At 61.6% G+C, this 55,286-nt stretch carries 55 protein-coding genes (1 of these 55 running past the window's edge); 22 read left to right on the top strand and 33 right to left on the bottom strand.

Translation table 11 applies throughout. The annotated features are described in order from the left end of the window. The 5 genes in view from ACMA5I_RS07985 to ACMA5I_RS07965 are tightly spaced (each overlapping or abutting the next) and all read right to left on the bottom strand, a layout consistent with a single transcriptional unit that may run on beyond the window. Nucleotides 1–434, bottom strand: the 5' portion of a protein-coding gene (locus tag ACMA5I_RS07985; protein ID WP_525885726.1) for a formate/nitrite transporter family protein. 436 nt of this gene lie to the left of the window's left edge; the window shows 434 of its 870 coding nt (coding positions 1–434); the start codon lies at nt 432–434; the stop codon falls past the left edge of the window. Further along, complete coding sequence (locus ACMA5I_RS07980; RefSeq protein ID WP_525885725.1) at nt 431–1,177, bottom strand: gamma-glutamyl-gamma-aminobutyrate hydrolase family protein; 747 nt, start codon at nt 1,175–1,177, stop codon at nt 431–433. The genes ACMA5I_RS07985 and ACMA5I_RS07980 overlap by 4 nt, the downstream gene beginning before the upstream one ends. After that, nucleotides 1,177–2,124: an amidoligase family protein gene (locus tag ACMA5I_RS07975; RefSeq protein ID WP_525885724.1), complete on the bottom strand. Its 948-nt coding sequence runs from the start codon at nt 2,122–2,124 to the stop codon at nt 1,177–1,179. The genes ACMA5I_RS07980 and ACMA5I_RS07975 overlap by 1 nt, the downstream gene beginning before the upstream one ends. Then, nucleotides 2,124–4,901 carry a DNA polymerase I gene (polA, locus tag ACMA5I_RS07970; RefSeq protein WP_525885723.1) on the bottom strand — a complete coding sequence of 926 codons (2,778 nt, stop codon included), beginning with the start codon at nt 4,899–4,901 and terminating at the stop codon, nt 2,124–2,126. The genes ACMA5I_RS07975 and polA overlap by 1 nt, the downstream gene beginning before the upstream one ends. Further along, nucleotides 4,901–5,110: a zinc-finger domain-containing protein gene (locus ACMA5I_RS07965; protein WP_525885722.1), complete on the bottom strand. Its 210-nt coding sequence runs from the start codon at nt 5,108–5,110 to the stop codon at nt 4,901–4,903. Before ACMA5I_RS07965 ends, polA begins: the two co-directional genes overlap by 1 nt. 117 nt (nt 5,111–5,227) lie before the next feature. Here ACMA5I_RS07965 and ACMA5I_RS07960 point away from each other — a divergent pair, with 117 nt between their 5' ends. After that, complete coding sequence (locus ACMA5I_RS07960) at nt 5,228–6,157, top strand: ATP-binding cassette domain-containing protein (RefSeq protein ID WP_525885721.1); 930 nt, start codon at nt 5,228–5,230, stop codon at nt 6,155–6,157. Nucleotides 6,158–6,305: 148 nt separating this feature from the next. On the opposite strand, the gene ACMA5I_RS07955 is transcribed toward ACMA5I_RS07960, so the two are convergent. Both ACMA5I_RS07955 and ACMA5I_RS07950 read right to left on the bottom strand, forming a co-directional pair. Beyond that, nucleotides 6,306–6,701 (bottom strand): HIT domain-containing protein, encoded by a 396-nt coding sequence (locus ACMA5I_RS07955; RefSeq protein ID WP_525885720.1) that lies wholly within the window; start codon nt 6,699–6,701, stop codon nt 6,306–6,308. An 11-nt stretch (nt 6,702–6,712) separates the two neighbouring features. After that, nucleotides 6,713–8,293 (bottom strand): DUF5928 domain-containing protein, encoded by a 1,581-nt coding sequence (locus ACMA5I_RS07950; protein ID WP_525885719.1) that lies wholly within the window; start codon nt 8,291–8,293, stop codon nt 6,713–6,715. Nucleotides 8,294–8,366: 73 nt separating this feature from the next. Here ACMA5I_RS07950 and ACMA5I_RS07945 point away from each other — a divergent pair, with 73 nt between their 5' ends. Both ACMA5I_RS07945 and ACMA5I_RS07940 read left to right on the top strand, forming a co-directional pair. After that, nucleotides 8,367–9,173, top strand: a complete 807-nt coding sequence (locus ACMA5I_RS07945) for a sulfotransferase family 2 domain-containing protein (protein ID WP_525885718.1) — start codon at nt 8,367–8,369, stop codon at nt 9,171–9,173. A 41-nt stretch (nt 9,174–9,214) separates the two neighbouring features. Beyond that, the gene (locus ACMA5I_RS07940) at nt 9,215–9,664 is read left to right on the top strand and encodes a DUF4174 domain-containing protein (RefSeq protein WP_525885717.1); all 450 of its coding nucleotides are present in this window, start codon (nt 9,215–9,217) and stop codon (nt 9,662–9,664) included. A 103-nt stretch (nt 9,665–9,767) separates the two neighbouring features. Here the strand turns inward: ACMA5I_RS07940 and ACMA5I_RS07935 are convergent, their stop codons facing one another. The 3 genes from ACMA5I_RS07935 to nth form a co-directional block, all read right to left on the bottom strand. Beyond that, entirely contained in the window at nt 9,768–10,151 is a 384-nt protein-coding gene (locus tag ACMA5I_RS07935; protein WP_525885716.1) for a nuclear transport factor 2 family protein, read from the bottom strand. A 94-nt stretch (nt 10,152–10,245) separates the two neighbouring features. Next, the gene (locus tag ACMA5I_RS07930; protein ID WP_525885715.1) at nt 10,246–11,235 is read right to left on the bottom strand and encodes an adenosine kinase; all 990 of its coding nucleotides are present in this window, start codon (nt 11,233–11,235) and stop codon (nt 10,246–10,248) included. Then, nucleotides 11,232–11,876: an endonuclease III gene (nth, locus tag ACMA5I_RS07925; RefSeq protein WP_525885714.1), complete on the bottom strand. Its 645-nt coding sequence runs from the start codon at nt 11,874–11,876 to the stop codon at nt 11,232–11,234. Before nth ends, ACMA5I_RS07930 begins: the two co-directional genes overlap by 4 nt. 56 nt (nt 11,877–11,932) lie before the next feature. Here nth and ACMA5I_RS07920 point away from each other — a divergent pair, with 56 nt between their 5' ends. The 3 genes from ACMA5I_RS07920 to ACMA5I_RS07910 all read left to right on the top strand — a co-directional run bounded on the left by ACMA5I_RS07920 (nt 11,933) and on the right by ACMA5I_RS07910 (nt 13,650). Beyond that, nucleotides 11,933–12,487: a methylated-DNA--[protein]-cysteine S-methyltransferase gene (locus ACMA5I_RS07920; protein WP_525885713.1), complete on the top strand. Its 555-nt coding sequence runs from the start codon at nt 11,933–11,935 to the stop codon at nt 12,485–12,487. Nucleotides 12,488–12,606: 119 nt separating this feature from the next. Continuing rightward, nucleotides 12,607–13,251, top strand: coding sequence for a YiaD family glycine zipper/OmpA-like lipoprotein (locus ACMA5I_RS07915; RefSeq protein WP_525885712.1), 645 nt, complete (start codon nt 12,607–12,609; stop codon nt 13,249–13,251). A gap of 150 nt (nt 13,252–13,401) precedes the next feature. Further along, nucleotides 13,402–13,650, top strand: coding sequence for an SWEET family sugar transporter (locus tag ACMA5I_RS07910; RefSeq protein WP_525885711.1), 249 nt, complete (start codon nt 13,402–13,404; stop codon nt 13,648–13,650). 35 nt (nt 13,651–13,685) lie between these two features. Here ACMA5I_RS07910 and ACMA5I_RS07905 read toward each other — a convergent pair whose 3' ends face one another. Next, nucleotides 13,686–14,729, bottom strand: coding sequence for a Glu/Leu/Phe/Val dehydrogenase dimerization domain-containing protein (locus ACMA5I_RS07905; RefSeq protein WP_525885710.1), 1,044 nt, complete (start codon nt 14,727–14,729; stop codon nt 13,686–13,688). 111 nt (nt 14,730–14,840) lie between these two features. Here ACMA5I_RS07905 and ACMA5I_RS07900 point away from each other — a divergent pair, with 111 nt between their 5' ends. After that, complete coding sequence (locus ACMA5I_RS07900; RefSeq protein ID WP_525885709.1) at nt 14,841–15,302, top strand: Lrp/AsnC family transcriptional regulator; 462 nt, start codon at nt 14,841–14,843, stop codon at nt 15,300–15,302. On the opposite strand, the gene ACMA5I_RS07895 is transcribed toward ACMA5I_RS07900, so the two are convergent. The 7 genes from ACMA5I_RS07895 to ACMA5I_RS07865 all read right to left on the bottom strand — a co-directional run bounded on the left by ACMA5I_RS07895 (nt 15,277) and on the right by ACMA5I_RS07865 (nt 22,328). Then, complete coding sequence (locus ACMA5I_RS07895; RefSeq protein WP_525885708.1) at nt 15,277–15,852, bottom strand: hypothetical protein; 576 nt, start codon at nt 15,850–15,852, stop codon at nt 15,277–15,279. The genes ACMA5I_RS07900 and ACMA5I_RS07895 overlap by 26 nt on opposite strands. Before the next feature lie 95 nt (nt 15,853–15,947). Then, complete coding sequence (gene dnaJ / locus ACMA5I_RS07890; protein ID WP_525885707.1) at nt 15,948–17,090, bottom strand: molecular chaperone DnaJ; 1,143 nt, start codon at nt 17,088–17,090, stop codon at nt 15,948–15,950. Nucleotides 17,091–17,145: 55 nt separating this feature from the next. Next, entirely contained in the window at nt 17,146–19,059 is a 1,914-nt protein-coding gene (gene dnaK / locus ACMA5I_RS07885; RefSeq protein WP_525885706.1) for a molecular chaperone DnaK, read from the bottom strand. A gap of 198 nt (nt 19,060–19,257) precedes the next feature. After that, complete coding sequence (locus tag ACMA5I_RS07880) at nt 19,258–19,698, bottom strand: PaaI family thioesterase (RefSeq protein ID WP_525885705.1); 441 nt, start codon at nt 19,696–19,698, stop codon at nt 19,258–19,260. Between the two features lie 69 nt (nt 19,699–19,767). Beyond that, nucleotides 19,768–20,961: a low temperature requirement protein A gene (locus tag ACMA5I_RS07875; RefSeq protein ID WP_525885704.1), complete on the bottom strand. Its 1,194-nt coding sequence runs from the start codon at nt 20,959–20,961 to the stop codon at nt 19,768–19,770. Nucleotides 20,962–21,026: 65 nt separating this feature from the next. Further along, nucleotides 21,027–21,728, bottom strand: coding sequence for a glutathione S-transferase family protein (locus ACMA5I_RS07870; protein ID WP_525885703.1), 702 nt, complete (start codon nt 21,726–21,728; stop codon nt 21,027–21,029). A 3-nt stretch (nt 21,729–21,731) separates the two neighbouring features. Further along, nucleotides 21,732–22,328, bottom strand: a complete 597-nt coding sequence (locus tag ACMA5I_RS07865) for an NAD(P)H-dependent oxidoreductase (protein WP_525885702.1) — start codon at nt 22,326–22,328, stop codon at nt 21,732–21,734. 94 nt (nt 22,329–22,422) lie between these two features. Here ACMA5I_RS07865 and ACMA5I_RS07860 point away from each other — a divergent pair, with 94 nt between their 5' ends. Continuing rightward, entirely contained in the window at nt 22,423–22,746 is a 324-nt protein-coding gene (locus tag ACMA5I_RS07860) for a winged helix-turn-helix transcriptional regulator (protein WP_525885701.1), read from the top strand. Here the strand turns inward: ACMA5I_RS07860 and ACMA5I_RS07855 are convergent. Then, complete coding sequence (locus ACMA5I_RS07855; protein ID WP_525885700.1) at nt 22,743–23,396, bottom strand: carbonic anhydrase; 654 nt, start codon at nt 23,394–23,396, stop codon at nt 22,743–22,745. The two genes, ACMA5I_RS07860 and ACMA5I_RS07855, sit on opposite strands and share 4 nt — an antisense overlap. A 140-nt stretch (nt 23,397–23,536) precedes the next feature. Between ACMA5I_RS07855 and ACMA5I_RS07850 the strand changes: the two genes are divergently transcribed. The 3 genes from ACMA5I_RS07850 (at nt 23,537) to ACMA5I_RS07840 (ending at nt 26,240) form a co-directional block, all read left to right on the top strand. Continuing rightward, nucleotides 23,537–23,896: a hypothetical protein gene (locus ACMA5I_RS07850; RefSeq protein ID WP_525885699.1), complete on the top strand. Its 360-nt coding sequence runs from the start codon at nt 23,537–23,539 to the stop codon at nt 23,894–23,896. A gap of 140 nt (nt 23,897–24,036) precedes the next feature. After that, the gene (locus tag ACMA5I_RS07845; protein WP_525885698.1) at nt 24,037–25,398 is read left to right on the top strand and encodes a leucyl aminopeptidase family protein; all 1,362 of its coding nucleotides are present in this window, start codon (nt 24,037–24,039) and stop codon (nt 25,396–25,398) included. After that, nucleotides 25,395–26,240 (top strand): C40 family peptidase, encoded by an 846-nt coding sequence (locus ACMA5I_RS07840; RefSeq protein WP_525885697.1) that lies wholly within the window; start codon nt 25,395–25,397, stop codon nt 26,238–26,240. Before ACMA5I_RS07845 ends, ACMA5I_RS07840 begins: the two co-directional genes overlap by 4 nt. A 50-nt stretch (nt 26,241–26,290) precedes the next feature. Here ACMA5I_RS07840 and ACMA5I_RS07835 read toward each other — a convergent pair whose 3' ends face one another. The 9 genes from ACMA5I_RS07835 to ACMA5I_RS07795 all read right to left on the bottom strand — a co-directional run bounded on the left by ACMA5I_RS07835 (nt 26,291) and on the right by ACMA5I_RS07795 (nt 38,679). Then, nucleotides 26,291–26,830, bottom strand: a complete 540-nt coding sequence (locus ACMA5I_RS07835) for a hypothetical protein (RefSeq protein WP_525885696.1) — start codon at nt 26,828–26,830, stop codon at nt 26,291–26,293. After that, nucleotides 26,830–27,150 (bottom strand): thioredoxin, encoded by a 321-nt coding sequence (gene trxA / locus ACMA5I_RS07830; RefSeq protein WP_525885695.1) that lies wholly within the window; start codon nt 27,148–27,150, stop codon nt 26,830–26,832. Before trxA ends, ACMA5I_RS07835 begins: the two co-directional genes overlap by 1 nt. Before the next feature lie 59 nt (nt 27,151–27,209). Further along, nucleotides 27,210–30,542, bottom strand: coding sequence for a double-strand break repair helicase AddA (gene addA / locus ACMA5I_RS07825; protein ID WP_525885694.1), 3,333 nt, complete (start codon nt 30,540–30,542; stop codon nt 27,210–27,212). Next, the gene (gene addB / locus ACMA5I_RS07820; protein ID WP_525885693.1) at nt 30,539–33,469 is read right to left on the bottom strand and encodes a double-strand break repair protein AddB; all 2,931 of its coding nucleotides are present in this window, start codon (nt 33,467–33,469) and stop codon (nt 30,539–30,541) included. The genes addA and addB overlap by 4 nt, the downstream gene beginning before the upstream one ends. Next, nucleotides 33,462–34,163 carry a nucleotidyltransferase family protein gene (locus ACMA5I_RS07815; protein ID WP_525885692.1) on the bottom strand — a complete coding sequence of 234 codons (702 nt, stop codon included), beginning with the start codon at nt 34,161–34,163 and terminating at the stop codon, nt 33,462–33,464. The genes addB and ACMA5I_RS07815 overlap by 8 nt, the downstream gene beginning before the upstream one ends. Then, a complete protein-coding gene (locus tag ACMA5I_RS07810; RefSeq protein WP_525885691.1) occupies nt 34,160–35,125 on the bottom strand; it encodes an aminoglycoside phosphotransferase family protein in 966 nt (321 codons plus the stop codon). Before ACMA5I_RS07810 ends, ACMA5I_RS07815 begins: the two co-directional genes overlap by 4 nt. Then, a complete protein-coding gene (tsaE, locus tag ACMA5I_RS07805; RefSeq protein WP_525885690.1) occupies nt 35,122–35,577 on the bottom strand; it encodes a tRNA (adenosine(37)-N6)-threonylcarbamoyltransferase complex ATPase subunit type 1 TsaE in 456 nt (151 codons plus the stop codon). Before tsaE ends, ACMA5I_RS07810 begins: the two co-directional genes overlap by 4 nt. A gap of 67 nt (nt 35,578–35,644) precedes the next feature. Then, on the bottom strand, nt 35,645–37,189 hold the full coding sequence (locus tag ACMA5I_RS07800; RefSeq protein ID WP_525885689.1) for a PAS-domain containing protein: 1,545 nt from the start codon (nt 37,187–37,189) through the stop codon (nt 35,645–35,647). Nucleotides 37,190–37,416: 227 nt separating this feature from the next. Further along, on the bottom strand, nt 37,417–38,679 hold the full coding sequence (locus ACMA5I_RS07795; RefSeq protein ID WP_525885688.1) for an ActS/PrrB/RegB family redox-sensitive histidine kinase: 1,263 nt from the start codon (nt 38,677–38,679) through the stop codon (nt 37,417–37,419). A gap of 72 nt (nt 38,680–38,751) precedes the next feature. Between ACMA5I_RS07795 and ACMA5I_RS07790 the strand changes: the two genes are divergently transcribed. The 4 genes from ACMA5I_RS07790 to ACMA5I_RS07775 are packed head-to-tail and all read left to right on the top strand — an operon-like array spanning nt 38,752 to nt 41,718. Further along, nucleotides 38,752–39,354: an SCO family protein gene (locus ACMA5I_RS07790; protein WP_525885687.1), complete on the top strand. Its 603-nt coding sequence runs from the start codon at nt 38,752–38,754 to the stop codon at nt 39,352–39,354. Continuing rightward, the gene (locus ACMA5I_RS07785; RefSeq protein WP_525885686.1) at nt 39,351–39,905 is read left to right on the top strand and encodes an ActR/PrrA/RegA family redox response regulator transcription factor; all 555 of its coding nucleotides are present in this window, start codon (nt 39,351–39,353) and stop codon (nt 39,903–39,905) included. Before ACMA5I_RS07790 ends, ACMA5I_RS07785 begins: the two co-directional genes overlap by 4 nt. Beyond that, a complete protein-coding gene (locus ACMA5I_RS07780; RefSeq protein WP_525885685.1) occupies nt 39,905–41,272 on the top strand; it encodes a putative ATP-dependent zinc protease in 1,368 nt (455 codons plus the stop codon). The genes ACMA5I_RS07785 and ACMA5I_RS07780 overlap by 1 nt, the downstream gene beginning before the upstream one ends. Beyond that, on the top strand, nt 41,269–41,718 hold the full coding sequence (locus ACMA5I_RS07775; protein ID WP_525885684.1) for a pyridoxamine 5'-phosphate oxidase family protein: 450 nt from the start codon (nt 41,269–41,271) through the stop codon (nt 41,716–41,718). Before ACMA5I_RS07780 ends, ACMA5I_RS07775 begins: the two co-directional genes overlap by 4 nt. On the opposite strand, the gene ACMA5I_RS07770 is transcribed toward ACMA5I_RS07775, so the two are convergent. Beyond that, on the bottom strand, nt 41,715–42,191 hold the full coding sequence (locus ACMA5I_RS07770) for an FxsA family protein (RefSeq protein WP_525885683.1): 477 nt from the start codon (nt 42,189–42,191) through the stop codon (nt 41,715–41,717). The two genes, ACMA5I_RS07775 and ACMA5I_RS07770, sit on opposite strands and share 4 nt — an antisense overlap. A 75-nt stretch (nt 42,192–42,266) precedes the next feature. On the opposite strand from ACMA5I_RS07770, the gene ACMA5I_RS07765 reads away from it, so the two are divergent. Then, a complete protein-coding gene (locus ACMA5I_RS07765) occupies nt 42,267–42,923 on the top strand; it encodes a Tim44/TimA family putative adaptor protein (protein ID WP_525886009.1) in 657 nt (218 codons plus the stop codon). Beyond that, nucleotides 42,923–43,540, top strand: a complete 618-nt coding sequence (locus ACMA5I_RS07760; protein ID WP_525885682.1) for a Smr/MutS family protein — start codon at nt 42,923–42,925, stop codon at nt 43,538–43,540. Before ACMA5I_RS07765 ends, ACMA5I_RS07760 begins: the two co-directional genes overlap by 1 nt. A gap of 12 nt (nt 43,541–43,552) precedes the next feature. Here the strand turns inward: ACMA5I_RS07760 and ACMA5I_RS07755 are convergent, their stop codons facing one another. From ACMA5I_RS07755 to ACMA5I_RS07745, 3 genes are read right to left on the bottom strand one after another with little or no spacing between them, the layout of a single operon-like run. Next, nucleotides 43,553–44,401, bottom strand: a complete 849-nt coding sequence (locus ACMA5I_RS07755) for a CpsD/CapB family tyrosine-protein kinase (protein WP_525885681.1) — start codon at nt 44,399–44,401, stop codon at nt 43,553–43,555. A gap of 10 nt (nt 44,402–44,411) precedes the next feature. After that, complete coding sequence (locus tag ACMA5I_RS07750) at nt 44,412–45,944, bottom strand: GumC family protein (RefSeq protein WP_525885680.1); 1,533 nt, start codon at nt 45,942–45,944, stop codon at nt 44,412–44,414. Between the two features lie 4 nt (nt 45,945–45,948). Beyond that, entirely contained in the window at nt 45,949–46,851 is a 903-nt protein-coding gene (locus tag ACMA5I_RS07745) for an ExeA family protein (RefSeq protein ID WP_525885679.1), read from the bottom strand. A gap of 284 nt (nt 46,852–47,135) precedes the next feature. Here ACMA5I_RS07745 and ACMA5I_RS07740 point away from each other — a divergent pair, with 284 nt between their 5' ends. The 4 genes from ACMA5I_RS07740 to ACMA5I_RS07725 all read left to right on the top strand — a co-directional run bounded on the left by ACMA5I_RS07740 (nt 47,136) and on the right by ACMA5I_RS07725 (nt 52,190). After that, nucleotides 47,136–47,828, top strand: coding sequence for a sugar transferase (locus tag ACMA5I_RS07740; RefSeq protein ID WP_525885678.1), 693 nt, complete (start codon nt 47,136–47,138; stop codon nt 47,826–47,828). A gap of 42 nt (nt 47,829–47,870) precedes the next feature. Beyond that, on the top strand, nt 47,871–50,267 hold the full coding sequence (locus ACMA5I_RS07735) for a tetratricopeptide repeat protein (protein ID WP_525885677.1): 2,397 nt from the start codon (nt 47,871–47,873) through the stop codon (nt 50,265–50,267). A 151-nt stretch (nt 50,268–50,418) separates the two neighbouring features. Further along, nucleotides 50,419–51,012, top strand: a complete 594-nt coding sequence (locus ACMA5I_RS07730) for a polysaccharide biosynthesis/export family protein (RefSeq protein WP_525885676.1) — start codon at nt 50,419–50,421, stop codon at nt 51,010–51,012. Further along, nucleotides 51,012–52,190, top strand: coding sequence for a hypothetical protein (locus ACMA5I_RS07725; RefSeq protein WP_525885675.1), 1,179 nt, complete (start codon nt 51,012–51,014; stop codon nt 52,188–52,190). Before ACMA5I_RS07730 ends, ACMA5I_RS07725 begins: the two co-directional genes overlap by 1 nt. 45 nt (nt 52,191–52,235) lie before the next feature. Here ACMA5I_RS07725 and ACMA5I_RS07720 read toward each other — a convergent pair whose 3' ends face one another. Next, nucleotides 52,236–52,868, bottom strand: coding sequence for a metallophosphoesterase family protein (locus ACMA5I_RS07720; RefSeq protein ID WP_525886008.1), 633 nt, complete (start codon nt 52,866–52,868; stop codon nt 52,236–52,238). Nucleotides 52,869–53,118: 250 nt separating this feature from the next. Between ACMA5I_RS07720 and ACMA5I_RS07715 the strand changes: the two genes are divergently transcribed. Further along, the coding region (locus tag ACMA5I_RS07715; protein WP_525885674.1) for an SdrD B-like domain-containing protein at nt 53,119–55,286 on the top strand (2,168 nt) is incomplete at its 3' end.

Genomic DNA, 55,286 nt, shown 5'->3' with positions numbered 1-55,286 from the left:
AGGAACAACGCCGCAATCGCCGTGCCGATCATATTCGCGCCGAACACGATCCCCCATAGCCGCCCGACCGCAGCGAGGTTTTCGGGGCAGAGATTGTTGAAGAGAGGGACCACGGTTGAAATCGTGTTCTCGGTGAATAGCTGCATCCGCGAGAGGATCACCAGCAGGAATCCGACCGTATAGCCGAAATTGGTGATCATGGGCGCCCATTCCGCTTCCGGCAAATTGGCCGCGAAGAGGGCTTTGCAGAGGAAGGAAAAGGTGATCACGACACCCGCCGCGATCCCGGCGTAAAGGAGCGAGCTGGTCGGGCGGCGCAGCTCTTCGACGCCATCCTCGCGGATCACCTCATAGATCAGCCGCGAGGAGAGCCGCGACGAGCGTTGCACCGCCTGGCGATCTTCATGCGAAAGATGGACGTCCCGATCTGTCATAGCTTGTCCCTCGATGCCGCGCGGTCCACGGCTCTGTTCTGGTGGCGACCGCCGCGCCAGGCGCGGGCTGCGGCGACGAGCGCGCGAAAAATCGCCCGCTGTCTGCGTGCATAGAATAGATGTTCCGGATGCCATTGAACACCCAGCATAAATTGCTCACCCGTCAATTCGACGGACTGGATCACATCGGCCTCATCCCGTGCCGCGATCCGCAGGTCCTGCCCGACCATGGCGACCGATTGGGTGTGCAGGCAATTCACCTTCATCGGGGCCTCGCCGGTGATCCGCCCGAGCCGCGTGTTCGGCTGCACATCGACGCGCTTTTTCGGCAGGATGGTCCACATGCGCTTCGCGTCCTCATAGACCTCGTAAATGTCCTGATGGAGCGTGCCACCGAGCGCGATATTGATCATCTGGCTGCCCCGGCAAATCCCGAGAACGGGCCGCCCGCTGGCCTTGGCCTGCTCGACGAGACCCTTTTCCAGCTTGTCCCGCTCCGGGTCGATCCGGCTTTCCGGCACGAAGCGCCCGCCATAAAGATCGGCGGAAATATCATCGCCGCCGCCGACAATCAGCGCGTCCACATCATTGATGTCCGCCTCATGGCCGACGCGCCACCATTTGCTTTTCCCGCCCGCCAGCAGCACCGAGAGCGCGATCAGCGGGTAAATCCGCCAACCGGAGCGGTTGGAGGTGGTGATCCCGATCACCGGGCGATTGCGATGGAAGGGCCAGAAGCGCATCAGATGAGGTCCGATTCTTTCAAAAGGCCGGTGATGATGGGGTCGAAATCCCCGCGAATGGTCGTCCAGTCGTCGCGATATTTGCGCCATTCATGGCCGATCTCATTGAGGAGCTCGCTGCGGCTGGCGACTTCCTCAACCAGCACCCAGTCATTCCACGCGGTCGCCAGCGACCAGTCGGGATCGTCGATCCGGCAGTCCGGCAGGCGCCAGTGGAAGGTGGGCCGCGCGCCGATTTTCTCCTCGGGCAGCACCTCGCGCACCCGGTCTTGATCATGGGTCGTGAAGATCGGCAGCATGTCCAGCCCGTGATTGCGGCTCGGGCAATGGGTCAGATAAAGGTTGGCCAGATCGTCCATATCCTCCGGTACACCGTCCGCCACCGCGTCGATGAAACTGCGCGGATAAGGGCGGATGAACGGGAGCGCCATGCGGGAGAGGTCGAGATTCATCTGCTCGCGCAGCCAGTCCTCCATCAGCGCATAGGCCCGGAGCGTCGGCCCGATGGCCTCGGCTGTCATGGCCTGCACCTCGATATTGAGATGCATTCCGAAGGCGAGCAGCACGCCGTCCCCGGTCCCGCGCGCGCCGTGCATCCGCAGGAAATCCAAAAGATCCGCAAATTGTTCCGCGTTCTCAGGCGAGAGCGGGTCCGACACGATCTCGACCGGGATCACCGTTTGCCCGATTTCCAGCCCGAATTTCTCCCAGGCGGTCGGGTCGTCCTTCTTGGCCATGGCGGTGTCGCGCTCAATGCCGATCTCGCCCAACGGGGTGTCCGCCAGCTTGAAGATAAAGCGGTTCACCACCTGAATATGGCCGCCGAGTTTGGATTGCAGCAGCGCCGCGACCCGGCCTTCATCGAGACCGGAAAACTCGATCTCGACCCCGACACGGCGCGGCACGCCCTTGGCATTTTCCGGATGCGGGAAGGGTTTTAATTCCACTAATGTGCCTCCGCCCAGTTGTTGCCGACCCCTCCATCAACTTCGAGCGGGACGGTGAGTTCCACAGCAGGCATCGACGCGCCTTCCATCACCTCGCGCACGCGGGCAATGAGATCGTCGGCGCGGTCCTCTTCCACTTCGAAGAGCAGTTCGTCATGGACCTGAAGGAGCATCTTCGCGGGCAGGTCCGCAATCGCATCCGGCACGCGGATCATGGCGCGGCGGATGATGTCGGCGGCGCTGCCCTGAATCGGCGCGTTGATCGCGGCGCGGTCTGCAAAGCCCGCGCGCGGCCCTTTCGCCCCCGCTTCAGGTGTGTGGATGCGGCGACCTAACAGGGTTTCCACGAACTTATGCTTGCGCGCGAAGGCTTTGGTCTCGTCCATATAGGCGCGGATGCCGGGGAAGCGCTCGAAATAGGTGTCAATAAACCGCTTCGCCTCGTCGCGCGGGATGCGCAGATTGTTCGACAGGCCAAAGGCCGAGATGCCGTAGATCACCCCGAAATTGATCGCTTTCGCCTGACGGCGGATCATCGGGTCCATCCCCTCAATCGGCGTGTCGAACATCTCCGACGCGGTCATCGCGTGGATGTCGAGCCCGTCTTTGAAGGCCTGTTTCAGCGCGTCGATATTGGCGATATGGGCGAGAATCCTGAGCTCGATCTGGCTGTAATCGAGCGACACCAGCTTCTTGCCCTCCGGCGCGATGAAGGCTTGCCGGATGCGGCGGCCTTCCTCGGTGCGGATCGGGATGTTCTGCAAATTCGGATCGGTCGAGGCGATCCGGCCCGTATTCGCCCCGGTGATCGAGTAGGAGGTATGCACCCGCCCGGTCTCGGGGTTGATATGGTCCTGAAGCGCGTCGGTATAGGTCGATTTCAGCTTGGACAACTGCCGCCAGTCGAGGATGCGGGCCGGCAGGTCATGCTCCACGGCGAGGGTTTCCAGCACATCCGCGCCGGTCCCCCAAGCGCCGGATTTGCCCTTCTTGCCGCCTTCGAGACTCATTTTCTCAAACAGGATCTCGCCAAGCTGTTTGGGGCTGCCGACATTGAAGGACTCGCCCGCAAGCTCGTGGATCTCCGCCTCCAGCCCCGCCATTTTCTGCGCGAACTCGTTGGACATGCGCGAGAGCAGATCCCGGTCGACCAGCACCCCCTCCATCTCCATCGCCGCGAGCGGTTTGACGAGCGGGCGCTCCAGCGTTTCATAAACGGTCGTCACGCGCTCACGGGTCAGGCGCGGGCGCAGCACTTCCCACAGCCGCCATGTGATGTCCGCATCCTCGGCGGCATAGGGCGCGGCTTTCTCGATCTCCACCTGATCGAAGGTTTTCGCGGATTTGCCCGTTCCGAGCAGCGGCTTGATCGGGATCGGCGTGTGGCCGAGATAGGTGTCCGAAAGCTGGTCCATCCCGTGATTATGCTGCCCGGCATTCTGCGCATAGGAGAGCAGCATCGTGTCCTCGATGCTCGCCAAGGCGATGCCGTAGCGCGCCATGATCTTGAGGTCATATTTGATGTTCTGCCCGATCACGAGGATCGACGGATCCTCAAGAACCGGCTTCAGCGCGTCCAGCACATCCTCCAGCGGCAACTGCCCGTCCGCCAGTTTCGCCTTGCCGAAAAGATCGTCCTCGCCTTCCTTATGGGTCAGCGGGATATAGCACGCCTTGCCCTCCCCGCAGGAGAGCGAGATGCCGACCAATTCCGCCTGCATCTCATCAAGCCCGGTCGTCTCCGTATCAAAGGCCACCGCGCCGCGCTCGCGAATGGCGGCGATCCAGCGGTGAAGCGCGTCCATATCGCGGATGGTTTCATATTTTTCATGGTCAATGGGAAGCTGCTCCACCTCCTCGGCCGCTTCCTCCACCGCAGGCGGCTCCGGCGGTTCCTGCCCGAGCGCATCGGCCACGCGGCGGGTGAGGGTGCGGAATTCCATTTCGTTGAGAAAATCCAGCAAACCTTGGTCAAAGGCGCGGACGGAATAATCCTCATCGTCCAGCGGCACATCCTGTTTCAGCAGCACCAGATCGCGGCTCATGCGGATCTGGTCGGCCTTCTCGATCAGCGTCTCCCGGCGTTTCGGCTGTTTGATCGTCTCCGCGCCTTCCAGAAGCGCGTCGAGATCGCCGAACTCATTGATCAGCTGCGCCGCCGTCTTGATCCCGATCCCCGGAGCGCCCGGAACATTGTCCACCGAGTCGCCCGCCAGCGCCTGCACATCGACCACCCGCTCCGGCCCGACGCCGAATTTCGCCTCGACCTCTTCGCGCCCGATGCGGTTGTTTTTCATCGCATCGAACATCTCGACGCCGCCGCCGACGAGTTGCATCAGATCCTTGTCGGAGGAAACAATCGTGACACGCGCCCCGGCATCGCGCGCCTGAATCGCAAGGGTCGCGATAATATCGTCCGCCTCATAGCCTTCCAGCTCCAGACAGGAGACGTTAAACGCCCGCGTCGCATCACGGGTCAGCGGAATCTGCGGGCGCAGATCCTCGGGCATGGGCGGACGGTTCGCCTTGTATTGATCGTAAATCTGGTTGCGGAAGGTCTCGCCCTTGGCATCGAACACGACGACCATATGCGTCGGCGCGTCCGATCCGCGATCCTCCTGCAAGAGCTTGAACATCATGTTGCAAAAGCCCGACACCGCGCCGACCGGCAACCCATCCGATTTGCGGGTCAGCGGCGGGAGCGCGTGATAGGCGCGAAAGATGAAGCCGGAGCCGTCGATCAGCTCCAGATGATGGCCTTTGCCGATGCCTTGCATTAGTGACCGCCGTCGCCTTCGAGGATGAATTTCTTGTCGCAATAGGGGCATTCGACCTCGCCTGTCTCCGGCTCGATCGCGAGCCAAACGCGCGGATGGCCCAGCGTGCCGCCATCGCAGGCGATGCGGCGGGTATGGACGATTTCGGTCTCAGGCGCCTCCGGGATGGTCACTGAGTCGGCTTTGGTCGTGAGGGACGTGTCGCTCATGCGCGGGCGCTCCTTTGCTTTGCCCCGGTTGCTTTGGGGCAGTTGTCGCGTGTGGGTTGCCATGATAGCGATGAGCCGGTCCGGGGCAAGCGCCTCCGGGTTTGAATGGAGTTCCCGATGCCAGAAAATGCCATCACGATTACAGGTCTGCGGAAAATTTATGCGGGCCAGAACGGTGTGCCGGATAAGGAGGCGCTCAAAGGGGTCGATCTGGAGATCCCGCAGGGCTCGATTTTCGGGCTGCTCGGACCGAACGGGGCCGGGAAATCCACGCTCATCAACATCATGGCCGGGCTGGTGGAGAAAACCGAAGGCAAGGTGGTGATCTGGGGCTTCGATCAGGATGTGAACCCGCGCCAGAGCCGCGCCGCTATCGGGATCGTGCCGCAGGAACTCAACATCGACCCGTTCTTCTGCCCCGAAGACGCGCTGGAAGGGCAGGCGGGTCTTTACGGCGTTCCGAAGAAAGAGCGCCGGACGCAGGAGATTCTCCGCGCGGTCGGGCTGGAGGACAAGGCGCGCTCCTATGCGCGGACCCTCTCTGGCGGGATGCGGCGGCGGCTTCTGGTCGCCAAGGCGCTCGTGCATCAACCGCATGTGCTGGTCCTCGATGAGCCGACGGCGGGGGTCGATATCGAGCTGCGCCAGATGCTTTGGTCCTATGTGCGCGAGCTGAATGAACGCGGCACGACGGTGATCCTGACCACCCATTATCTCGAAGAAGCCGAGGAAATGTGCGACCGCATCGCGATCATAAACCACGGCGAAGTGGTGGCCAATGACAGCACCGGCGCGCTTTTGGGCGGGATGGATGCGAAGACTCTGCTGGTCACGCCCGAAGGCGATCTCGACGCGGCCCCCGATGCGCCCGGCGGCGCAACGGCGAGCCTGCGCCCCGATGGCACCCTCGCCATCGACTATCGCCGCGGCGAGATCAGCACCGGCGCGCTCCTCGATTTCGTGCGCAGTCAGGGCATCGTCATGAAGGACGTGAAAACCGTCGAGCCGGATCTGGAAGACGTGTTCGTGGCGCTGACGAAGGACTGAGCCGGGCCTCGGGCGCGGGCGTCTCTGCCCGCCTGACCTCTCCCGGCCCTCCGAGACGCGGTCGCACCCACGCGTTTGCGGCAGGGCAAGGCCGGACACGGCCTCACCCGATAAGGGGCCATCTGGCCCCGAAGAGGGGGACGTCTGCTTACTTGCGGTTCGCCGGATCATCCCCAAGGATCGCGCCGAGGCGGGTGCCGCCGGCGATATGCACATGGAAATGCGGGACTTCCTGAAACCCGTCCGGCCCGGCATTGGAAATCAGCCGATAGCCATTCCCGCCCGCACCGGGCGCAACGCCCTTCTCCGACGAGATTTTGCCAACCAGCCGCCAGAAATCCGCGATCTCCGCCTCGCTCGCCTTGGCAAAGAAATGATCGGCGGTGACATAGGCACCCTTCGGGATCACCAGCACATGCACCGGCGCTTTCGGCGCGATGTCGTTGAAGGCCAGCGAATGGTCGGTCTCGGCGACCGTGTCATTCGGGATCTCGCCGCGCAGGATCTTGGCGAAAATATTCTGGTCGTCATAAGCGTAAGACATGGGCTCTCCCGTCAGTCGTCAAACAAATTCGGTGTGTGCAGCAATCTTTCCGCTGCCGGAATGTCGATGTCGAGGAATTTCATCATCGCAGCGCGGTTCTGGCCCCAGTTTCCGCCTTGGGTGAGCAGGGTGGTGTTGGCCGGATCGGTCGCGCGGAGGCGTTCCTGCTCGATGGTAAAGTCCCGCCGCAGGGCGCCGAGGATCGTCTGCTGCATCTGCGCCCCATGCTCCGCACCGCCAAGGCCGACCCGCTGCGCATGGCCGCGCAGATACTCATCGCTGATCTCGCAATCGATCTCCAGCACCCGGATCGCCGCGCCGCCCTGCTTCAGATCACGCAAAATATGGTCGGCGGAGCTGTCGATGCCGAGGAGCAGCGTGTCCCGTCCAAGCGCTTCCATGAGCAAGCGCGTAAAGGCGCGGCGATGCTGCTGACGCTTCTTCAGCCCCTGTTCGAGACCGCCGAGCGCGGGCAAATTCGCCTCCGGGTCGTGAAACACATAGCCCGCCGAGGGCAGGTCCGTTTCCGCGGCGATGGCCTCCAGAAATCGCTTGCCGACATGCCATTTCTTGCAGGCCACGATGCGCAGCTCATGGCCGGGCGCGATGCGGCTGCCTTGCTCCCAGGCCCGCGCGCCAAACCGCCCGCCATCGCGGCCGCGCACGGTCATATAGTGGTAAATCGGCAGGCCCGTGCGTGTGAGCGTCTCCGTTGCGACCGGTTCGTCGGAGAGGAAATAGCCCGAGAGCGCGTCCCGCAAGGTACTGCGATGGCCGGAGATTTTGCGCGCGAAAAGCTGATCCTGACTTTTCAGCATGTCCTCATGGTCGGGATAAAACACCGCGGGCATCCCGTAATCGGAGAAGGCGAGGAAAGTGGGCGAGCGGGAAACGATCTCCCGGCGCGGCACGAGATGCGGCACGAGGGTCTGGAAAAAGATCTCGTCCGGGATCCATGTCGTGCGGAAGAACTTGATGAGATGCGGGTTTTTGCGCAAATGGCCGAGCAGCGCCTCTACCGTGCTGCGGCGCAGGCACCACCATTGCGAGCCGATCCGCATCGCCAGCTCCGGTGGAATGGCCCGCTGCATCCCCAGACGGCGCTGCATCTTCATCGACTCGTAAAACAGCCATTTATTCTCGCGCTCGTTGAACCAGTGGCGATAAATGAGCCGGTCCTCTTTCGGCCCGACCTTGATCCAGTCGCCAAAGAAATCAGCGTTTTCGATGAAATCCTTTTGCGTCTCTTCCAGCACGCTATGGATATAGTGCGCCGGTTTGATCGGGGCACAATCCCCTGAAATCATGTAAAAATGCGTCGCCTCCGGGAAGGCGCGCACCGCCTCCTCAATCATGTTGAGCGAGGCCTGCACCAGCGACCATTCCCCCCACCCGCAGCGCACCCGCTTGGCAAAGCGCACCGACGCGTTCTCCGAAAGCCGCGTCTTTACCCTTTGGAAATCCGGCGCGGGCATCCTCGCATCGACATGAATAACCATCTTGTCGCCGCGCGCCGTGAGCGTTTCGGCCTGAGCGACAACCGCATCGGGGTCCTTATGGCACAGTAATAAATACGCAATTTCTGTCATCATGACGCCCGGCTTGAATAACGGCCCTCCCGCCTCTATCACATTGTTAATTTTATGACGAGTAAAGGATGTCACCATGGGTTTTCCGGGAACCTGGATGACCGAGAGCGAGTCGATGGTCTATCGCGTGGTTCCGAAATGTGCCTGCTCGACCATCGGCCAGATCATGTATTTCTCCGATCATGGCAAATTCTATGACGGCGATATTCATGACAGCACCTCGGGGCTGCACAAGTGGAACCAGGAGGAGTCGAAGGAGCCGACGACCCGCGTGGTCGAAAGCCACAGCGCCTATAATTTCACCTGCGTGCGCAACCCGTGGACGCGGATCCTGTCCTGCTTTTTCGACAAGATTTGCGGCGTCCAGCGCAATGGCAACTATTACCGCCAGAACCAGATCCCCAAGCTGATGCAGCGCTACGGCGTGGAAACGGCGGGGGATTTCGACCAGATCAAGAGCTTCCGGCGCTTCCTTCTGTTCACCCGCGACACCATCCGCAATGGCAACCCCATGCCCGCCGATATCCACTGGTCCTCGGTGAGCGGCCATGTCGGCACCTTCGTGTCCAATGGCGGGCGGTTCGACAAAGTGATCTCGACGGAGGATTTCAACGCCGGGATGCAGGAGGTGCTGTCCCATGTCGAGACGCGCCATGCGGTCGACCTCGGCAACATACCGCGCTTCAACGAGAGCGAAGGCCACGGGCCGAAACGCGCGCATCCGGTCGAAGCCTATTTCGACGATCTGTCGATCTACATCATGCACGACATTTATCGCCGCGATTTCAAGCTGTTCAACTACGGGATGGACCCCTATGCCGGGCCGCCCAAGGGGGAGATTGATCTCGACGCGCTCCATGAGAAATTCGGCGACGGCGGATGATGTGATTTGGAAGGTTTCGGGGGGCGTGCTACGCTGCTCCAATGAAACAAAGATATATCCCGACCGCTCTGATTGCCGTTCTCACCGGAGGTGCGCTGATGGCCGCTGATCTTGAAAGCTGGCGCGCCGCGCCGTCCGGGCCTGTCCCGGCCAGCGAAGTGGATCTGGCCGCCTTCCGCTGGGAAGCCCGCCCGATTGTGGTGATGGCCGACGCTCCCGACGATCCGGCGTTTGAGGAACAGCTTGCGAAGCTTTCTGCGGCCAGCGACGAGGTGGCCGAGCGTGATATTCTGATCGTCATCGACAGCGACCCCTCGGTGGGCACCGCGCTACGCGGTCGGCTGGAGGCACGCGGTTTCGGCGTCTATCTCATCGGCAAGGATGGCGGGCTGAAATTCTCCTCCGAAACCCCGGTCGAGATGGCCGAGTTCAACCGGATCATCGACTCCATGCCGATGCGGGCGCAGGAAATGCGCGCCGCGGAGAACTAGGCGCGAGGGATAGGCGATCCTCGATAACCGACGCATGGCTTTGCCCCTGCAGGCGCTCGCCCGCGGACACCCCAAGCAGCCCGGTGCACCAAATCCCTGAGACCTAGAACAACCCGTTGTCGTTTTTCGACTCGCCGGTGATGACCTGCAACACGTCCCAATGCTCGACGATTTTGCCATTCGCATCGAAGCGAAAAATGTCGATCCCGGCATAGTCATCGCTTCCGGGCCAAAGCTGGTGGCAATGGAGGACGACCAGATCATCCTCGGCGATGGCGCGTTTGAAAGTGACGGATTTTTCGGGATATTCGGCGGCCATGCGCTCGAAATAGGCGATAAAGGCGTCTTTCCCGTCGCCAACATGCGGGTTGTGCTGGATATAGCTGTCCCCGGCGTAACGCTCAATCGCCGCGCGCGGTTCGCATTGGTTGAACATCAGGTCGTAGAAAGCCATCGCATTGGCTTTGTTGTCGGCGGGCGTGCTCATAGGTTTCTCCTTATCGGCGGCATGTCGAGGTGTCGCGCTACCAAACTCGGCTGACCGCCCCGTCTCCGGCTTATCTGGGGCGGAAGAGGCTGGCTTAAAGCCCCGCCCGGCCGAAAAGCTGCTGGAGCGGTGTTTCGGGCCTTGCGCCGATATGGGAGATGATTTCCGCGGCGGCGATATTGCCCATGCGGGCGCAGTTTTCGAGCGTTTGGCCTTCCAAAATCCCGTAAAGGAACCCGGCGGCGAAGAGATCGCCCGCGCCGGTTGCGTCCACCAGTTTGACCTCGCGGGTGGCGACCTCGATGCGGCCGGTTTCGCGGCTCACCACGGTCGCGCCCTTTTCGGACTGGGTGCAGACGGTGAGCGGGCAAATCTCCGTGAATTTCTCCAAGGCGGTGTCGAGATCGTCGGTTTCGAAAAGCGCGCAGGCTTCGTGCTGGTTGCAGAGGACCAGCGCCGCGTGATCGCGGATGAAATCGAGGAAGGCCGCCCGGTGGCGCTCCACGCAGAATGGGTCCGACAGGGTCATCGCGACCTTGCCGCCCGCTTCGCGCACCTTGCGCGCGGCGAGATCGAAGGCGGACATGGAGGCGGGGCGGTCGTAGAGATACCCCTCAAGAAACAGCCAATCGGTATCGGCCAGCGCGCCCAAGTCCAGATCATCCTCACCCAGCGTCTCCGCGATGCCGAGATAGGTATTCATCGAGCGCTCGCCATCGGGGGTGATAAGGATGATCGAGCGGCCCGTCGCCAGCGGCGCATCCGCCGGGCCGATGGACATGAGCGGGGTCACATGCTGGGTGCGGATGTCATGGGCGTAAATCTCGCCAAGCTGATCGTCGCGGATCTTGCCGATATAGCCGACCTTCAGCCCCAGATTGCCGAGCGCGGCCATGGTGTTGGCGACCGAGCCGCCGGAGATTTCCTGAGCCGGACCCATGGCGTCGTAAATCTGCTTCGCACGGGCCGTGCCGACAAGCTGCATGATCCCTTTCTGAATGCCGAGACGGTCCAGAAAGCTGTCCTCGCAATGGGCCATCACGTCGATAATGGCATTGCCGATTCCGATCATCCGAAGGGTCATGCGGTTTTCTCCTCAAAGGCGCAGAGATCGTGAATCAGGCAATCCACGCAGCGCGGTTTCCGGGCCGTGCATATATAACGACCATGAAGAATGAGCCAATGATGCGCGTGTTGCTGATATTCGGCGGGCACATGGTCCTCCACCGCGCGCTCCACGGCGACCACATCCTTGCCCGGCGCGATCCCGGTGCGGTTGCCGACGCGGAAAATATGCGTGTCGACGGCCTGCGTCGGTTGTTTGAACCACATATTCAGCACGACATTCGCGGTTTTGCGCCCGACACCCGGCAGGCTTTCGAGTGCCGCGCGGGAAGAGGGGACCTCGCCGCCATAGGTCTCCACCAGGATATGCGCCATCTTCATGACATTCTTGGCTTTGTTGCGGTAAAGCCCGATCGTCTTGATATGGTCGATCAATCCCTCTTCCCCGAGGGCGATCATTTTCTCCGGCGTATCCGCAATCTTGAAGAGCGCCTCGGTCGCCTTGTTCACGCCCTTATCGGTCGCCTGCGCGGAGAGCGCGACGGCGACAAGCAGCGTGTAGGCGTTGGAATGGTGCAATTCCCCCTTCGGTTCGGGTTCAGCAGCCTTGAAACGTGCGAAAATCTCGCGAATGGTGTTATAGGGAAGTTGCGCGGCCATGACGCGTTCATGCCTTGCCGCGCTGTAAAGCGCAAGAAGTGCATTGGGAGTGCTTAATGAAGATCGAGTGGAAAGACGCGGATTGGTTTGCCCAGAAGGGCGAAGTCCTGCAAGCCGGATGGATCGACACGGAATTTGGCGACGCCCTGGCCGTGATGGAAGGCGATCACATCGTCGGCCTGGGGTTCGCCGAGGAGAAGGGCCGCAAGGCGGTCGAGGAGATGCTGCTTGGCCAATATGGCGAGCGGGAGATCAAGATGGTGGACCTGTCGGACAAGGCGCGGCTCATCATGAGCGCCAATGTCCCGGCGCGTCTGGCCACCTCCGAGAAACATCGCGAAGTGCTGTCGGGTCTGTGCGATCTCGGCGCGAGTGGGACGCCCACCTATGCCGAGCTTGGCGAGCAAATCGGCTGGGGCAAAGGTGCGGGCCTCGCCATTGGCGGCGCGCTTGGCGCGAACCGCGTCTGCTGGCTGATCCCGTGCCACCGCGTCCTCAAAGCCGCGCCTAAAGGTGATAACAAGCCGGTTTTGGGCAATTATCGCTGGGGGCCGAAGGTGAAGCACGCCATGCTCGATTATGAGGGCCTCGGCGATCACTATTCGCAATAATCTGTAGGAAATTGGTGGCGACACAAAATTTTGCGTGAAAATGTGAGCGGACACTTGCCACCTCGCCGCAGACGCGCAATTTTCGCGCTCAGAACAAAAACAGCTTCAAAGGAGCAGTTATGAACCGCATTGTTAAATTCTCCGCTCTCGGTGCCGTTTCGGCGCTCGTTCTGTCGGCTTGTACGAACCCCGACGGGACCTATAACCGCACGCAAACCGGTGCCGCCATTGGCGCGCTGACCGGTGCTGCGATCGGCATCGAAGCCTCCGACAACGACAAGAAAGGCGCGCTGCTCGGCGCTGCCGCTGGTGCTGCTGCAGGCGCAGGCATCGGCAATGTGCTGGACCGTCAGGAAGCGGCGCTTCGCCAGCAGCTTGGCAATTCGGGCGTGGGCATCACCAACACCGGTCAGCAGCTCGTCGTGAACCTGCCGGAAAGCATCACCTTCGCGACCGACAGCTCGACCGTTGCGCCGGCGTTTGAAAACACCATCGCGCAGCTGGCTCAGAACCTGCAGCAATACCCGAACAGCACGATCTCGGTCATCGGTCACACCGACTCGACCGGCGAAGCGTCCTACAACCAGGCTCTGTCCGAGCGCCGCGCGAATGCGGTGGCTGGCAAGCTGATGGGTTACGGCGTGAGCGCGGCACGGATCTCGGCATATGGTCAGGGCGAAGCCTCCCCGATCGCGTCGAACGACACGGCCGCCGGCCGTCAGCAGAACCGCCGCGTGGAAGTTGTGATCCGCCCGACCCAGTAAGTCGCGCGCATCCACCGATAAAGGCCGCCCCTTGCCAAAGGGGCGGTTTTTTTATGCAAATGAGGGGAAGGTCGCGCGCTTCGGGGCCAGCGGCCCCTCATTGCGCGACGCCGCATTCAGCGGCGGGCGGCAGATAGGAAGGACCACGCCATGATTGATCTGATCGGATATGTCGCTGGAATCCTCGGCACGATCTGCTGGTTGCCGCAGGTGCTCAAGGCTTGGCGCACGCAGGAGACACGGGACCTCTCGCTCTCGACCAGCCTAATGATTTTCGCGACCATGACGCTTTGGCTGATCTACGGGTTGGCACTGATGTCCTGGCCGCTGATCCTCGCCAACGCGCTGTCGCTCAGCATGATTTCCGCCATTATTCTGGCGAAACTGCGTTTCGGGTAGGGGCCGCATCGGGTGGGGGCGCGGCCCCTGCCGGTTCAGGCGACGCGCTTCTCGGCGATCATCGTCTCAACCATCTCATTGGCGATGGAGGTGGTGGTGCGGTCCTCCGCCTGCGCCCGTTTGAGAAGGACCCGCATCCGCTCGGCCACACCGCTCAGGCGCTCATTACGGAAGTTTTCGCCGCGCCCGTGGATCTCGCCCGCGACCGAGATGATCCCGCCGCTGTTCACCACATAATCGGGGCAATAGAGGATCCCGCGCGCCCGCAGCGCATCGGCCATCTCGGGCGTGGCAAGCTGGTTGTTCGCCGCGCCGCAGACGAGCTTGGCCTTGAGCGCCGGAACGGTTGCCTCATTCAGCGCACCGCCAAGGGCGCAAGGCGCGTAGATATCCACATCTTGCGATGCCGCCTCTTCGGGCGCGCAGACCGTCGCGCCAAAGGCAGAAACCGCGTGATCCAGCGCGTCCTGACGAATATCCGACACGATCAGCTTGGCGCCCGCCGCGTGGAGCTTCTCCGCCAGCGACATGCCGACATGGCCGAGGCCCTGCACCGACACGCTGCGCCCGGTCAGATCGTCACTGCCGAACACCTGCGCCGCGCCGACCTTGAGGCATTGAAACACGCCCTCCGCCGTGAAAGGCGACGGGTCGCCGCTCTTGCCGCTGAGACCAACCGCATAAGGCGTGACCTCGGCGACCAGCGCCATGTCCTCGGTGGAAATGCCCACGTCTTCCGCGGTGTAATACTGGCCCGCGAGACTATCGACCGCCTTGCCGAACGCGTGGAACAGCGCCGGGCTCTTATCCGTCTTGGCATCGCCCCAGATGACCGATTTGCCGCCGCCAAGCGCCAGATCCGCCATCGCGTTTTTATAGGTCATGCCGCGCGCCAGCCGCAGCGCATCGGCGCGCGCCTCGTCCTCGGTGGCGTAATTCCACATCCGGCACCCGCCCGCCGCCGGGCCGAGCGCGGTGGAATGGATCGCGATAAACGCCTTGAGGCCGGACGCCTCGTCTTCCGCATAAACCAGCCGCTCAAAGCCTGCCGGTGCCTTTTCATCAATGATCTTGACCATAGGTGCCTCCCTTTGCCCCAGTTTACCACAAGGCCAAGAGTGATTTTCGATTGATCTTTGGGCGCGCGAAGCAGATTTTAGCGAATATCGCTCATGAATGAGGGTTTGCGAGTGAAACACGCTATAGACGAAACCGACCGCCGCATCCTGCAAGCGATTCAGGAGGACGCGCGCCTGCCCGTCACCGAACTCGCGGAACGCGTCGGCCTCTCCGCCACCCCCTGCAAACGCCGCCTCTCGGCGCTGGAGGAAGCGGGGCTGATCGAAGGCTATCACGCGCGGCTCAACCGGCGCGCCAGCGGCTATCCGATCACGGTGTTTGTCTTCGTGGAACTGGAGCGGCAGGAGGCCGAGGCGATCACCCGGTTCGAGCAGCATGTCGGCCGTTTCGAAGAGGTCGTCGGAGGGGTGCTGCTCACCGGCAGTCAGGATTTCATGCTCGAAGTCGCTGTGCGGGACCTCGAAGACTATGAACGCTTCCTGCAAACCCGGCTGATGCGGATGGACGGCATCCGCGCGGTGCGCTCGCGTTTCGCCCTCCGGCGGTTCATTGACCGGGCGCGGCTGCCGTGAGGGCGGCGTCCATCCGGGCACGGCGACGGATCATGTCACGCTGCATGAGGATGAACGTGGGGATGACGCTAAGCGCACTGATCGGACTGATGAACAGGATCATAGGGCCTGCCAGAAATGCAATTAAAGCAATCGTTAAAGCCGCAATGGCGACGATAGCCGCTGGTATCATAGAGATGATGCGGATCGCCTCCGTCGTAAATGTTTCGGCGTCCATTGAGGGGACTTCTTGGATAACATCCAAAGCCGCTAAGAAGATGAGTATGAATAGCGTCGCCACGGGCGCCGCCAAGACAATCACTAAGAAAACGAAGAGCGCAGCCCGTCCCCAGCCTTTCCATCCGCTTTTTCCGAACTCCGTCGCACTAAACCAACCAATAAGTGCTGATGAAAGCGTTCCCGAAATCGCTAAAGTCATCCCGTCAGTCGAAGGAGATCCGTCCATCGTCGTCATGGACAGCCACACAAGGGCGAAGAAGACCGCGGCACTCCCGCCGCACCAAAGCGCGCCGGCGAGCCTGAATTTTTTCATGGGTGTGTCGATTTTCAATCTTGAGAACATCAAAACTCTTTAAAACGCATAACTATTAAAAAAACCGCGCCTCCTAGGAGACGCGGCTTTCATCACTTAATCAAGACCCGCGTCTAATTCCGCGCATCCCAGAACCCCTTCACCCGGCTGAAGAAATCCTGCTGGCTGGGGGAGTTGTTCTTGCCTTCGGCCTCGAACTGTTTCAGCAGTTCTTTTTGCTTGGAGCTGAGGTTCACCGGGGTCTCGATGTCCAGCTCGATATACATATCGCCCATGGCGCTGGAGCGGATCGCGGGCATCCCCTTGCCGCGCATCCGAAGCTGTTTGCCGGACTGCACGCCCGCCGGGATCTTCACCCGGCTGCGGCCGCCATCGATGGTCGGGGCCTCGATCTCGCCGCCAAGCGCCGCCGTCGTCATGGGGACGGGGATGTGGCAGTAGAGCGTTTGGCCGTCGCGTTCGAAGATCGGGTGATCCTGCACTTCGATGAAGATGTAGAGATCGCCCGCCGGGCCGCCGCGCAGACCTGCTTCCCCTTCACCGGCGAGGCGAATGCGGGTGCCGGTCTCGACGCCCTTGGGGATGTTGACGGTCATGGTCCGGTCCTTCTGGACACGGCCCGCGCCCGCGCAGGAGCCGCAGGGGTTTTTGATGATCTGGCCGCGCCCGCCGCAGGTCGGGCAAGTGCGTTCCACCGTGAAAAACCCTTGCTGCGCGCGGACCTTGCCCATGCCTGAACAGGTCGGGCAGGTCGCCGGTTCCACGCCGCCTTCCGCGCCCGTGCCGCTGCAGCTTTCACAGGTGGCCGAGCCGGGGACGGTGATCGTCGATTGCTTGCCGTTGAACGCTTCTTCGAGGGTTACGGACATGTTGTAGCGCAGATCCGCGCCGCGGGTGCTGCGCTGCGTGCCGCCGCGCCGTCCGCCCGCGAAATTGCCGAACAGATCGTCGAACACATCGGAGAAGGCCGAGGCGAAGTCCGCGCCGCCGGGACCGCCGCCACCGGGGCGATAGCCGCCGCCCATGCCGCCTTCAAACGCCGCATGACCAAACCGGTCATAAGCCGCTTTCTTTTCAGGGTCTTTCAGCGTGTCGTAAGCCTCGTTGGCTTCCTTGAACTGCGCTTCGGCATCGGGATTGTCGGCGTTGCGGTCCGGATGGAGCTCCTTGGCTTTCTTGCGATAAGCCTTCTTGATCTCGTCATCCGACGCGCCGCGCGCCACACCCAAGACTTCGTAATAATCACGTTTTGCCATGAAATACCGATCCCTTTAAGGGGTGCGGCCCCCGGTTGAGGGGGCCGCTTTGCGCTTACGACTTCTTGTTGTCGGGATCTTCGCCGAGATCTTCGAAATCGGCATCGACCACATCGTCATCGCTGCTGGACGGGCCATCTTCGTCACCCGACGCTTCGCCATCGGCTTCCTGCGACTTGTAGATCGCCTCGCCAAGCTTGACGCTGGCCTCGCTCACATCATTGATGCGCGCCTTGATCTTCTCGGCGTCCTCGCCCTCCATGGCCTCTTTGAGGTTGGCAAGCGACATTTCGATCGCTTCCACGGTAGTCGGATCGACCTTGTCGCCATGTTCTTTGACGGCTTTCTCGGTCGAGTGGACAAGGCTTTCGGCTTGGTTGCGTGCCTCGACGAGACCGCGCTTGGCCTTATCGGCTTCGGCGTTCTCCTCGGCTTCGCGGACCATCTTGTCGATATCCTCATCGCTAAGGCCGCCCGACGCCTGAATGGTGATCTTCTGCTCTTTGCCCGTGCCTTTATCCTTGGCCGAGACGGAGACGATCCCGTTCGCGTCGATGTCGAAGGTCACTTCGATCTGGGGCAGACCGCGCGGTGCCGGCGGAATGTCCTCAAGGTTGAACTGGCCGAGCAGCTTGTTGTCGCTCGCCATTTCGCGCTCACCTTGGAATACGCGGATGGTCACGGCGTTCTGGTTGTCTTCGGCAGTCGAAAAGACCTGCGACTTCTTGGTCGGGATGGTCGTGTTCCGGTCGATGAGACGGGTGAACACGCCGCCAAGGGTCTCGATCCCGAGCGACAGCGGGGTCACGTCGAGCAGCACAACGTCTTTCACGTCGCCCTGCAAAACGCCGCCCTGAATGGCCGCGCCGAGCGCCACAACCTCATCGGGGTTCACACCCTTATGCGGTTCCTTGCCGAAGAATTTGGTGACCTCTTCGATGACTTTCGGCATCCGGGTCATCCCGCCGACCAGAACGACCTCGTCAATATCGGATTTCGACAGACCGGCATCCTTCAGCGCCGCATCGGACGGCTTGAGGGTGCGCTTGATGAGATCGTCCACGAGGCTTTCCAGCTTGGCGCGGGTCAGCTTCATGACGAGGTGCAGCGGCTGGCCATCGGCCATCGAGATAAACGGCTGGTTGATCTCGGTCGTGGTCGAGGACGAGAGCTCGATCTTGGCTTTCTCGGCCGCTTCGCGCAGACGCTGAAGCGCCATCTTGTCCTTGCGCAGATCGACGCCGTTTTCCTTTTTGAACTCGTCTGCGAGGTAGTTGACGATGCGCTCGTCGAAATCCTCACCGCCGAGGAAGGTGTCGCCATTGGTCGACTTCACTTCGAACAGGCCGTCGTCGATTTCGAGCACGGTCACGTCGAAGGTCCCGCCGCCAAGGTCGTAGACGGCAATGGTCTTGGTTTCTTTCTTGTCGAGGCCATACGCCAGCGCAGCCGCGGTCGGCTCGTTGATGATGCGCAGCACTTCGAGGCCCGCGATCTTGCCGGCGTCTTTGGTGGCCTGACGTTGTGCATCGTTGAAATACGCCGGAACGGTGATCACGGCCTTATCAACGGTCTCACCGAGATAGGACTCAGCGGTTTCCTTCATCTTTTGCAGAACGAAGGCGGAGATTTGGGAAGGCGAGTATTTCTCGTCCTTGGCTTTCACCCACGCGTCGCCATTGGGGCCTTCGACGATCTCGTAAGGCACCTTGTTCATATCTTCCTTCACGGTCGGGTCTTCGAACCGGCGGCCGATCAGGCGTTTCACAGCGGAGAGGGTGTTGGTCGGGTTGGTGACGGACTGGCGCTTGGCCGGTTGTCCGACCAGTCGCTCGTCGTCGGTGAATGCGACCACGGAGGGCGTCGTGCGCGCCCCTTCGGCGTTTTCGATCACCTTGGCGTTCTGACCATCCATGATGGCGACGCAGGAGTTCGTGGTGCCGAGGTCGATACCGATAACTTTAGACATGCATAGTTCCTTTCATTGCGGCGATATATGGCAGCAGGCCCGTTTTGGCTCCCGCCACCGATCCCGCCCGCCGAACCAATTTATGGTGCAAATCGGCCACAGCAGGCTTCTGGGCGTATATAGGGAGGGCGTTCAGGGGCTGCAAGCGGGTCAAAACCCCTAAAATGGAACAAATCGGACTCATTCTTTTGTGTGTCGTCACCCGCTCAACCCGCGCCCCTGCACGACGGCGAGGGTGGCGGTCATGATCGCGATGGCCTTTTCCTTGCCGTCTTTCTCGGCAAATGCGGTGCCTTGCGCGATCACGAGCGTGCGCCCCGGCTTGACGACCTCACCGACAAAATGGAAGCTTTGGCCGTCCGCGGGCGCGAGCAGATTGATCTTGAATTCCGCCGTCAAAACGGCGGCATCCTCGGGCATCACGCTAAAGCCCGCATAGCCGCAGGCGCTGTCCAGCACCGTCGCGACCGTTCCGGCATGGAGAAATCCGTGTTGCTGAGTGAAGTCAGGGTTGAACGGCAGCGCAATCTCAACCCGCCCATCAGTGGCGGACACCAGCGTCGCGCCGAGCGTCTCCATCACCTTCTGCTTGGCAAAGCTCTCCGCCACGCGGGGCATGATTGCATCTTTGTCGCTCATATCCATCCTCCCGAGGTCTTATCTCGGGAAGATGGTTAAAGATTTACTGACGTGCAGGCGAGTCCCCTGTCAGCTTTCTTCCGCCTCGAAATAGCGATAGCCGCGCATCAGCGGGATGACGATCTGGGTGAAGAGCGCCGCGGCAAAGAAGAAGTTGCCAATAATCGCCGGGACATAAGGCACGACAAGATAGCAGATAAATGCCAGCCCGATGCCGACGAGCCGCAGCTTGCCATCGGCGAATTGACGTGTGCGGTGGCGGTCGATCTGCGTCTGGATCACCCACAGCGCGCCGAGATAGCCGATCATCCCGAAACAGCCGATGGCGCGGTATTCAATGGGATAGGGCTCGAAAAACCCGACCTTCACCTCACCGGCGAGTGCGACGCCGACCATCACGCCGCTCATCATCAGCACCAGATGCGCCAGCCAGATGATCACCAGCGTCCATTTCTTCTCATCCTTGGGCTTGGCGTTGCCGACGAAGTCGAAATAGATCCACGCCATCACGAAAATCGCGACACCGCCGAGGATGAAGTTGAACATCACATCGGGCGAGACCTTGTAGATGCCTTTTTCGGTCAGCGTGGTGACAAGTTTAAAAAAGCCCTCACCCAGCACGATCAGGGTGAGCAGGGCGAAACGCTCCATCAGATGGCCAACGCGCGGCTGGAAGCGCGGCATCGCGATCATGCCGAATTTCGGCGCCATATAGAAAATCTGGATCAGCACCACCGCGAAGGCGAAGGCCCAATAGGCGAGCGGCTTCGGCAGGACCGCCGAGACCAGGAAGATCGCCGCGACAATCAGGAACCGCCATGCGACGCGGTTGCCGATGCTGCTTTCCAAATCGTGGCGGTTGCTGCGCATGTAGAGAAACGCGAGCAGCGCCTTGTTGAGCGCGAAAGCGAGGGCGAAGAAAGCCCACCCATTCCCGGTGATTGCCGGGATCGAGGCCGCCGCGATCATCACCGTCACAATTTGCAGCGCCATGGTGCAGCGATGTTGCCAATCCGTGCAGAGAAACACCGAGTTGAACACGCTCAGATCCGCCCAGGCAAACCACAGCGCCGTAAACATCAGTGCGAAGGTCAGAAACCCGTCCAGCCCGTGATGGTGGCTCAGATAATTCCCGAGCAGGAAAATCGTGACCACATGGATCAGGTCGTAAAACAGCTCGACCCAATGCACATGGTCCGAACTGTGATCGGCGTCCATATGGTGCTGTGGCTTGCGCCAGATCGGATAATCAGAGGCGGGCATAGAAACTCTCCAAAGCAAATGTGCGCTCCCATACCATGAGAGCACAAAAAGGCGAGAGGATTCTATTAGCCTTTCACATCACGGGCAAAATTCGCCGCATTCTCGCGGGTGGCCTCGCCATCATCGCCGCCCCAGAAGGCCGGTTGCTCCTTGGGGATGGTCAGCGCCTTGCGCACGGCGGGCCGCGCCTCCATCTGCTCAAACCAGCGCTGGAGATTGTCGAGCCCGGAAATATCCACCTTCGCCCAAGGATAGGCCCGCGCCCAAGGATAGGTCGCCATATCCGCGATGGAATAATCGCCGACGAGATAGTCCTTGCCCTTGAGCTGCGTATCCAGCACCTCCAAAATCCGTCGCGACTCCTCTACATAGCGGCGGATCGCGAAAGCATCTTCTTGTCCATTCGGCTGCGCCACGCGCTGGAAATACATCGCCTGACCCATCATCGGCCCGACATGGCCCACCTGAAAGAACAGCCATTGCAGCGCCTGCGACCGGCCCACCGGGTCCTGAGGCAGAAATTGCCGCGTCTTTTCCGCCAGATGCCACAGGATCGCGCCGCTCTCGAAAATCGACCGCCCCTCATTGCGATCAAACAATGTCGGGATTTTCCCGTTCGGGTTCATCTTGAGATAATCCGGCGCAAACTGATCGCCTTCGCCAAGATCGAGCGGCGTCAGTTCATAATCCAGCTTCGCCTCCTCCATGAAAATCACGGGCTTATAGCCATTCATCGTGGCGGCGGTGAAAAGATGCAGATCGGCCATGGGCTATGCTCCGGGGAAGTTTTCGTTGAGGTGAGTGTCGAGCCGTGCGAAGTCCGCGTCAATCTGCGGATTTTTGGTGACGTCAAACATGGCGAAGGTCGGTAGCGGCGCCATCCCATAAAACTTGCCGTTTTGATGTTGGGGGAGCAGCAGATCATCCACCGAAGCGCCCGCAAAGAACGGCTCGCTCGGATCGTTGAACGCTTCGGCAGGCGCGTTGAGGGTCACGGAGATCATGTATTTCGTGCCGCCAAGCGTGCCGCCCATGCCGTAATTCTTCTTCGGCGCGGCCCGGCTGCGACCGTCGCCCGCCGTCATGCGGCCATCCATCCCGGCCGTATAGACCTCGTCCATATATTTCTTGAGGGGCCACGGCACGCCCATGGAATTGACCGGAAACTGCCAAATCACCGCATCGGCCCAGACATGCTTTTCGATTTCCGCGTCAATGTCCCAGTCCTGATCCGCCGCTCTGCTATGCTGAACGGCGTAGCCGCTGGCACTCAGATGGTCCGTCATCCGTGCGATAATCGCGGCATTCAGCTGTCCCGCGGAATAGGGCGTCGGCTGAAAGCCGTTGATAATCAGAATGTTTTTCACGACCTCAATCTCCGCCGTTGCTTGATGTCATCTGATCGCATAGGTTACATAAGTCAACCAGTTTACTTTTAGTAACCTACATTTTGGTGGTTAAATGTCTGATCAAAGAGACCCCGATACGCACAGCCCTTGTTCCATTGAGAACGGGATGCGCGTGCTTGGCGGAAAATGGACCGGCACGATCCTTTGGCATTTGCAGGACGGGCCGAAGCGTTTCAACGCGCTCTCGCGGGAGATCGCGGGCGCGAGCAAAAAGATGATCGTCGAGCGGTTGCGTTTTCTCGAAGAGGAGGGACTGGTACGGCGGGAGATGCAGGACACCTCGCCGCCTTCGGTTGAATATAGCCTCACCCCGGCGGGACATGAGGCGCTTGATTGCCTCGACGCGCTCCGCCGGTGGTATGACGGGCGGCGTTAAGGAACCGGCTTAAACCCGGTGCCCGGTTCGTAATATTCCAGCGTCCCGTTGCGGATGTCGTTCCAGAGCCCGTGGAGCGAGAGCGTGCCGTCATTGACCGCGCTTTCGACGAAGGGGAAGGTCATCAGGTTGTTGAGCGAGACCAGCACCGCCTCTTTTTCGAGCGCGGTCAGTTTCTCCTCGCGGCTCCCCTCCATCTCCTTCACCTTCTCATAACCGGGCCGCAGGATCTCCATCCATTTGCCGACAAAGCTGTAGCTGTCCGTCAGTTGCGGCGCGTTGCCCTCGCACATATCGAAACAGCCCGCGACGCCGCCGCAGCTCGAATGGCCGACCACCAGAAGGTTCGACACTTTGAGGCTGCCAACCGCATATTCAATCGCCGCCGACGTCCCGTGACGCGCGTCATCGGGCTCATAGGGCGGAATCATGTTGGCGATATTGCGGTGAATGAAAAACTCCCCGCTATCGGCGCCGAACATGCCGGTCACATGGACCCGGCTGTCGCAGCAGGAAATGATCATTGCCCGCGGGCGCTGCCCCTCATCGGCCAAACGGGCATACCATGCTTTGTTTTCAGCAAATTGCACGGCGCGCCATCCGGCGTAACGGGTCCGCAGATAGGTCGGCAGGGGGCGAGCTTTGTCCATTTCTTTCCTCGGTATTAACACAATATCTTGCATTTTTCGCAAAATGCTACACAACTCCTTTGTATTTTGCCGCGAGTAGCGTAAGGATTCAATTAGGGAATGATGTTAGAACCGAAATCGGTGAGAGACGGGGTACAAGAATGGCGGGTCAAGTGATCCAGATGCCCTCCGGTAGGGCGAGCCAGGCAGCGGATAAGATCGAGATCCGGAGCTTGAAAACGCTGGGTGCCGGTGCTGAGGCAGAACGCCTCGGTATACATTTGGTGGATCTCGCAAGCCGTCTTGAAACCGCGATTGCCCGGAATGACAGCGATGCGATTGCCCGTTTGGCCGGGGCGATCACGCGGCTGTCTTTGCAGGCAAATGAACCGGTTCTGACCGATCTGGGCTGCCGTCTGAGCGACGTGGCCGAGGATCGCGCCGCGCGCGGTGCGGTTGGCAAACGTCTCATTCAGGCCTGCTGCGACCGGCTGATCATCCGGGACCGCGTCTCCCTCTGAAATTGGTAAATGGCGAAGCGTGGACGCAGCCTCTCGGGCGCGCCGCCAACGTCTGCTGAAAATCCCTCCGCAAATGTCGCACCCCCTTTGACTGCTCCGGCAAAGCCGCTAGGCTCTGGCGCAAATCAAGGAGAGTGCCCATGGCCCCGCGTTTTTCGACCGCTGACAATCCCATCCCTCTATATCTTGTGCGCAAGGATGCGGGCCTGCCCGGCGATCTGCCCGCACCCGCCCGCGCGTTTGCGGAGGCGAGCGGGTTTGAGGGCAAGGCGGGTCAGGCGCTCGCGCTGCCGGGCGCGGATGGCCAGATCGTCGCGGCTCTGGCGGGATTTTCGGACGCCGAGCGGGCGGAGCGGTTCCAACTGGCCGCCGTTGCGGACAAACTCCCTGAAGGCGATTACCGCCTCGTCGGCGATCTGACGGATAAAGAAGCGAACGAGGCCGCGCTTGGCTGGCTCCTCGGCATGTATCGCTTCGACCGCTATGCCGATCAGCCGGAGCCGAAAGCCCGCCTCGTCGCGCCGGAGCGGATCGACGCCAAGCGCATCGAGACCATCGCGACCGGCGTTTACATGATCCGCGATCTCATCAACACGCCCGCGCAGGATATGGGGCCGGAAGATCTCGAAACGGTCATCCATGATCTCGGCGAGGAGTTCGGCGCGGAGGTCACTTCCATCGTCGGCGATCAGCTTCTGACCGAAAATTTCCCGATGATCCACGCCGTCGGCCGCGCCGCACCGCAAGCGCCGCGCCTGATCGAACTCAACTGGGGCGATAGCGGGCCGCGCGTCACGTTGGTCGGCAAGGGGATTTGCTTCGACACGGGCGGGCTGAACCTCAAGCCGGGCAGCTCCATGGGGTTGATGAAAAAGGACATGGGCGGCGCGGCCAACGCCATCGGCCTTGCGGGGATGATCATGAGCCTCGGCCTCAATGTCCGCCTGCGCTTGCTGATCCCGGCGGCGGAAAACGCGATCGACGGGGACGCGTTCCGCCCGCAGGATATTCTCAACTCGCGCAAGGGCTTGACCGTCGAGATCAACAATACCGACGCCGAAGGCCGTCTCGTCCTCGCCGACGCGCTCGCCTATGCCGATGAGAGCGAAAACGATCTCATCCTCTGCATGGCGACGCTGACCGGCGCGGCCCGCGTGGCGCTTGGCCCCGACATTCACCCCTTTTACAGCAGCGATCCGAGCCTCGGCATCGCGCTGGCGCAAGCCGCGAATGATCAGGCGGATCCGATTTGGGAAATGCCCTTCTGGCCCGCCTATGAAGATCTGATCGAGCCGGGCATCGCCGATCTCGACAACGCGCCGAAGGGCGGCATGGCGGGCTCCATCACGGCGGCGCTCTTCCTCAAGCGTTTCGTCACCAATAACGACCGTTTCGCGCATTTTGACATTTATGGCTGGGTGCCGTCGTCGAAACCGGGCCGGCCCAAGGGCGGCGAGGCGCATGGCGTGCGGGCGATGCTTCAGGTCATTGAAAACCTATGAGTTTCGACGCTCGCCTCATGCCCGCCCGCCCCGAAGTCGCCGCCGAACATCTGCGCGGCGAGGTGGAGGCCGCGCGCTTCGATCCGGGCCGCGCCATGCGGGTGGCGGTGCCGGTCCTCGACCTCACGCGCCACCCTGACCCGGACGGCCCGCTGGAGACGCAGCTTTTGCTCGGGGAGGGCTTTACCGTCTATGATATCGATCGAAAACAACAGCTTGGCTGGGGGCAATCGGCGACGGATGATTATGTCGGCTGGGTGCCGCTCGCCTGTCTCGACGAGCCGGAGGTCGCGACCCATAAGGTCACGGCACTCGCCACCCATGTTTATGAGGAGCCGTCGATGAAAACCCGCCCGATCGCGGCGCTCCCCTTTATGGCGGAACTCGTGGTGATCGGCGAGGAGGGCGATTTCTACGCGGCCAAAGCGGGCGGTTTCATCCCGCGCCAGCATCTCGCGCCGGTCACGCAGATGGCGGCGGATTTCGTCGCCGAATGTGGGCGTTTGCTCGGCGTGCCCTATCTCTGGGGCGGGCGCAGCCCGTGGGGGATCGACTGCTCCGCCCTCATCCAGACGGGCCTGCGTGCCTGCGGGAAAGCCGCGCTGCGCGACACGGATATGCAGGAAGCGACCCTCGGCACCGCGCTACCGGAAGATGCGCCGCTGGAGCGCGGTGATCTCATTTTCTGGAAGGGCCATATCGGTGTGATGGAGGACGCCGAGACGCTGCTCCACGCCAATGCGCATCACATGGCGGTGGCGCGGGAGCCGCTGGCCGAAGCAGTGTCGCGGATCGAGGCGCGCGGCGACGGGCCAATCACCTCGCGCAGACGCCTCTCCTGAAACGAAAAAACCCGCCAGACTAGCGGGTTTTTCTTATCTGTCAGGGCGTGTTACGCCGCGCCCGCATGGCCGACATAGACATAGCGGATCGGCGAGGCGTCCTCGGGCAGAAGCTGGTCCGCCATGTCGAGACGCTGCTCATCCACCATGATCCGCTCGACATTGCCGCGGAAGGTGTAGCCAGTCACGCCCGCGACGCGCTCGATCTCGCCGGTCGGCATGGTCAGCGACAGGCAGTCATTGCCCCGGTTCGGCATCCCCGAGCAGGGCACCGCACCGTTGACGGTCACGGTCAGGCGGGTCGAACTCAGCACCGTCGCGCTCTCGCCAACCGCCACATCGGGCATTCCGGCAGGAACCGGCGGCGTGACAGCGGGGTCAACCTCCCCCGGACCGGTCAGAACCGGCTCAGGCGGGTTGCCGGGTGTGGTCTGAACCTGCGGCGCCGAGGGCGGGCCCGCATTCAGCAGACTTCCCTGAATGCCAGGCTGATCGCTGGTCGCCCCTTGCGAGCCGGGTTTGCGGAAATCCACCGTCTGCGAACAGGCCGAAACGGCGATCAGAACCGCCAGTGCCGCGCCCGCGCGCATCAGACGCTTTCCTCGATCCAGCTTTTCAGCGCCGGTTTCGGGGCCGCGCCCGCACGGTTTGAAACGATCTCGCCATCCTTGAAGATGAAGAGCGCCGGAATGCCGCGAATGCCAAGCTGCGCGGTGATATTCGGGTTCTCGTCCACATTTACCTTGGCGATTTTGACGTTCTCGCCGAACTCGTCGGACAGCTCTTCGAGCGCCGGGCCAATCTGCTTACAGGGGCCGCACCACTCCGCCCAGAAATCGACGACAACAGGCTCGCCAGATTGCAGGACTTCAGACTCAAAATTCGCATCGGTCACTTTAACGGTCGCCATGATGGCCTCCTTTACCGGATAGTGTCGGGGGCAGAGAGTAGGGGCCATTGCCAAGGCTTTCAATAGAGGAGGCGCGCTTCTTTCTCATCCGCTGCGGCGACGAAACGCGCGGCGGCGGCTTCCAGCATCTCAGGTGGCAGGGTCATGAGCGCGGCGGTGCGGGTCCACAGCAGCGCGATCCGCACCTCTTTGTCGCGGTAGATCCGCGACAGGGCGAGGTGATACGCGCCCATCTGCCGCAAGATCGCCTCCGGCACCTCCGCAGTTCTCTGCGGGACGGTCTGATGCGTTTTGAAGTCGACGGCCAGCACGGCGTCCTCCGTCTCGATCAGCCGGTCGATGATCCCTTCGATCTGGAGCCGGTCGCTGATCTCGACCGAAAACGGCGTTTCGGTCAGCCCGGTGGCGAAGAGATCGGGATGCGCGGCGATCACCGCCGAGGCTTCCCGGCGCACCGGATTGTCCGGCGGCGGCGCTGCGGCAAGCGGGTCCTCACCGCCGCCAAGCCATTCCAGCATCTGGTGAACCTGCGCGCCATGCGCCCGCCCGCCCGGACCCTCCGTCGCCTCGCCGGGACCGGGCGGCAGGCTATGCGCAAGTTCCGGGTCGTGGCGCGACGGATTGAGGCGAATGATGCGCGGCACTGGCGCGAGGCTGGCAAACTGGCGCGGCGTGGTGGGCGCGGTCTGCGTTGGCGCGGCGGGTGAATCGGCGGCGGCGTCCGGCGCAATCCAGTCCCGTTGCAGCGTCAGGATATCCTCGCCACCGCCCGGATGCGGCGCCGTTTCCGCACCAAGCGCCTCCATCGCCTTGCGCGCCTCATCATACCAAAGCGGGTTCTTCGGATCCTCCGGCAAATCCCCGGCACCGGCGATCACCAACCAGCTTTCCGCCCGCGTCATCGCGACGTAAAGCAGCCGCGCGCGCTCCTCCTGCTGGACCTTATCGCGCTTTGCCATCGCATCGCGCAACGGCGGCGGCGCGCCGTCTTTCTTACCCCACACCGGCAGCCCGCCCAGATCGGTGATCCGATGCCGCTCCGGCGGCGCTTTGATCGTCCCGGTCTGCGGCAGGATCACCATCGGCGCTTCGAGCCCCTTCGCCCCGTGGATGGTCATCACGCGCACAAAGGGACTGTCCGTCTCCATCTCGCGCTTGATATCGGTGTCATCGCCCTCCATCAGCGCGAGGAAACTCGTCAGGCTCGGCACCGCGTTCTGCTCAAACCCGCGCGCGATCTCCATCAGCGCGTCGATCCCGTCCTCCGCCTCCAGCCCGAGCCGCGCGATCAGGCGGCGGCGTCCGTCATGGCGAATGAGCAGGCGAGACAAGAGCTCATACGGTCGCAGAAACCCGGCCGCGTTCATCATATCGGTCAGCATCGCCGCCGCCGCGCCCGTCGGCCCGCTTTCCTCCCGGCGCAGCGCATCCCAAAGCGTGCCCGCCCGTCCATGCGCCAGCCGATAGAGCGCCGCCTCATCCACATCGCAGAGCGGCGAGCGCAGCACTTCGGCCAGCGCCAGATCATCAAGCGGCAACTCTATGAAACGCAGCAGTGCCATGAGATCCTTCACCGCCAATTCGTCATGCAGCTTGAGCCGATCCGACCCCGCGACCGGCACTTTTTCGGCCTTCAGCGCCCGGATCGTCGCATGAAACAGCGCCGAGCGGCTGCGGAAGAGGATCATCACATCGCCCGCCGAAAACGGCGTCTCGCGCCCCGGAAGCGGCAGGCCCGCGTCGATCTGCGCCCGGATGAATTGCGCCATCTGCTCCGCCAGTTGCGCATCGGGATTGCTCGGCGCGGGCGCGCCTTCGATACGATCAAACGCGCCCTTATCCTTGTCCTTATCCGACGGAATATAGGGCCAAAGATCGACCCGCCCCGGCATCTCGCGCCCGGCCCGGTGGGTGATGTCGAGCTTCTCCATCAGCCCGCGCGAGACCGCATCGACAAACTCAAGGATCACCGCCGAGGAGCGGAAGGAATAGAGCAGATCATGGGCGCTGAGTTCCTCGCCCGCCGCGTCGAGATTTCGGCTGAAATGTTTCTTCCAGCTTTCGAACCCGTCCGCATCCGCGCCCTGAAAGCTGTAGATCGATTGCTTCTCATCCCCGACGACAAAGAGCGTTCGCGTCTCGTCCCGCGCGCCGCTCCCGGCGAAGAATTCCTCGGTGAGTTGCCCGATGATCGCCCATTGATGCGGCGAAGTATCCTGCGCCTCGTCGACCAGAATATGGTCGATCCCGCCATCGAGTTTCCACAGCACCCAAGCGGCCATGTCCGATCGTTCCAGCAATCTTCGGGTGCGGATGATGAGATCATGGAAGTCCAGCAACCCGCGCGCCGCCTTGGCCGTTTCGTATTCTTTGAGGAAAAGATGAGCGAAGCGCCAGAGCGTCAGCGCGCGGTCATAGGCGGCGGCGGCTTGCCGCTTCGGCAACGCCTCCTCCAGCGCATCCGCCAACTGGTTGAGATCTTCCCGCGCCGGACCAAGCGCCTCCCGTGTGGGCTTGTTTCCGAAGCTATCGGCCTTGGATGCGTTCGGATTTTTAGCCCCGGACCCGGTGAGCAAATAGCCCTCGAAAAAGTCGTAAGCCGCGCGCTCATTCGTCGCGAGGCTTCGTAACAGCGGCACACGCGCCTGATCCGTCTTGTTCCCATGAAGTTCAAACGCCGCCGCGAGATGCGTCGCCAACTCACCAAGATCGCCCAAGAACGGCGCGACGACCGCCTCCTCGCTCCGCCCGTCCGCGTCAAGCGCCTCCGCCAAAGCTGCATCATCCGGCTTGTTCGCCAGCAAATCCCGGTGATTGTTGATGGATTTGAGCAAATCCGTCGCATCGAGATCGTTGAGATGCGCCGCCAGTGCGCGAAACTCCGGCGTGTCCGCGAGCGACTCCGCCACCTGTTCGCGCAACTGCTCTGCGGCGCGGTCCTCCATCATGGTGAAGAGCGGCGAGACCCCGGCTTCCAGCGGGAACCGGCGCAGCACCGCGTCGCAGAAACTGTGGATCGTCTGGATTTTCAGCCCGCCGGGCGTCTCCAAAGCGCGGGCAAAGAGGCGGCGCGCGGCGGCCAGGTCTTCGCTCGAAAAGCTGCGCGGCTCTTCCTCGATCTCGTTGAGCGCGGCGGCGAGCCCCTCATCTTCCAACATCGTCCAAGTGCCGAGGCTCTTGAACAGCCGGTCCTGCATCTCGGCGGCGGCGGCTTTGGTGAAGGTCAGGCAGAGGATTTTCTGCGGCGGCACATTGCCCAGCAGCAGCCGCGCCACGCGGTTGGTCAGCACCCGCGTCTTGCCCGACCCGGCATTGGCGACCACCCAGCTCGACCGTTTCGGCGCGGCGGCGCGGATCTGCGCGCGGGTGGCGTCGGTCATCTTGCGCGTCATGGCCCCACCTTTTGCGGCTTTTTCGGATCACCGTCGCTCCACTCGCCAAAGCGGGCGAGGTGGTCATAGTCCTTGTCGTAATCCTTATCGCTCGGCCAGAGCCGCGAGACATAGGCCGCCCCTTCCAGATACCGCGTCATGAGCGCATCGGCGCGGGCCAGAACCTCGTCCGGGGTCGGCTCCTCGGGCGGGGTCTGGCGCTTGAGCGCGCCCTTGTCGATATGGGTCAGCGAGCAATATTCGCCATGGATCACCGGCGCGGCAGGCACGCCATCAAACGCACCGCGAGACGCCATTGCCGTCTCCAGCGCGACCTGATGATCGAAGCTGACAAGCTGCGCCACCGTCGGCAAGCCGCTGGTTTTATAGTCGTAAATGACGAGGCCATTTGCGTCGCCATCAATGCGGTCGGCGGTGCCGATCAGCGTGCCGCCGCCCGCGAGCGCGAGTTGCCCCTGCACCTCGGTCGTCAACGGTTTGGCACGTTCGCGGCGGTCTCGCTCGGCAGCGATCCAGAGCGGGATCAGGCTCTCAAGCCGCGCCCGCCAGAGCGTCCGTGTCAGCGTCCACGGCACTTGCGCTTGCAGCTCTTCCTCGGCAATCGCGGTCAGCAGCGCCTCGGCATCATTGGGCAAATGCTCCGTCGTCGCCTGCACGAACCGCTCTAAAATCCCATGCAGCAAGGTCCCGCGCAGGATCTGGTCGGGCGTCTCGCCAAGAGGGGGCAGCGGCTTTAACCGGAGAATATAGCGCGCGTAAATCGCATAGGGATCGCGCCCCAGCTTCTCGACCCGCGTGACGGAAATCTGCGCAGGCCGCGCGGCGAGCGGCGGCGAGGGGGCGGGTCTCGGCGCGCGCGGCGCGGCGGGCGTGGCGTGATACGCAGCGGCCTCGGCCATGAGCGCTTTGCCCCGGTTTTCAGCCTCCTGCCAGATCGCCTTGCCGCCTTCGATCCCCTTCACCAGATTTTCCAGCCGGATCAGCCAGCGCGAGGCAATTTGCGGGGTCGTCCCGGTCCGCGCCGCGCGGGAGAGGATCACCGCAGCCGCGCCGCTTGCCTGACTGAAATCATGGGCGGAAAGGCCGATCTGCCGCTCGGGCAGGGGCAGGCCGAGATCGCGGCGCATCTGCCGATTGATCCACGGATCGGCCATCGGACTCATCGGCCAGATCCCGTCATTGAGCCCGCCCAGAATGATCAAATCCGCCGCCGCGACCCGCGCCTCCAGCGTGCCGAGGATCTTGATCCGGCTCTCGGCGCGCTCGGCGGAGGCGGAGAGGTTGCGCTGCGCAATCAGGCTGTGGAAAAGCGCGCTGTAATCGAGTGGCGTCAGCGGCCCGGCGGCGGCGCTTTGCGCGATCAGCTCGCGGAGCAGGGCCAGCGCGAGCGCGCCTTCCTCGTCCTGCCAAAGCCCTTCAGGATCACCGCCAAGACCCGTATACAGCGCCTCGGCGCGGGTCAGATGCGCCTTGGCATAGGCCGCGAGGCTCGCATCTTCGGGTGTGATCGAGAGCGCCGTTTCCAGCGCGTCAACCCATTCGGAAATATCCTCATCGCCGCGCGCCTCCGCCCATGCCCGCAGCGCCGGCCAGTCGCCCGACGCCGCCTGACCGCGAAGCATCTCCTTCTCCAGCGCGCGCAACCGGCGCAGATGCAGCCCGCGCAGCGGCGTGCCATCGGGCGCTTCCGCCGCGCGCCATGTGAAGGGATGTTTGAGCAGCGCGACCAGCGGCGCAAGGCCCGCATCCTCTTCCGACGCATCGAGAACCAGCCGCAAAAACAATCCCGTAGGCGTCTGCTGAAGCGGCGTTCCGGCGCTGTCATCTGGCAGGATCCGCCAGCGATCCAGCGCCGCAGTCACTTGCCGCGCAAGGTCGCGATCCGGGGTGATCAGCGCCGCCCGCTGCCCGTCTGCCGCCGCGGCGCGCAGGGCGTAAGCAATGCTCTCGGCCTCCTCGCGCGGCGAGTCGGCGGTGAGAAGGGTCAGGTTTTCAAAGGCCGCGCCAAGCTCCGGCGCAAGTTTCGGGGCCTCGCGCAGCCAGTGATCGGTGACCGGCGGCGGGCGCAGCGCGAGCGACATCAGCTTGGCTCGCGCCGGAACCGGCACTGTGCCCGCCCAAACGGGCAGGTCCGCAACCGACACCCCAAGCCGCGCCGCGAGCCGGGCAAAGCCGCTCTGCGGATGGTCATATTCCGCGCGCTCATCCCGCCGGCCCAAAGCCTCCCACTGGCTCGCGGGCATGTAGGGATCGACTCCGGGCAGGATCACCGCACCATTTGGCAGGCGCGAGACGACCGCCATCATCGCAGCGGTTCCCGCGCGCGATCCGGTCGAGCCGACCATAAGCAGCGGGCCTTGCGGCGGCGCGGCCTCCCAAACCGGGCCGAGCAACGCCGCCAGCGCGCGCAGCCGCGCCTGCGTTCCGGACTGCCCCGAAAAATCCGTGAGAAGGCGCAAGAATGTCAGCGCGCGCTGCCAATGGGCGGAATATTGTTCGTCCACGAGTTCATCCAGCGCCGTGAGTGGAATATCTTCCCCCGCCATCTCGTCGAGCAGCGCCAGCAAACTCCCCGCAAGATCGAAGGCGGCAGCGGGCGGCGCGAGGTCGCGCTCCGCCTCCAGCAACGCGCGCACAAGTTGCGTCAGGCGCAATTGCCGCGCCAGAAGCGGCTCGCCCGGCTCCGGCAGCGCGGGATGTGCCGCGAGCGCGTCGAGCATGGTCATTTTCGGCATCAGCCGCACGCCCCGCGCTCGAAACATATCGGTCAGGCGACGCTTGAGACGGCCCGTCGCGACGATCAGATGACAGCGCGCGAGCGCGTCTCCGGTGCCAACCCGTGCGAGCAGCCCGTCCGCGATGGCCTCCGCCATATCCGCGCCGATGGGGATGGTGAAAAGACGGGCCTCTGCCTGCGGCTCAAACATCGCGGGCCAGCGCGGCTTCTGCGACCGCGATCCCTTCGGGACGGCCCACATCGACCCATCCGCCGCGATGCACCGCGCCGTAAAGCTGCCCCTTTTCAAGCAGTTGGTTCCAGAGAAGATTGAGCGAAAACGCATCTTCCCTAATGTTTTCGAGGTCGTTCGTGCGCAGGATTTGCGCGCCGGAATAGACATAGGGCGCGCTTGCTGCATCGCCGCGCCGGGTCAGGCGACCATCGGCGTCCATGAAGAAATCACCCGGCCCGCGATGCTCCTCCGCTTGGTCTTTTTCGAGAAGCAGGAGCAGCGCACCCATCTCGTCGCGCCACGAGGACTCCAATTCTTTCAATGGGTTCGCGCCGGTCCAGACGGCATCGCTGTTCAGCGTAAACACCGGATCTGTGTCCAGCAGGGGAAGCGCATTTTTCAGCCCGCCGCCGGTTTCCAAAATCTCCGGTTCATGGGAAATCGTGATCTGCGGCGTCTCGATCTGCGCGCAATGCGCGGCAATCTGATCGCCGTGATAATGCGTGTTCACCACGGCGCGCGTCAGTCCCGCACCCCGCACCTGATCCAGCGCATGATCAAGGAGCGGACGCCCCGCGACCTCAATGAGCGGTTTGGGCCGGTCCGCCGTGAGCGCGCCCATGCGGGTGCCGAACCCGGCGGCGAAAAGCAGAAGCGGGCGGGTCGTCATGCGCGGCTCCAATCGATTTCGCTCGGCGGCGGAACATGCGCGTCTACCCAAGCCTTGAGGTCCGCGAGATGCGGCGCGGCCAGCGCCTCCTGCAACAGCCGCCAGACCCGCTCCAGATGCGCCGCATATCCGGGGCGACCCTCACGGGTGAGCCTTGCGAAAATCCCCAGCACTTTCAAATGTCTCTGCGCCGCGAGCGCGTGATAATCTTCCATAAAGGCGACCGGATCATAGCCGGTTTTCGCGAGATAGTCGCTCAGAAGCTGGTCCCGCAGCGCCGGTGTCACATCGCGCCGCGCATCCTCGAAAAGCGACATGAGATCGTAAGCCGGGTGGCCGACCCGCGCGTCCTGATAGTCAAGCAGGCCGACCTTGGCTAACCCCTCCCGCTCCGGCAGCCACAGCAGATTTTCCGCATGAAAATCAAGGAGCAAAAGGACGGGCGGCGTTCTGTGCGTCGCGGCGATGCTCTCAAGGATCAGCGCTGTCCCGGCGTCGCGGTCACCCTGATGCGGATAGTGATCCGTGAACCGATGCGCCTCACGGGTGAAAATCTCGGTGTCGTAGCGCGGACAGATGGCGGGCGGTTTCAGCGTCTGAACATGAGCGATAATCTCGACCGCCGCGGCGTAGAATTCCGCCTCGCGCTCCGGATCCTCACGCAGCAGCACCGCAAAGCTGTCATCGCCGAGATCCTCGATCAGCATCAGACCCTTAGCGTCGTCCACCGCATAGATTTCGGGCGCACTCAGACCTGCGCCGCGCAGCGTGTCGGTCATGGTCACAAAGGCGGTGAGCGGGGCGTTGTCCTGCGGCGGCGCATCCATCAGCACGGCGCGGCGCGCGCCGTGCGTGACGCGATCATAACGGCGGTTCGAGGCATCCCCGGCAAGGAAACTGCGGGTTGCGTCACCCCAACCGGCCTGCGCCAGAAACTGTGTTTTCGCCCCCTCGCGCGTCATGCGGCGGTGTCCAGAAGGCGGGCCGTGGCAGGGCCGGTGATCGTTACGTCCCGGCGGTCCTCGGTCGAGTCCGGGATGGTAAACCGGAGTGTGGTGAGCTGCGGCGGCGCAAAGCTGCCAAGCCGCTCGGGCCACTCAATGAGGCAGATGGCCGTGTCGAACGCATCCGTCAGTCCGAGTTCCAACAGCTCATCTATTTCCGCGAGGCGGTAAAGATCTGCGTGCCAGACCTCGACGCCCTCAGTCTCATAGGTCTGGACCAACGTAAAACTTGGGGACGGCACTTCCTGAGCGCCGGTCAATTCACGGATAAAAGCCCGTGCAAACAAGGTTTTGCCAACCCCGACCGGACCTTGCAGGCCGATCACATCGCCGAGCTGGCAACGCGGTGCGAGGGCGCGGGCGAACTGCTCCGTGTCCGCTTCGGTGTCGAGACTGATCTGATCCTGCACGGCTCCCCCGCTCTTCTCTCACCTCTTGTGGCAAAGCGTCGCGGGGGTTGCAAGAATTGCCGTGGGGTCAGCCGTTTCGGGCGCTCTTATTGTCGATCTGCGGGGCTTCGGTCTCGTTGCGCGCGACCTTGGCGATGCGCGAGGCTTCCTCGACGATGCGCAGAAGCTGGGTGATGTGGTCAGGCATCACGTCATCGACCTTTTGCAGCACCGCGATTTCGTCCCGCAGCTTGTTGAGCTGTTCGCGCAGATGTTTGCCGCGGCTGGAGACAAGGCGGCAATGGAGCAGGCTGCCGCCATCGGGCAGGGGCGAGAGGGTCGCGTCGATTTTGCGCCCGTCGATGAATTTCAGCACGCGGTTATAGGGCTCGCGGTCTGCGCCGCCGAGCAGGTAATTCTGGATATATTCCGCGTCGATCGGGTCCGCGAAGACCTTCTGCCAGAAGGCGACCATCGCCTGCGGGTCGTCATTCGGGGGGATCGGCACGCCGAGACTTTGCGCGATTTCCGCATAAACCGCATTTTGCGAGACAAGGCGGCCTGACGCATCGAAAATCGCGAGCCCTTCGCCGACCTGATCGGAGAGCGAGCGCAGCTTGGCGCTTTCTTCGCGCAGACGGCGCTCCAGCCGGGTCATAGAACTGATGTTTTCGAACTGGAAAGACAGCGCGCCGCCGGGATGGGGATGGCCGGTCACGCGTACAACTTTGCCGTCGAGCAGAGTCCAGTTTTCGGAGAACTGACCGGCGCGGGCGGTTTCTTCGAGGTCCAAAAGGCGCTTGCGCCATTGGCGGAAGTCCTTGGGTTCCGGGATTTTTCCTTCGTGCCGCAGACGGTCCAGAATGGCGCGGAGCGACGGGCGCATAGCGAGGAAAGACGGCGCGAGGCCGAGCATATCCGCCACGGTCGTGTTGAAGAGGATCAGCCGCTTTTCCGCGTCGAACACCATGAGACCATCCGGCAAGCGCGCGAAGGTCTGGGTGAGTGTGGTAAGGAAAAAGCGCAGGTTTTCCTCGGCTTGCGCGTCGGCGGTGACTTCCACCGCTGTGCCGCCCGTGCCGTCCTGCCGGTGCGAGACTTCAAAGACGCGCTGGCCGACCTTTTGCCGCCCGTTTTCGGCGCTAAAAGCTAGCGGTTGCTCAAAAAGCTGGCCCTGCCCGTCGGGGTTCATGTCTTCCAGCAGCGCCTTATAGGCGTCGTTGGCCCAGCTGATCTGGCCCTGATCATCAAGCATCCAGACCGGGTGCGCGCTGCCCTTGAAGAGCGCATTCAGCCGGTTTGCCTTCGCCTCCACCACATCCACGCGCGCCAGCCGCGACAGGAACGGGCGCGTCAGATTGGTGATGTCGTGGATCTGGATCCCAACCCCGCCACGGGTGGGTGCGCCGACGAGATGGTTGGTGCGCCCGTCCGCGTGGCGGATCCCCCAATCAAGGGGAGTGCCTTCATCTATCAGCGCCCGGAGCTGCTCCGCGAAGGGCGGCTCGCTGGTTTCCGACAGTTTATGAAGGCCCGCAAGCGTCGAAATACCCAACATCTTTCGCGCCTGCGGGTTCATGTAGGAGATCTGATTTTTCCGGATGATGAGATAGCCGTCGCGCAGTTTGTTCATCGCATTTCGGCGCCGGTTTACATTTGCAAACGAGGCCAGCGCGCAAAGAATTACGAGCAGCAGAAATGTAATGAGCAAATGAAAGCCCAACGAAGAGTCCACCACGACTACCAAAATCCAAATGTTTCAGTTCAATCCCGAGTCAAGCCGCTAATTAGGGGTCGAATAGTTAATAAAATGTTAATTCGGCAAAAACCCGCCGATAATATAGGTAAATTTTTGCCAACTCAATTTGTTACCAACCATTGAACTTCGACAATCGCGCCATGGTCCGACGCGGCGAAGGTGACGCGCGCATCCGTCGATTCGAGGAGGGTCAGCGCGATAAAAAGCCCCATTCCCATGCCCTTATAGCCCGCGCGGCGCGCATCTGCCGTGCCGAAAAACGGCTCGCCGATTTTGTCCACCTGATCGGGCGGGAAGCCGGGCCCGTCATCGCGGATCGTCGCGCGTTTGAAATCGGCGGACCAGGAGAGGTCGATGGTCACGGTCGTATCGGCGAAATCGACGGCGTTCTGGATGATGTTCCGGAGACCGTGGATGATCTCGGGCCGCCGCGCCAGCATCGGGTGGGGGCCGTAGCCGATCTCGTTGAACACCAGCAGCTTGCCGCGGTGCAAATGCGGCCCGGCGGCTTCCTCGACCACCGCGCGGAGCGGCGCTTCATGGATATGGTCCTCATCAAACGGTTTGCGTCCCATATCGTGCAAAATTTTGCGGCAGCGCTCCGCTTGATCGCGGATAAGGGCAATGTCCTCGGCATGGTCGCCCGTCAGCTCATCCGCGAGTTCGGCGGCGGTCATCTTGATGGTCGCGAGCGGTGTGCCAAGCTCATGCGCGGCTGCGGCGACCACCCCGCCAAGTGCGGTCAGTTTCTGCTCGCGCCCGAGGGCAAGCTGCGTCGCCGCGAGCGCCGTGTTCAGCGCCTGCTCCTCTTTCGAGACCCGATGCGTGTAGATCGCGATAAACAGCGCCGCCCAGGAGAGCGCGACCCACATGCCGCTGCGCAGACTGTCGGGCATGTGGAAAAACACCTCGGCGCTGTGGAGCGGCACGGGCGCTAACGTGTTCAGGCCGATCATGACCAGCGTCGCCGCGATGAGGATGGCGAAGAGCCGGAAGGGCAGGGCGCTCGCGCCCACAACCACCGGAACAAGCAGGAAAATCGAGAAGGGATTCGCCACGCCCCCATGGATCAGCAGCAGCAACCCCATCTGGATCAGGTCGAACATCAGCATCGCCAGCGCCTCCAGCGGAGAGAGGCGTTTTGTCGCGGGCCAGATCACCCAGATTGCGATATTCACCAGCACCGGCAAGCCGATAAGGAACACCGAGAGCGCAATGGAAATCTGCACACCCCAAAGCTGGGTCGCCGCGATCAGCGCGATGGCCTGCCCACAGACCGAAATCCAGCGCAGCGTGCCCAGAGTGCGGGCGCGGAGCTTGGCAGGGCCGGTTGGCGGGGTTAGAAGATCGCTAGGAATGCGCATATATAAAGGATAGCGGGGGCCAGCCCGCGCCGCCACAGCGTTTCATACGAGGCGCAAATGAGGAGCAGTTTTATGATCGCCAGGATCACCGCGATAGTCGCCAGCATTGCCATGCTCGGCTTGCTCGGAGTTCTCTATTTTAATCGCTCCGAACCGACCGAGCGTTTCGCGAGCTGCGAGCAGATGCAGGTGGGCGGCGCGGATATTGGCGGGCCCTTTACTCTTCTGGACGGCGATCGCGCCGTCACCAATGAAGATGTGATCACCGGCCCGGCCTTGATTTATTTCGGTTATTCTTTCTGCCCGGACGTGTGCCCGCTCGACAATGCCCGCAATACGGCGGCGCTCGACGAGTCCGGCTACGCCGAAGATATCAAACAAGTCATCATCACCATCGACCCGGAGCGCGACACGCCGGAGCGGATGGAAGAATACGCATCTTATTTCAGCGATGACGCGCTCGGCCTGAGTGGATCGCAAGAACAGATTGACGAGGCGGTCGCAGCTTACCGCGTTTATGCGCGCAAAGCGGGTGAAGGTGAGAACTATTTGATGGACCACTCGACCTTTACCTACCTTATGACGCCCGAAGACGGATTAATTGGCATGTTCCCCAATAATTTACCACCCGATGAGATGGCAGAATCACTTAGCTGTTATATGGAGAAACTATGACAGTTGACCTAAGTGCCCAAATCGGTTCGGACCCATCTTTGCTTCTTGTTGACGACGACGCGTCTTTTGTGCGCCGTTTGTCCAAGGCGATGGAAAAACGCGGCTTTGAACCGGTGCCCGCCGAAAGCGTGGCCGATGCCATTACTTATGTGCGGAACAACCCGCCCGCCTATGCGGTGGTCGATCTTCGGCTGGAAGATGGAAACGGTTTAGAGGTCGTCGAGGTGCTGCGCGAGCTGCGCCCCGAGACCCGCGTGATCGTGCTGACCGGCTATGGCGCGATAGCGTCGGCCGTGTCGGCGGTGAAAATGGGTGCGGTCGATTACCTCGCCAAGCCTGCGGACGCCAATGACATCACCGTCGCGCTGCTTGCGGATCGCGGCGAATTGCCGCCCCCGCCGGAGAATCCCATGTCGGCGGACCGGGTTCGCTGGGAGCATATTCAGCGGGTGTTTGAGCTTTGTGATCACAACGTCTCGGAAACCGCGCGGCGGCTCGGGATGCACCGGCGGACGCTCCAACGCATCCTGTCGAAAAGGTCGCCGCAGTAATGCCGCGCCGCTTTACGCTGGGCTGGCAGGAATGGGTGAGTTTGCCCGATCTCGGCCTGCCCGCCGTTTTGGCGAAAGTGGATACCGGCGCGCGGACCTCGGCGCTTCACGCTTATAATATCACGCCGATTGAGGGGACGGAGGGCAACCGCGTCGCCTTCTCCTTCCACCCCGACCCGGACCAGCCCGACCTCGAACTTCATTGCGAGGCCGATGTGGTGGATCGGCGCGAAGTGATCTCCTCCAACGGCGTGCCGGAGCTGCGTTATGTGATCTCGACCGATCTCGCCATAGGCGGCGAGCGTTGGCCGATTGAGGTCACGCTGACGGATCGCGGCTCCATGGCGTACCGGATGCTTCTTGGCCGCACCGGGATGCCCGAAGGCGTCGTCGTCGCCCCGGCCACCGCGTTTAACCAGCCGAAACTTGGGTTTGACGCTTATGAGGACGCGCCGCGCACCGATGCCGCGCGCAGCCTGTCCCTCGCGATCCTGACTCAGGCCCCCAAGGGCCGCTCGACCCGCCGTCTGGTCGATGCGGCGGAAGCGCGCGGCCATGAGGTGCGGCTCATCGACACGGCGCGCTGTTATATGAACATCCGCACGGCGCAGGCGGAGGTGCATTACGACGGTGCCCCGCTCCCGCCGCTCGATGCGGTGATCCCGCGGATTGGCAGCTCGATTGCCCGCTACGGCGCGGCGGTCGTCCGGCAATTCCAGACCACCGGCTCTTATACGCTCAACGGCCCGACCGGCATTCTCGCCGCGCGTAACCCCTTGCTCGCGCATCAACTTCTCGCCCGCTACCACGTCGCGATGCCGCATACGGCCTTCGCCCGCAGCCCGCAGGATAGCGACAATCTCGTCCATCTCGTCGGGGAGGGGCCGCGCATGATCCGGCTTCTCGAAGGCGAGGCGGGCCATTCCGATGTGTTCGCCGACAGCGACAAGGCGGCGATCTCGGTGGTGAACGCGTTTGGCGGGCTCGGCGCGGATTTTCTGGTGCAGGATTACGTGGCGGATATGGAAGGCGGCCTCGTGCGGGCGATCGTCCTTGGCGGCAAACTCGTCGGCGCGCTGCGCTATCAACCGGCTGGCAAGGGCCGTGCGGCGCTCCGTCAGGGCGGCGTGAAACTCACCCGCGAGGAGCGCGACATGGCGCAGCGGGCGGCCACCGCGCTCGGTCTCGATCTCGCCGGAATCGATCTGGTGCGCACCGAGGACGGCCCGAAAGTCGTCGATGTGACCTGCTCGCCAAGCCTGCGCGGCATCGACGGAGAAACCGATCTCGCGGATCTCGTCATCGCCCATATCGAGGCGCAACTCGCGCCGACGCTGCGCCGCGCGGGCCGGAAGGTCAAAGCGTGAAGGCGCTCGACCGCGCGGTTGAGGGCGCGGTCCTGCTCTGGCTCGCAACGGCGGATGAGAAAGGCAAGCCGAATGTTTCGCCAAAGGAAATCTGGGTCCGGGACGGCGATTACCTGCTGATCGCCGACATTGCATCGGCCCGCTCCGTCGAAAATCTGCGCGCCAACCCGCAGGCCAGCGCAAGTTTCATCGACATTCTGCGCCAGAAGGGTGTTCAGACGAAGGGCCGCGCCGAAATCATCGGTCCAGATGATGAAGACTTCGCCGAGGTCCACGCGCCGCTCGCCGAAAAAGCCGGGCCAGATTTCCCGATACGCAACGTCATTCGCCTAAATATGACCGAGATTTTCCCGATCATCGCGCCGAGCTACGCGCTCCAGCCCGAAAAATCCGAGGCGGAGCGCATTGCCGAAGCCAAAGCGGCTTACGGATTTTCGGCGGATTAACGCTCTTCGGGCGTTTTCTCGTCGATAATCTCGCCTTCGATAATGTCCGGATGGCTACGCCGCGGACGCGGTTCGGCACCAGGATAACCCGCCTGAGACGCACCGCCAAAGCTCGTCGCGACCACAGTAATCCGGTGCCCCATTTTCGCAATAATCATCCGCCGGATCGCCGGGACGAGCAGCGCGAAGCCGCAAGCATCCGTGAAAAAGCCCGGCGTAATCAGCAGCATACCTGCCATAAGGATCATCAAGCCATGCGCGAGCGGCGACAGCGGGTTGCCCCCCGAGGACCCGCTTTGCCCCTGCAATTCTTGCAACACCCCAAGACCCTGACGCCGCACCAGCGCCGAGCCGATCACGGCGGTCAGCACCACGCAGAGCAGGGTCGGCCAGAGGCCAATGATCCCGCCGAGTTGAATGAAAAGACCGATCTCGATGATGGGGATGATCAGGAATATCAGAAAGAGAGGCATGCGCACCGCTTGGATAAATTGACGTTTCACCTTACATAGGGAGGGAAGGCGGATTTCTCAAATCCGCAGATGTTTATTGGGGGTTCGATGATCAATCTTCTGATCTTGGCGGCGGTTGCGATATTTCTGGGCCTGCGCCTGAAATCTGTGCTGGGCACACGCGATGGTTTTGAAAAGCCGATGGACCTGCCGCCATCGTCGAAAGAGCCGGTGGAGGATGCGGAAATCGCGCCGCCGGTCGATCCCTATGCGGATATCGAGGATCACGCCGAGGAAGGCAGCGACACGGCGTTGGCGTTGCGCGCGATGAAAGAGGCGGAGCCGGGCTTTGATGTGAACAACTTCCTGCGCGGCGCGCGTCAGGCTTATGAAATGCTGCTGATGGCCTATGAGCGCGGCGAGCGTGAGGACCTCCAGCCCTATCTCGACCCCGAAGTTTACGAGGGTTTCGAGGCCGCGATCTCCGCGCGCGAAGCCGAAGGGCTTGATGTGGAAGCGCAATTTGTCGGCATCCGTGAGGGCAGCTTGCAAGAGGCGAGCTTCGATCCCGAGACGCAGGAAGCCGAAATGACCGTGCGGTTTGTCGGCGAATTGTCGGTCGTGGTGCGCAATCAGGCGGGCGAGATCGTCGATGGTGCCAAGGATGAAGTGAAACGCCAGACGGATGTGTGGACCTTCGCCCGCAAAATGGGCGCGGACGATCCGAACTGGCTCCTCGTCGCCACCGGCTGATGGCCCGTCGCCGCCGGTCTCTGACCGCCGATGAGCGGGATCTGTGGCGGCGTGTGGCCAAGGCATGGGATATAAAACCCGTCGAAGAGGCTGATTCTACGGAAATTTTAACAGAAGCGCCGCCGCCGGAACCGGCGCCGCGGCGCGATCTCTTTGCCGAAATGGCCGCGCCCCAGATCGGTCGCCGTTCCCGCAAAGCGCCCGCGGTCTCTGTCTCCGAAAAACCCGATCCCGCCGAGGCGCATCGCCGCCCCGAAGCGCCGGAAATGGACCGCCGCAAGCTCGACAAAATGACGCGCGGACGGCTTCCGGTGGAAGCGCGGATCGACCTGCACGGAATGCGCCAGCACGAAGCTTACGGCGCGCTGATCGACTTCATCGCCCGTTCGCATATGCGCGGGCTGCGCCTCGTTTTGGTGATCACCGGGAAGGGGCAGGACGACCCGCAGCGCAGCTTTTTCGAAGAGCGTCGCGGCGTCCTGCGCCACGCCGTGCCGGGCTGGCTGCGCCAAGGCCCGATCCGCCCCTATGTGATGGAAATCGTGACCGCGCATCGCCGCCATGGCGGGGCCGGCGCCTATTACGTGTATCTCCGCCGTCCGGGCAAAACCCGATAGGCGCGAAACCGGTTAATAATAGCCCTCATAAGCGCGGCCATAGCCCTCCGGCATATAGCGGCATTTGTTGAGGATCACCCCGAGAACATTGGTCTTTTCCGCTAGATCCCGCTCGCAGATATCGACCTCATGGGTCGTGCTGATCCCTGCGCCCACCACCAGCAGAACGCAGTCCACCAGCGGCGCCATCGCCATCATGTCATCGGTCAGCAGCATCGGCGCGGTGTCGATCAGCGTAATATCCGGCTCCAAAAGCGCGTCCATCGTGTCGAGCGCGTCGCGCGAATCGTGATTATGCAGGATCTCGGAGGTGTTCTTGGCCTCGCGCCCGCTCGGCCCGATCACAAGGTTCTCGCCGATCCGGGTGAAACTTTCCTCTACCGTCCGCTTGCCGCTCAGAAACCCGCCCATGCTGTATTTTTCCGGCAATTCCAGATAGTTCTGGATCGCCGGACGATGCATGTCGAAATCCAGCACGGCCGTGCGCAGATCGCTCTGCCGCGCAAGCGAGAACGCTAGGTTGAGCGTCGTCACGGTCTTGCCGCAGCCCTCGGTCGGCGAGGTGATCGCCACCCGTTTCCAGCCGCGCTCCTTCATCATCGACAGCACCCGCGTCCGCATCTGGCTGTAATACATCGCCGCGCTATCTTCCTGAAGATACGAGACAATTCTCATCTTCTCCAGATGCCGCGGGTCCGGCTCGAAGCTCCGCAGCGCGCTCCAATTGCTGTCCACGGCGCTCTGGCTCTGCGGCGCGATATGCGGCGGCGCCGTGCGCGGGCTCGTCGCCGGCGGTGCGCTCCCCGCGGCCTGTTCACGCTGTTCGCGGGCTTTCTTGATCGCTTCTCTCAACGGTTCCATGAAAGCCTCCTCAAAGCCCGAATTTGGCCAGCAGCCGGTCGAAAATCAGATCGAGCGGCAGATAATAATAATGAATTGCCCAGAGCATGAGCGGCACGGAAATCACGATCGCTGCGACGATTGCGATCATCCCGAGATTGCGGCGGCGCACCTCGCCATGCGACTGGATATACGGGATCGTCGCCAGCGGTTCGATATTAAGGCGCGTCGACAACTCCACCGACCGGCGCACCGTCTTGTCGAGAAATTCCAGCAGCGCCACCAACATGATGCCGAGACCAATGCCAGCCGCAACACTCGCGGCCGCAATCGCCTTCCGGTTCGGGCTGACAGGCTCATCCGGCACCGTCGCGCGCTCGATCACCTCGAAGCTCTCACCCTCGCGGCGCAACTCAATCCGCTCCCCCTGCGCAGCGGCAGCGAGCTTCTGGCGCGCCTGATTGTACTGAAGCTGCGTGTTTTCATAGGTTCGAGTGAGATTGTTGAGACGGACCTCAACATCTGGTGTCTGGTCAATAGAGACCTGCAATTCGCTAAGTTCGCTCTCGATATCCGTCGTTTGCGTTTCAACCATCTCAATCTGCTCGTCGAGAAGCGCCAATTCTGCTTCGGCAGAACTGGCCACACGTTCGCCATCACGGTTAACCGGGCGAACGATGGATTGCAGCGCATTAATCCGGGATCGCAGCGCACGAATTTGCGGATGCTGTTCAGAATAAATCGCCCGTTTTTCAACCAAATCTTGTTGAAGCTGTATCAGTTCCATTTCCTGCGGTGATGCGCTGGCTCCAACGGTGCCGATACCGCTATTCGCGCTAATCTGTCCGGCCTGCTGACGGCGGCGCGTTTGAAGTTCAGCTTTGGTGCGCTCAAGTTGCAAGAGTCGCTCTTGCAACACGACTTGTTGGTTGCGGCGATAATCCAAAGAATTCGGCAAGGATTCCTGATTCTGAGTTTGAAATGCAAGCATTTCAGATTCGATACGGCTGAGCTCGCCTGCAAGCCGCGAGACTTCCTGCTCAAAAAAATCAAGGGTGCCGGTGGCCATATCAGAGCGCAAACGGGCGCCTTCCTGAAGAATGAGCGAGGCGTATTCGTTCGCGACATCGGCGGCTTTGCTACGGTTTTCCGAGGAAAAATTGATTGAGAAGGCAATCGTGCGCGCCCCGTCTCGCGAGCCAGAATCGCCCAGCTGCACCAGATTGAAACTGGTCGACCCTTGCATGCCTTGCGCAATCTGGGTGCCTGTCATTTCGTTGATGCCGGGGAACACTTTCAGGCGGCGCGCCACGTCAATAAGGTTGCCGCGGGTCATGAGGCGTTGCCGGATCACGTTTAACTGTTCAACCGGGCTAGCCGTCACGGACGAATTCGCAAGTTGCTCCGAAATCTTCGGCCCTTCCACAAGAATCGTTGTCGAAGCGCTGTAGCGGGCGGGCAGGAGCATTGCCACGGCGATTCCGATGACCGATACTAATGTCGCCACAATCACGAAAAGCGGCAGGCGGCGCATAAACTGGTTGAAATAAAACTTGAAATCCATGGCCTTAGCGTCGTGCCTTCTGTTCATGAACCGCCGTGATCGTGGCGGATGTGGTCTCTTCTTCGGCAAGTTCCGCCGCGCGTTGCGCCACACGGTTGGTTGCCATTCGGTCCTCGATAGAGCGTTTCACCGTCTCGTAGTCGACGAATTTGTGGCCCGTCGCATAGGCATAGGTCAGGGCCATATCACAGATATGATTAATACGGCGTGGCGTTCCCCCACTGGCTTGCGCAATCAGCCCGAAGGCCTGATCGGAAATCAGATAAGGGTTCGCCCCCGCCTTGCGCAACCGCTGGCGGATATAGGTGCCAACCGCTTTTTCATCCAGCGTTCCAAGGTGATAGCCCGCCATGATCCGCTGGCGGATCTGCTCCAGACCCGGCCCGGCGAGGATATCCACAAGCTCCGGTTGACCGATCAGGATCAACTGCAGCAACTCGTCCTTGTCGGCGTTAATGTTCGTTAACAGGCGTAGCTCTTCCAGCGTCTCGCGCGAGAGGTTCTGCGCCTCGTCCACAATCAGGATGGTCCGCTTGCCGGACGCATAGGTGCGGATCAGACGGTCCTGAAGGGCTTTAAAAAGAACGACATAGGAAGATTTCTCGTCAAACGGCTCGCCGAGAGCCATCAGCGCCCATTGGATCAACTCTCCGCGGCCGCCTTGCGCGTTGGAAATCAGCCCGACCTCAATGTCATCAGGCAGGTTACGCAGGAACTCCCGCAGCAGCGTCGTCTTGCCCGCACCGATCTCACCAGTGATCAGGGTGACCGGCGCACCGGACATAAGCCCATATTCCAGAACGGAAAACGCTTCAGAATGCGCGTCGGACCAGACCAGAAAGTCCGGGTCCGGCAGCAATGTGAAGGGCCGCTCGGTCATGCCGAAATGTTCTAAATAGAGTGCCAAATGCTGATCCGCCGTGTCGAAATATTCCGGACCTTCTAACTGTGCCGGTCCGATTTGCAAATGTCATCATGATGATATGTTTGAGAGGTTAAATAAGCTCACTCATCTGGTTAACTAGTTAACATCTCAAAATTGTGAGCATGTTCACTTAAATCTTCACAGTTTCGAAAGCAAGTTTTCTAAAAAGTTGTGCCAATGCGCATTAGGTGCTAATTGTCTCTCCGTGGGCCGTCCGCGATGAGATGTGGTGATCGTGCGGACGGAATGTAGTGGTGGAGAATTCAATGAGTAACGCGGATTTATACGTGGCCCGTCCCATGGCAGGGACAGGTGGACCTGACGACAGAGATAATCATCTTGGTCTGGAAGGTGGATTTTATTCCATAATTTTAAAGCGGCTTTTCGATATTGTGCTGGTTCTGATCAGCCTGCCAATCGTTTTGCCCGTTGTTTTGCTTTTGGCTTACTTGATTTCGCGCGACGGCAGTGGCGCGTTCTACTCGCAATCTCGCGTGGGTCGGAATGGTGGATCTTTCCGATTCTGGAAGTTGCGGTCGATGATTCCCGATGCAGATGAGAAGCTCGAAGAGCTGCTCGCCTCCGATCCGGTCGCCCGGCAGGAGTGGGAAGAGAAGCAAAAGCTTAACGATGACCCGCGCGTCACGCGCCTCGGCAGGTTTATCCGCAAGACGTCGCTGGATGAGCTTCCGCAGCTTTGGAACGTGCTGATCGGCGATATGAGCCTCGTCGGCCCGCGCCCGATGCTGCCCGAGCAGCGTGCGCTTTATCCGGGCCGCTCTTATTTCTACATGCGTCCCGGCCTGACCGGCTACTGGCAGATCTCGGATCGCAGCGTCGGCAGCTTTGCCGGACGCGCCCATCATGACGCCCGTTATCTCCGCGAAATGTCGCTGGCGACTGACGTTTCTGTCATGATGCGCACAGCCCTCATTGTCGTTCGCGGCACGGGCTGCTAGCTTATTGCCACCCGACCGGGTGGCAATTTACTTTGGGGCGTTATGAAAAATTTGATGATTGGCGCGGCTATGCTTGCCGCACTCGCTGCTTGTGACAATGCAGAAGAGCGAGCTGAGAAATATTACCAGAGCGCTGTTGAACTTTCTGATGCGGGCGAAGACGAAAAAGCCCGTGTCGAGTTGCGGAATGTCTTTCAACTGAATGGCGAACATCAGGACGCGCGGCTTCTCTATGCGCGTCTGACTCGAGACGCTGGCAATATTACCGAAGCCGCCTCGCAGTTCCGCCGGCTTCTTGAACAGAACCCCGAACATGTCGATGCGCTCTATGAGCTGGCCGAGATTTACTATATCGGCGGTGCGACGGAGCTGGCCGAAGAGCAGCTGACCAAGCTCGAAGAGGTCGACCCCGACAATATCAATGCCAAATCCATCCGCGCCTCCATTGCCTATAATGGCGATGATCGCGCGCGCGGCCTGGAGCTTGCCCGTGAAATTCAGGACGCGGACCCGGAGAACCTCCGCGCGCGTCTGATCCTGGGCGATGACATGCTGGAGCAGGGCGATCTTGAAGGCGCCCGCGAAGTCGCCGAAAGCATGGCGGACAGCGAAAGCTACGGCGCGCAGCTGTTCCGCCTCAGCGTGTTGGAGCAGCAGGACGATCAGGAGGCGATTGGCGCGCAGCTTGCCTCCATGCTCGAAGCCGCCCCGCAAAATGACCGGATTCGCGAATTGCGCGCTCGCTGGCTCTTTACCGAGGCGGAGGATGCGGACACGGCGATTGCCGTTCTGCGCGACGGTCTTGAGGTCAGCCCGGACCGCGAAGCGATGGAGCAGCGTCTCGTTGCGCTCATCCAGCGGAGCAAGGGCCCGGAAGCGGCTGAGGCCGAACTCAAGCAACTCGCCAGCGAAGCCGAAGAGCCGCTGCGCTATCTCATGCGCGCCGCGGCGATTGCGGCGGGCGACGATCAGCAGGACGCGATTGCCCGTCTCGAAGCGCTGAAGGCTGAAAATGAAGATGCCTCGCTCAACGAGCGCGGTATGCTCAATGTTGCGCTGGCCCGGCTGTATCTCTCGAATGGCGAGCATGAAAAAGCCGACGAAGCGCTGGAGTCGATCCTGAGCGAAGACCCGACCCGCGCCGACGCGCTGGTCCTGCGTGGTGGCCGCTATCTGGAGGAGAACGAGCTGGATCTGGCCATCGCCGATCTGCGTCAGGCTCTCGATACGGACCCGCAGAATCTCGCCGCCGTCAACCAACTTGCCACCGCCTATCAGCGCAATGGCAATGAAGATCTCGCCCGCGAGCAATTCGCCCGCGCCGCCGAGGTCAGCAATTACGACCCGAATATCGTGAACCGCTATGTCGCCTTCCTCGCCTCGCAGGGCCGCGACGACGGGATTCGCACGGTGGTTCAGCAGGGTCTCGATGTGAACCCGGATTCGGTCATTCTTCTGGCGCATCTTGGCCGGGTGGCTGTGCGGGAAGCGAACTGGATCGAAGCCGGTGAAGTCGCCGACCGTCTCGCCGCGCTCGGCAGTGACGACGCCAATGCGCTCGCCGAAGAGCTTCAGGCGGCGATCCTGAGCGGCCAGAACGATGTGGATGAGCTGATCGCGCAACTCCAATCCTCGCTGGAAGCAGGCACGGCCACACGCACGACTCTGCCCAATCTCATCTCCGCCTTCGTGCGCGCGGGACGGGAAGAGGACGCGGCGACCTATCTCGAAGGCTATATCGAGGACGAGCCGCAGGATCCGCGCGGCTATCTGCTCCGCGGGCGTCTGGCGCTCTCCTCCGACGATAACGACACGGCCCGCGAATGGTTCAATCGCGGCAAAGACGCCATCCCGCTTGCGCCGGAAATTTACCTGACCATCGCGTCGCTGAACGCGCGGGAAGGCGACATTGACGCCGCCGAAGCGATCCTCGACGAAGGCATCGAGACTTTGAGCAATAACGCGGTGATCCGTGCGCAAAAGGCCCGTCTTTATGAAGGGCAGGGCCGAACGGACGACGCGATTGGCGTCTATCAGGCGCTCCATGACGAGTTCCCGGACAATGTCGTCTATGCCAATAACCTCGTCAGCCTGATGATGGATTACCGCGAGGGCGAGATGTCGCTCGACGATGCGGCGGAAATCGCCCGCCCGCTGCGCGATTCCAACGTCCCGGCGTTTCAGGACACCTATGGCTGGCTGCTGTTCCAGCGCGATGAGGTCGAAGCCTCGCTCGCCTATCTCGGCCCTGCGGCGGATCAACTCGTCGATCAGCCGCTCGTCCAGTATCACGCGGGCGTCGCCTATGCCGAGCTTGGCCAAGCGCCGCAGGCCCGCCGTTACCTTGGCCGCGCCATTGAACTGGCCGAGCAGCAAGGTCTCGATTTGCCACAAATCGCGGATGCAAGATCTCGTTTGGCGGCGATTGGCGAGAATTAAAGCTGTTGCAAAGCTGCGACAGTTGGGTGCGGCTTCTGCCTAAGTTGCGGGCAAATACTGCGGCCTAACCGCCGCAGTGGTCTATAGTGGGTGAGAAAAGGTGGGCAGCGTTCGGTTTTTACGGTCGCTGTAATGGATAAGGAGACACATGATGCGGGCCCTTCTGGCAGCTGTATCGCTAATCGCCACATTGGCAACGCCGGCTCTGGCGCAAAGATATGAAATCCAGCCGGGGGATCGCCTCTCGGTGAGCGTGTTGGAGGATCCGCTTCTGGATCGTCAGGTTCTGGTGCGCCCCGATGGCTACATCTCGATGCCGATCGGCGGGTCGATCAAGGCCTCGGGCCGCTCGGTGGAATCGGTGGAGGAAATCATCCGCTCGCGCCTCTCGGGCAGCTTCGCCATCCGCCCGACCATCTCGGTCGCGCTGATCCAGGAAGCGCCGATGGAAGAAGAGCTCATGATGGACACCATCAAGATCTACGTGATGGGAGAGGTCAGCAGCCCCGGTCTCAAAGAGGTCGAAACGCCGGTGACCTTCCTTCAGGCGATCTCCCTTGCGGGCGGTCTGTCGGATTTCGCGGCGACCCAGCGGATCCAGCTGCGCCGCCAGAAAGAGGGCGCGCAGAAAACCTATCTCATGGATTACAACGCCGTTGAGCAAGGGGCCGAGTTCCGCCAGATCGTCGAAATGCGCGACGGTGACGTGATCATCGTGCCGCAACGCCGCCTGTTTGAATTCTGATGCGGCGGGTCGGTCTCACGGCCATCGCCCTCGCTGCGGCGCCCGTTTGGGGGCAGGTCTCCCCGTCGGTTCCGCCAGAGCAGGTGGTCAATGTGCCGGACTCGCTCTTCGGCGCGCAACCGCTCGGGCGCGGCACCCGCACGCGGCTCACCTTCGGGCAATCGGCCTATGTCGAGGATGATGGCGGCGAATTTGGCTATGGCGCGACGACGAGCCTGAACCTCAATCTGGATCGCCGCACCCGCACGACGGAAGTGGGCGTCAGCACGGGCCTCTCGCTGGTGGCCGAAGAGGATAACGACGATGACGAGTTCGAAACCTCGATCTCCGAGCCGAATATCCGCTTCTATCTCACCAGCGCCCTGACGCCGCGTCTCAACTCGAATGCCAGCCTGTCCTACCGCCAGCGCGATTACGACACGACGGTGTTCAACATCAATATTCCCGATGAGGATGAGGTGATCTCCCCCGACGATCTGATCGAGGCGGAGGACCTTTCCGGCAAAGTCCGCTATCTCAACGGCAGCGCGGGTCTGGCCTATCGCCTCACGCCGCGGGACAGTGTGAACATGTCCGTCAATGTCAGCGATCGCAGCTATGACGACGATCAGGCAGGGACGGATTACACCAATACCAGCCTGAGCCTCGGGTATAGCCGCGCGGTCTCGCCGACTTGGTCGATCAATCTGAGCGGCACCGGCGGGCTTTACGAGCCTGAAGATGACGACGACATCAAACGCGCCTCCGCCCGGATCGGCGCGTCGGGCCAGCTCTCGCCGACATTTGCGGTCGATGGCGCCATCGGGACGGACTGGTCGGACGATACGGATGAGTTCAGCCTCGGCGGCAATCTCGGCGCGACGCTCACCCGCGCGCGGGACCGGATGCGTTTCAGCGTCAGCCATGCGCAGGACCCGGACAGCGACGGCGAGCTGGTCGAGACGACCCGTGCGGGCTTCGATTACAACCGCAGTCTGACCCGGCGCGACTCCATGTCCTTCGGCGTCAACGCGCTTTGGGATGATGACAGCGACAAGCAGAACCTCACGGCGCGCTATAACCACAACTTCACGCCGCGCGCGCGCGGCAATATCGGCTATCTCTTCCAGACCGAGTCCGATGACGACGATGTGCATCGTCTCTCCGCCGGGTTCAGCTGGAGCTTCGAGCGCCAGTAACGCCAAAGTAATCGCCGCGGCATAGTGACACAGGAAGCCGGTCCCTCAGGGGCCGGCTTCAATAATTTCCAGATGCCCCTCCGCGATCAGCGCCGCACTCAGCGGGCCGCCATAAGCCGCGCCGCTGTCGAGATTGAGGATCCCCGCAGAGCGCTTGGCCGACCGGCGCGCATAATGGCCATGGACCACGAAAACTCCGTCTTTCCGGGCGGTTGGCCCGCCGCGCACCCCCCAAAGAAGCGCCTCCTCCGGCTGATCATCCGGCGGCGCGCCGGGATCGCCGCCCGCATGGGCCAAGAGGATATTGCCGTTCAAGTAAGATGTAGGCATCGTGTTCAGCCAGGCCAGCCGCTCTTCCCCAAGGGCCGCGTGCAGATCCTCAGGGGTGGCTGACAGGGTCAAACCGAAGCTCTCCAGCGTCTCCGCCCCGCCATGCTCCAGCCACCGGCGACTGATTCCATTGAGAAAATCGAGCATCATCTCTTCATGATTGCCCTTCAGCGCGATGTGACCCGACGTCATGGCGAGGTCGATCACGTCACGACTCCGTGAGCCGCGATCCACCAAATCCCCTAAAAGCACAACCTGAACATCTTGCCACCCGTCCAAAGATGTCATTTTTTCTATAAGGGATTTAAATAAGCTATATCGGCCATGTATGTCGCCAAGAACAGCCATGGGCTGGTCAGGGTTAATATTCTCGCTATTTTTACTTATGCCAAAGAGTTTATTAAGCATAGATATGTTTCTGGCCTTCATTTTTAGTCAATCTAGCACATGAAATTCTGTAACACTTCATCAAAACTGTTTGACTTTGTGGTTAACAAAACATAAACGAGAACCGTTGGGTGGGGGTTCCCGTAGATTTTGCTGCCATGCGCATCGCTGCGCGTGTTCCCCCTGTTTGGGTTAACAATTGGGGGTTCATATGACCTACTACTACGGCTACAATTCCTATTACGGGTATAAGTATAACGATTACTATCGGTCCTACGACCATGGAAGTTCCTACGATTACGGCAATGCTTCGTTAAGCGGCCGTTATTTCTACGACAAAGACAATTCCGACACGGAAAGCTATGGCGACAAAGGCGTTGCCTGCGTTGTTGTGAAGCTGATCGACAGCGATGGCAAGGTGGTCGCGACCACCACCACCGATTACAACGGTAACTATAAGTTCACCAATCTCAAAGCGGGCGACTACCGCGTCGTATTCCCGAAGCAGGACGGCAAGGTCTTTGCGGACCAGAATGTCGGCTCGAACAAGAGCGTCGACTCCGATGCGGATGCAAACGGCATCTCCGAAGTGGTCAGCGTGGGCAAAGGCGAGTGCTGGACCAATGTCGATGCGGGCATCCAGACCGCACCGCGCCAGGAATCGGCGATCAAAGGCCGCTTCTTTGCCGACAATGACAACTCGAACACCGAGAATGACGGTGACACCGGCCTTGCGGGCAAAACCGTCACGCTGGTCGATGCCAATGGCAATGTCGTGGCAACCACCACGACCGACGCGCATGGCAACTACGCCTTCACCGGCCTTGCGGCTGGCCAGTATCGCGTCGTGTTCCCGGATCTCGACGGCAAGACATTCGCCGCCAAGGATGTGGGCTACTCCTCGACCGATTCCGACGCCAACGCCAATGGCCAGACCGACATCATCAAGCTCGGTGACTGCCAGACCGTGAAAAACGTCGATGCCGGCGTTCAGGAAGAAAACACCGCGAGCATCACGGGCCGTTTCTTCCACGACAACGACAATTCGGACACCGAGAGCCGTGGCGACACCGGCGTTGAAGGCGCGACGATCACCCTCGTCGATGCGGATGGCAATGTCGTGGCGACCACGACCACCGATGCCAACGGCAAATACAGCTTCAAGAACCTCGCCGAAGGCCAGTATCGCGTCCTCTTCCCCGAGCAGGACGACAAGACCTTCGCGGACAAGGATGTGGGCGACAAGCGCTACGACTCCGATGCCGACGCTTCCGGTCAGACCGACCTCTTCACCGTCGGCGCGGGCAAAGCGATCTGCAATGTCGATGCCGGCATTCAAGAAGGCGGCACCGTCGTTGCTGAATGTGTGAAAATCGAAGCCGAGGACATGAACCTCTGCGGCTTCCGCGTGGGCACCGCATCGAGCACTTCGGGCGGCGAATATGTCTATGACGCGACCAGTGGCTGGGCCTATGCGACCACCACTTGGGACGGCGCGGCTGGCACTTTCGACATCACCCTCGGCGCTTGGGATGCCAGCGGCGGCAAGGCCACCTTCTACATCTACGTCAACGGCAAAGACGTGTCCGGCCCGATCTATACCGACCGCGACACCAAAATCGTCGAAGAGTTCATCGTCGAAGGGATCGACCTCAAGCCGGGCGACCAGATCAAGGTCTGGGCTGCGGGCGATTACTGCGACAAGGGTTATTTCGATTATCTCAAGATCTGCAACACCGACCCGGTGGTCGAGCTCGGCTCGATCGGCGACACCGTGTTCTATGATCTCAATGGCGACGGCATCCAGAACGCAGGCGAAACCGGCGTTGCGGGCGCGGAAGTCAATCTGCGTGACGCGGATGGCAATGTGATCGCGACGACCACCACGGACGAAAACGGCAACTACATCTTCGATGGTCTCGAAGAGGGCGAGTATTCCGTCAGCGTCGTGGCCCCGGAAGGTTACGTGTTCACCGGTCAGGACCAAGGCGGCAATGACGATCTCGACAGCGATGTTGATGCCGATGGCAACACCGGGACGATCTCCCTCGGCGCCGGTGAAGACATCACCAACGTCGACGCTGGCCTCATCGTGGAAGACCCGCACACTGCGTCCCTTGGCGACACCGTGTGGTATGACACCAACGGCGACGGCGTGCTGAACGGGTCGGAGAGCGGGGCGGCGGGTGTGTCTGTCGAGCTGCTGGTCGATGGTGAGGTGGTGGCCACCACGCTGACCGATGCGAATGGCAAATATCTCTTCGACGGTCTCGCGGCGGGCGATTATCAGGTCCGGTTCACGACCCCGGATGGGTATGAGTTCACTGAGGCCAGCACCGTTGCGGCGGATGCGGTGAACAGCGACTCCGATGCCAATGT

It is taken from the genome of Jujubicoccus corallicola (assembly GCF_047345645.1).
In the GTDB taxonomy this organism is placed as follows: Bacteria; Pseudomonadota; Alphaproteobacteria; order Rhodobacterales; family Rhodobacteraceae; genus JBLEFH01.
This window is presented reverse-complemented; position numbering and strand designations above follow the sequence as displayed.

Excerpts from the sequence above, each read along its gene's own strand:
- ACMA5I_RS07810 (WP_525885691.1), bottom strand. The coding sequence starts at position 35,125 with ATGACGCGCGAGGGGGCGAAAACACAGTTTCTGGCGCAGGCCGGTTGG.
- dnaJ (WP_525885707.1), bottom strand. The coding sequence starts at position 17,090 with ATGGCAAAACGTGATTATTACGAAGTCTTGGGTGTGGCGCGCGGCGCG.
- ACMA5I_RS07875 (WP_525885704.1), bottom strand. The coding sequence starts at position 20,961 with ATGCCCGCCTCTGATTATCCGATCTGGCGCAAGCCACAGCACCATATG.
- ACMA5I_RS07795 (WP_525885688.1), bottom strand. The coding sequence starts at position 38,679 with ATGCGCATTCCTAGCGATCTTCTAACCCCGCCAACCGGCCCTGCCAAG.
- ACMA5I_RS07725 (WP_525885675.1), top strand. The coding sequence starts at position 51,012 with ATGCGGCGGGTCGGTCTCACGGCCATCGCCCTCGCTGCGGCGCCCGTT.
- ACMA5I_RS07915 (WP_525885712.1), top strand. The coding sequence starts at position 12,607 with ATGAACCGCATTGTTAAATTCTCCGCTCTCGGTGCCGTTTCGGCGCTC.
- ACMA5I_RS07730 (WP_525885676.1), top strand. The coding sequence starts at position 50,419 with ATGCGGGCCCTTCTGGCAGCTGTATCGCTAATCGCCACATTGGCAACG.
- ACMA5I_RS07870 (WP_525885703.1), bottom strand. The coding sequence starts at position 21,728 with ATGGCCGATCTGCATCTTTTCACCGCCGCCACGATGAATGGCTATAAG.
- nth (WP_525885714.1), bottom strand. The coding sequence starts at position 11,876 with ATGGCCGCGCAACTTCCCTATAACACCATTCGCGAGATTTTCGCACGT.
- ACMA5I_RS07750 (WP_525885680.1), bottom strand. The coding sequence starts at position 45,944 with ATGGATTTCAAGTTTTATTTCAACCAGTTTATGCGCCGCCTGCCGCTT.
- ACMA5I_RS07720 (WP_525886008.1), bottom strand. The coding sequence starts at position 52,868 with ATGGCTGTTCTTGGCGACATACATGGCCGATATAGCTTATTTAAATCC.
- ACMA5I_RS07740 (WP_525885678.1), top strand. The coding sequence starts at position 47,136 with ATGAGTAACGCGGATTTATACGTGGCCCGTCCCATGGCAGGGACAGGT.
- ACMA5I_RS07940 (WP_525885717.1), top strand. The coding sequence starts at position 9,215 with ATGAAACAAAGATATATCCCGACCGCTCTGATTGCCGTTCTCACCGGA.
- ACMA5I_RS07945 (WP_525885718.1), top strand. The coding sequence starts at position 8,367 with ATGGGTTTTCCGGGAACCTGGATGACCGAGAGCGAGTCGATGGTCTAT.
- ACMA5I_RS07930 (WP_525885715.1), bottom strand. The coding sequence starts at position 11,235 with ATGACCCTTCGGATGATCGGAATCGGCAATGCCATTATCGACGTGATG.
- ACMA5I_RS07760 (WP_525885682.1), top strand. The coding sequence starts at position 42,923 with ATGGCCCGTCGCCGCCGGTCTCTGACCGCCGATGAGCGGGATCTGTGG.
- ACMA5I_RS07735 (WP_525885677.1), top strand. The coding sequence starts at position 47,871 with ATGAAAAATTTGATGATTGGCGCGGCTATGCTTGCCGCACTCGCTGCT.
- ACMA5I_RS07860 (WP_525885701.1), top strand. The coding sequence starts at position 22,423 with ATGTCTGATCAAAGAGACCCCGATACGCACAGCCCTTGTTCCATTGAG.
- ACMA5I_RS07905 (WP_525885710.1), bottom strand. The coding sequence starts at position 14,729 with ATGGTCAAGATCATTGATGAAAAGGCACCGGCAGGCTTTGAGCGGCTG.
- ACMA5I_RS07855 (WP_525885700.1), bottom strand. The coding sequence starts at position 23,396 with ATGGACAAAGCTCGCCCCCTGCCGACCTATCTGCGGACCCGTTACGCC.
- ACMA5I_RS07845 (WP_525885698.1), top strand. The coding sequence starts at position 24,037 with ATGGCCCCGCGTTTTTCGACCGCTGACAATCCCATCCCTCTATATCTT.
- ACMA5I_RS07980 (WP_525885725.1), bottom strand. The coding sequence starts at position 1,177 with ATGCGCTTCTGGCCCTTCCATCGCAATCGCCCGGTGATCGGGATCACC.
- dnaK (WP_525885706.1), bottom strand. The coding sequence starts at position 19,059 with ATGTCTAAAGTTATCGGTATCGACCTCGGCACCACGAACTCCTGCGTC.
- addA (WP_525885694.1), bottom strand. The coding sequence starts at position 30,542 with ATGACGCGCAAGATGACCGACGCCACCCGCGCGCAGATCCGCGCCGCC.
- ACMA5I_RS07835 (WP_525885696.1), bottom strand. The coding sequence starts at position 26,830 with ATGCGCGCGGGCGCGGCACTGGCGGTTCTGATCGCCGTTTCGGCCTGT.
- ACMA5I_RS07840 (WP_525885697.1), top strand. The coding sequence starts at position 25,395 with ATGAGTTTCGACGCTCGCCTCATGCCCGCCCGCCCCGAAGTCGCCGCC.
- ACMA5I_RS07880 (WP_525885705.1), bottom strand. The coding sequence starts at position 19,698 with ATGAGCGACAAAGATGCAATCATGCCCCGCGTGGCGGAGAGCTTTGCC.
- ACMA5I_RS07815 (WP_525885692.1), bottom strand. The coding sequence starts at position 34,163 with ATGACGACCCGCCCGCTTCTGCTTTTCGCCGCCGGGTTCGGCACCCGC.
- trxA (WP_525885695.1), bottom strand. The coding sequence starts at position 27,150 with ATGGCGACCGTTAAAGTGACCGATGCGAATTTTGAGTCTGAAGTCCTG.
- ACMA5I_RS07950 (WP_525885719.1), bottom strand. The coding sequence starts at position 8,293 with ATGATGACAGAAATTGCGTATTTATTACTGTGCCATAAGGACCCCGAT.
- ACMA5I_RS07955 (WP_525885720.1), bottom strand. The coding sequence starts at position 6,701 with ATGTCTTACGCTTATGACGACCAGAATATTTTCGCCAAGATCCTGCGC.
- polA (WP_525885723.1), bottom strand. The coding sequence starts at position 4,901 with ATGCAAGGCATCGGCAAAGGCCATCATCTGGAGCTGATCGACGGCTCC.
- ACMA5I_RS07965 (WP_525885722.1), bottom strand. The coding sequence starts at position 5,110 with ATGAGCGACACGTCCCTCACGACCAAAGCCGACTCAGTGACCATCCCG.
- ACMA5I_RS07790 (WP_525885687.1), top strand. The coding sequence starts at position 38,752 with ATGATCGCCAGGATCACCGCGATAGTCGCCAGCATTGCCATGCTCGGC.
- ACMA5I_RS07910 (WP_525885711.1), top strand. The coding sequence starts at position 13,402 with ATGATTGATCTGATCGGATATGTCGCTGGAATCCTCGGCACGATCTGC.
- ACMA5I_RS07850 (WP_525885699.1), top strand. The coding sequence starts at position 23,537 with ATGGCGGGTCAAGTGATCCAGATGCCCTCCGGTAGGGCGAGCCAGGCA.
- addB (WP_525885693.1), bottom strand. The coding sequence starts at position 33,469 with ATGTTTGAGCCGCAGGCAGAGGCCCGTCTTTTCACCATCCCCATCGGC.
- ACMA5I_RS07920 (WP_525885713.1), top strand. The coding sequence starts at position 11,933 with ATGAAGATCGAGTGGAAAGACGCGGATTGGTTTGCCCAGAAGGGCGAA.
- ACMA5I_RS07780 (WP_525885685.1), top strand. The coding sequence starts at position 39,905 with ATGCCGCGCCGCTTTACGCTGGGCTGGCAGGAATGGGTGAGTTTGCCC.
- ACMA5I_RS07935 (WP_525885716.1), bottom strand. The coding sequence starts at position 10,151 with ATGAGCACGCCCGCCGACAACAAAGCCAATGCGATGGCTTTCTACGAC.
- ACMA5I_RS07785 (WP_525885686.1), top strand. The coding sequence starts at position 39,351 with ATGACAGTTGACCTAAGTGCCCAAATCGGTTCGGACCCATCTTTGCTT.
- ACMA5I_RS07800 (WP_525885689.1), bottom strand. The coding sequence starts at position 37,189 with ATGAACAAACTGCGCGACGGCTATCTCATCATCCGGAAAAATCAGATC.
- ACMA5I_RS07755 (WP_525885681.1), bottom strand. The coding sequence starts at position 44,401 with ATGGAACCGTTGAGAGAAGCGATCAAGAAAGCCCGCGAACAGCGTGAA.
- ACMA5I_RS07770 (WP_525885683.1), bottom strand. The coding sequence starts at position 42,191 with ATGCCTCTCTTTCTGATATTCCTGATCATCCCCATCATCGAGATCGGT.
- ACMA5I_RS07960 (WP_525885721.1), top strand. The coding sequence starts at position 5,228 with ATGCCAGAAAATGCCATCACGATTACAGGTCTGCGGAAAATTTATGCG.